A 56,563-nucleotide genomic window follows, 5' to 3' on the forward strand; every position below is an offset into this window, starting at 1 on the left:
AGCGGCCCGGGCACGAACCTCACAGTCGAGCCCCAATACCCGGCGCACCTCGGCGACCAGATCGGGCAGGGAGTATCCGAGGTGGCCGCGTAGCCCGGTCAGCTCGCCGGCGAGGGCGTTGATGCGCTCGTAGCCGGCCGGGGAGTAACCGGTGGCCGGACCCGGATCGCAGATGGCGTCGGCCAGGCAGGGCGAGTCGGCAGCTGAGCCGGCCGTCATCGCGATGGCTTCGGCGCAGGCAGGTTCGGTCGCATTCACCGGTGCGGTGGGCGCGTCGCCCAACTCCTGCGCCCTGCGCCACAGCGCGGCGATATCCCGTCCGCCCAGACGCCAGCGCGGACCGGACAGCACCCGCATGGCGGCCGCGCCGGCGGTCGGGTCGGCGACCAGGCGCAGCATGGCCACCAGGTCGGCGACCTCAGGGACCGACAGCAGACCGGCCAGGCCGACGACCTCGGTCGGGATTCCGCGAACGCGCAGCGCGTCGGCGATCGGGGCGGCGTCGGCGTTGCGGCGGACCAGCACCGCCGCGGTGGGTGGTGCGCTGCCGTCGTCGCGGGCCTGCCGGTACCGCTGCGCTATGTGGTCGGCGATCCAGTCGCGCTCGGTTTGCAGGTCGGCAAGCAGGGCACAGCGGACAGTTCCGGGCGGGGCATCCGGGCGCGGGCGCAGTGGCCGTACCGCGACCGACCGGCGTCTGGCCTCGGCCGATATGGCGTTGGCCAGATGCAGCGTGCTGGGCGGGTTGCGCCAGCTGGTGCGCAGTTCCAGGGTCGGCGCCGGCGACCCGTCGGCGAGCGGGAAGTCGGTGGTGAACCGCGGCAGGTTGGTCGCCGAGGCGCCGCGCCACCCGTAGATCGACTGGATCGGGTCGCCGACCGCCGTGAGCGCCAGTCCGTCATCACAGCCGCCACCGAACAGTGACGACAGCGCGATGCGTTGGGAATGGCCGGTGTCCTGGTACTCGTCCAGCAACACCACCCGGTAGCGGCTGCGCAACTCCTGACCCACCTGCGGGAACTCGGCCGCCAGCTGCGCAGCGGAGGCCATCTGCATGCCGAAGTCCATGACCTTGTCGGCCCGCAGGCGGTCCTGGAGCGCGTCCAGCAGCGGTACCAGCTCGGCGCGGTCGGTCTGCGTGGCCAGCATCCGCAGCAACGACTGGTTGGGGCCGCTGTCCCGCTGGCGCGGACCGGGCGGCAGCGTGTGCACCAGCCGCTCCAGCTCCATGTGGGTATCACGGAGCTGACCGGTGTCGACGAGGTGTTCGGCGAGCTGACCCCACAGCCGCAAGACCAGGGAGGTGACCGCGGCCGGCGTCTTCTCCGTGTGCAGTTCGCCGCGGTATCGGTTGACCACGTCGAACGCCAGCTGCCACATCTCGGTTTCGGTGAGCAACCGGGTGTCGGGTTCGATCGGCAGCAACAGCCCGTATTCGCGCAACAGCGAACCGGCGAACGCGTGGTACGTGCTGACCGTCGGGGTGGCTGCGGGTTGGGGCGTTTGCCCCGAGTCGGCGTTGAGGCTCGACAGGCGGGCCAGCCGGGTCCGGACGCGGCGCAGCAGCTGACCGGCAGCCTTGCGGGTGAACGTCAGGCCGAGCACCTGGCCGGGTTCGGCATACCCGTTGGCGACCAGCCACACCACGCGGGCAGCCATGGTCTCGGTCTTGCCGGCGCCGGCGCCGGCGATCACCACCAGCGGCCCCGGCGGTGCCGCGATCACTGCGGCCTGCTCGTCGGTGGGTGGTAAAACGCCCAGCGCACCAGCTAATTCGGCGGGGCTGTAGCGCGGAGTCACTGCGCCGGCCCGTCGGCGTGTGCGGGGCAGGAGGGTCGGACCGGGCAATGCGAACAGCCGTCGTTGCGCCGGGCGACGAAATGCGGCCCGACCGTCGCTTCGGCGGCGCGGCCGATCAGGTCGCGCCAGTTCTCCCGAGCCTGCGGCGTCAGCGGATCCTGCTCGCGTTGAGTGGCGCCCGAGGCCCCGGTCTTGCCGGGATAGACCAACCGGGCGCCGCCGGGCTCGTCGCCGTCGGACATCATGCCTTCGGCCACGGCCAGCTGATACATCGCCAACTGCGCGTGCTGCTGCGCATCGTCTTTGCTGACCGGCGACTTGCCGGTCTTGACGTCGACGATCACCAGCCGACCGGCGGCGTCACGCTCGAGCCGGTCGATGCGGCCGCGCAGTCGGATCTCGCGGCCCCCACCGTGCTCCTTGTCGAGCATCCCGTCGACACCGACCTCGACACCGACCTCGGTCAGCTCGCCGCGTGTTTGCGCACGCCACTGCACGAACGCCTGGATCATGGCGCGGTGGCGGGCCAGCTCGTTGGCCGAATGCCAGGGCGCCTCGAACGGAAGGTGTTGCCAGACGCGGTCCAGCTCCGCCAGCAGCTGCGACTCGGTGCGGCCGGACTCGGCGACCAGCGCATGCATCACCGAGCCGACAGTGGAGCGCAGCTCCCGCGGGTTGGTCCCGCCGTGCCGCTCAACCAGCCAGCGCAGCGGACAGTCGTTGAGCGTCTGCAGGGTCGACGGCGTCAACGTCACGGTGTCGTCGGGTTTGGACAGCGGCGCGTCGGTGCTGACCGTGGTTAGACCGTGCCAGTCCGCCGGATTCGCGCCCGGCACGCCAGCTTTGGCCAGGCGCGCCAATTGGGTTGCCGCGCAGGCCCGTGCGGTCTCGTCGACCGTGCCGTCGGGTGCACACACCACTGCCCGCAACCGGCCCACCACCGCGGGCGTCGACAGCACGCGCGGCGCCGAAACAGGTTGCGGCTCCTCGACTTCACCGTGCGCCCACTGAGCGGCCTCGAAAAAGAACGGTGACGGCAATGCGGCTTCGTGTCCACCGCCGTCGGCGCTGTCCACGGCGGTCAGCACCAGGCGACGCCGCGCCCGGCCCATCGCGGCCACCAGCAGCCGGCGCTCCTCGGCCAGCAGCGGCGCCCGTACCGACGCATGGTCACCCACCCCGTCGAGTTCATCGAGCAGTCGCTGGGTGGCCAACACGCCACCCCGCGGAATCATGTTGGGCCACAATCCGTCCTGCAGTCCGGCTATCACCACCAGGTCCCATTCGTGACCCAGGGCGGCGTGCGCGCTGAGCACCTTGACCTGTTCGGACGGCGACGTGAGGTCGGCGGTGGATTGCGGCAGCTGCAACGCCGCGACATGCTCGACGAGTCCGCGCAGCGACGCCCCCGACGTGCGGGACACGAAGTCGTCGGTGATGTCGAATAGCGCCGTCACCGCTGCGAGGTCCCGCGCGGCCTGCTCCCCCGCCGGCCCACCGCGCTCGATTGCCGTCAGCCAGCGCCGCTGCAGACCCGACCGGTGCCAGGCCGCCCACAGCGTGTAGCGCGGATCCTGGCCGTTGCGGTGGCAATCGACTGCCGCGTCCAGCACGGCGCGCACTCGCCGCAGCGCAGCGGCTTGCGCTCCGGGAGCGGGTGGTTTGTCCCCGGTGAGCGTCTGCACCAACAGATCGGCGAACGTGCCGTCCTGCCTGCGCTGCAACGTCCTGCGCAACTGGCGAAGCGAGACGGGGTCGACCCGGCCGATCGGTCCGGTGAGCAGTGCCAGCGCGTCGTCGCCGTCGAGTCCGTCGGCGGCGGCGAGAAGGACGGTGAGCAGCGCGCGCACCGCGGGTTTCTCAGCCAGCGGCCCGCCTGTCGCGGGGATCGCGACCGGAACACCGGCGGCGGCCAGCGCTCGAGGCAACCGCCCGCCGGCGCGTGGCACCGACCGGACGATCACCGCCATCTGCGACCACGGCACACCGTCGACGAGGTGCGCACGTCGCAGGGTATCGGCGATCAGCGCGCCTTCGGCGTGCGCCGAAGCGGCCAAGCGGACGCTCACTCCACCGAAGCGCCCATCGTCCCCGGTGCCGTCGATGCGCCGGCCGGGGCAAGCACCGGGCAACCGACTCGCGATGCCGCTCACCGCGCGGGCGACGCCCGGCGCGCACCGATGTGAGGCGCTCAGCGTCACCGCTGGGTGGTCACCGCCCAGCAGCAGCCCCGGATCACCGCCCCGGAACCCGAACACCGCCTGGTTCGGGTCACCCGCGATCAGCGCGACATCGGCACCGACAGCCAACGCGCGCACCAGCTGCGCGGCCTGCGGATCGAGTTGCTGGGCATCGTCGACCAGAAGCACTCGGAGCCGGGCACGTTCAGCGGCCAGCAGCTCAGGATCGACCGCAAACGCCTCCAGTGCCGCCCCGACCAGTTCGGCGGCGGCCAGTGCAGGTGCGGTGGCCTGCGGGGCGGCCGTCCCGACCGCCGCGCGCAACAACATCACCTGCTCGTACTGCCGGGCGAATCGACCGGCCGCGACCCACTCCGGCCGGCCGCAGGAGCGACCCAACCGTTCGAGCTCGAGTGGCTCGACCCCGCGTTCAGCGCAGCGCGCCAGCAGGTTTCGCAGTTCGTTGGCGAATCCCGCGGTGGGCAGCGCGGGCAGCAGATGAGCGGGCCAGGACGCGCCGTCCTGGAGGTCACCGGCCAGCAGTTCGCGGACGATAGCGTCCTGCTCGGCGCCGGTCAGCAACCGCGGCGGTGGCCCGCCGCTACGTTCGGCCGCCCGCCGCAGCACGGAGTAGGCGTAGCTGTGCACGGTGCGTACCAACGGCTCGCCCACGACGGGCCGACCGTGGCTCGAGCGCAGCAAGGCGGTGGTCACCGCGCTGCGTTCCCGCGTGCCGAGCCGGCCCGAACCGGTAAGCAGCAGAACAGCTTCCGGATCTACGCCTGCGGAGATCCGGGTGACGGCCGCCTCAACCAGCAGGCAGCTCTTGCCGGTTCCGGGGCCACCCAGCACGCGCACCAGGCCGCGCCAATCCGGGTGCACCAGTTGCTGCGCCCCGCCCCAGCTGTATGACATACCGGCATGCAACCACGCAGGTCCGACAAGTAGCGCTGACCAGCCCGGATGCCGGGATGAGACCGCCTGGCATCATCGACGCGTGACCACCGTCCTTCATGCGCACCGGTTCGGACCGCCCGGCCCGGTCCGGCTGCTGGCGCTGCACGGGCTGACCGGTCACGGCGAACGCTGGCGACACTTTGCCAACTACGTGCCCGAGATCGCCGTGGCCGCACCCGATCTGATCGGGCACGGCAGGTCGTCGTGGGCCGCGCCGTGGACGATCGAGGCCAACGTCGCGGCGGTGGCCGCATTGCTGGACGCCGAAGCCGACGCGCCGGTGCTGGTGGTGGGCCACTCTTTCGGCGGCGCGGTGGCGATGCATCTGGCTGCGGCGCGACCGGATCTGGTGGGCGCCCTGTTGTTGCTCGACCCGGCGATCGGGTTGGACGGCCAGTGGATGTCGCAGATCGCCGAGGCGATGCTGGCCGCCCCCGATTACCCGGACCGCGATGAGGCCCGCCAGGAGAAGGCCGGCGGTTCCTGGGCCGACGTGGACCCGGCCGTACTCGAAGCCGACCTGGCCGAGCACTTGATCCGACTACCCAACGGACGATACGGCTGGCGGATCAGCCTGCCGGCAATGATGTCCTACTGGAGCGAGTTGGCTCGCGACGTCGTGTTGCCACCCGCCGGGATTCCCACGACTGTGGTGCGGGCCACGTGGACCGCACCGCCCTACGTCAGCGACGGGTTGATCGCCGCATTGCGTGACCGGCTGGGCGGCGAGTTCGAATTGGTGGACTACGAATGCGATCACATGGTGCCGCACGCCAAGCCCGATGCGGTCGCCGTGCTGGTGCGCAGGCTGTTGACAACGCGGTAGCGATGACGCAGATCACCGACGAGCAGATCGAGCGGGTGCGCTCGCTGGTCGCTGCCATCCCCCCGGGCCGGGTCGCCACCTATGGTGATATTGCCGCTGCCGCAAGGCTTTCCAGTCCACGCATTGTCGGTTGGATCATGCGCACCGATTCCGCGGACTTACCCTGGCACCGGGTGATCACCGCGTCCGGGCGACCGGCCCGGCATCTGACGTCTCGGCAGCTGGAACTGCTGCGTGCCGAAGGGGTGTTGTCGGTCGAGGGACGGATCGCGCTGAGCGAGGTCCGCTACGAGTTCGATTCCAGGACTTAGAGATTCATCCGGACCAGTGCCGCAGTGCGGGCCAGCCCGGGAAACGCCTCGGCGGTGGAACGCGGGTGCAGCGCATGAACGGCCAAACGGAATATCAACGCGCGCAACAACATCTGCGACCACTCGGGCAGTGCGTTCCACCGTTCGATGAGACCGTCGTCGGCCTCCCCCCACGACAATGCATCGACGACGACGACCCCGGCCGCCCAGGAGGCGGGACGCCAGTACGGGGTGATGTCGGTGACGCCGGGCGGGGCGGTGCCGGCGAACAGCACTGTGCCGTACAGGTCGCCGTGTACCAGCTGGTTGGGGCTGCGGGTCGGCTTGCGCAACGTCGCGAGTTGGTTGATCAGCTCGACCGATCGTTCGGCGTCCGCCGACGGCGGGGCGGTCCGCGCACCCGGCGGCACCGACTGCAGCGGACGTTCCTCCCAGGCGGCGCGATCGGCGGCGATGAAGACGTCGACGTCAGCCCAGGGGGCGGTGGGACCCTGGGTCAGAAAGCGGGGCCGCTCCAGTTTGCCGGTGGCCTCGTGCAGCCGGACCGCCGCAGAGACGACCTCGTCATGGCGGGCTTCGGGGGTGCCGGCGACGAAGGTGTCCGCCCGCCAGCCAGACACCACGTAGCGCCCGTCGGTGGACCGGACCGGGCGGGCCAGGCGCACCCCGTCGACGAACAAGGTCTCGCGCACCCGGGCCGACCACGCCGCACGGGCGTTGTCGGCAACCATGGATAACACCACCTCGCCGCACCGCCAGCCGCCCTCCCAGGCGGCACCCAGCGCCGCGGGCTCCGTACCGGTCAAGCCGAACGCCGCGAGCACGTGCTCCGGCGGCGGCTCGACACTCACGCCGGTCAGCCTAGTAGAGCCTGGCACAGCTACCACAGCTAACACCCGAATGCACCCGAGCTGATTCTGGCCGCCGGCAAGAAGGACGGATCTTCCGGCGGGTCCGCCGGCAGATCAGTGTGAGAAAACGGTGGCTTCACCGGGTTCGTGGTCGAGAACCCGGCGGTTGAAGATCATCAGGTAACCGAAGTACAACCCGCCCACCCCGAGCAGGCTCGTCACGATAATCAGCGGCACCACCGCGTCGGCGGGCGAGAGCAGTATGACCAGCGCGCATATCGACCAGATCAGCGCGAAGATCGCCACCGGCAGCTCGAACCGGCCGATGTCGAATGCCCCTTCCTGCCGGCCCAATTTGTTGCGCACCACGAGGTAGAGAACAACGATCATGCCGTACGTCAGCGCCGGGAAAACCGTCCCGGAGGTGATCAACTCCAGCAGAGCGTTGCCCGGCAGGACGGCGAGTACCGCAATCCCGATGACGACGGGCACGATGGTGGCTGGTATCGGCGTCTGCGTGCGGGGATTCACCCGTCGCATCAGTCGGTGTGCGGGAAACCGGTCATCGCGCGCCATCGCGAAGATCATGCGCGAGCAACTGGTCAGCGTGACCATCCCCCCGCCGAAGAAGGCAATCGCTATGGCGGACAGAAATATTCGCTCGGTCGCCGCTCCCAGTTGGTCGTGCATGATCATCGCGACGGGCGAGTCTGCGGCCGAGACCCTGGGAATGTTGTCGATGGCAATGGTCAGTGCGATCAGAAACAGCATGCCCAGCACACTGGCCGCCAACACCGATCCCACGATCGCGCGCGGCACGCTTCGGAAGGGGTCCTTGGCCTCCTCGGCCATGTTCGCTGCCGAGTCGAAGCCCACCAACGTTCCCAGTCCCACGATCATGACCGCCATCAACCCTCCTCCGAAGGCGAAGTAGTCCGTCGTGTTCGCGGTGATGCCTCGTGAAGTGAGATTGCCGACCGAGCCGTCTCCGGTTACGGCCACCGCCACCAGGAGCGCGACCACGAGGACCACAACGATCGTCAGCTCGACGGCAACCGCCGCCGAATTGATCAGCGCGACAATCTTTGTCGAGACAATCGCAAGCACGGCCTGGATCACCATCACCACTGCGGCGATCAATCGCGCCGTGTGCTCGTCGGGCGCCATGTTGAACAACGGCATCAGGCAGGTGCTGGACATCGCACTGTCGATCGCCATCAGCCCGGTGATCAGGTAGCAAAAGGTGAGCCAGCCGAAGAACCAGCCGATCTTGGGGTTGGCCAGCCGCGAACCCCATTGGTAGGACGAGCCGCTGAGTGGGATGCGGGCAGCGAACTGCGCGACCACCAGCGCAATGAGCAACTGGCCGACCGCAGCGACGATCCATGTCCAGATTCCCACCGGCCCGGCATTACGCAGCAGGTCGTCGTAGGTACCGAAGATGCCCACCGCCACCGAGATGAACGCGAAAGACACCGCGAACACCTGGAAAGAGCCCAGCGTTCGTTTGAGTTCTGGCTCGTACCCGAATTCTTCGCAGAACTCGTCAGAGGAGCCCGCGTCCGGCGCTGGCGATGTGTCTGTCATTCCTGGCCTCCGTCTCAGTGAGCACGAACTCTGGCCCTAGTACATGACCATGTCCGGCTGCATCTGCTTCGCCCAGGCCATGATTCCGCCCTGCAGATGCACCGCGTCGGAGAAACCGGCCCGCTTCACCGCGGCCAGCGCTTCGGCCGACCGCACGCCGCTCTTGCAGTACAGCACCGCCTTGCGATCCTGCGGCAGCTGCGACAGGCCCTCCCCGGACATGATCAGCGACTTCGGGATCAGCGTGGCGCCGTCGATGTGGTTGATGTCCCACTCGACCTGTTCGCGCACATCGATCAGGGCCAGCGAGGTGCCGGAGTCCAGCATCGTGCGCAGCTCGGCCGGGGTGATGGTCGAGCCCGCGACGGCGGCAGCGCCGTCGTCGGACACCGCGCCGCAGAAGTACTCGTAGTCGATCAGCTCGGTGATCTTCGGCGTCGACGGGTCCTTGCGGATCCTGATCGTGCGATAGCTCATCTCCAGCGCGTCGTAGATCATCAACCGGCCCAGTAGCGTCTCACCGATCCCGGTGATCAGCTTGACCGCTTCGGTCCCCATCACCGATGCGATCGATGCGCAGATGATGCCCAGCACACCGCCTTCGGCGCAGGACGGCACCATCCCCGGTGGTGGCGGCTCCGGATACAGGTCGCGGTAGTTCAGGCCCAGTCCGTTCGGCGCGTCCTCCCAGAACACCGACGCCTGGCCTTCGAACCTGTAGATCGACCCCCAGACGTAGGGTTTGCCCGCCAGCACGGCGGCGTCGTTCACCAGATACCGGGTGGCGAAGTTGTCCGAACCGTCCAGGATGAGGTCGTACTGGGCGAAGAGCTCGAGCGCGTTGTCGGCCTCCAGCCGGAATTCGTGCAGCCGCACGTCGATCAGTGGGTTGATGGTGGCGATCGATTCGCGGGCCGACTGCGCCTTGGGGCGCCCGACATCGGCGGTGCCGTGAATGACCTGGCGTTGCAGATTGGATTCGTCGACCACGTCGAAGTCGACGATGCCGATGGTGCCGACGCCGGCCGCGGCCAGGTAGAGCAGCGTGGGCGACCCGAGCCCGCCGGCGCCGATCACCAGCACCCGGGCGTTCTTGAGCCGCTTCTGTCCGTCCACCCCTAGCTCGGGAATGATGAGGTGGCGGCTGTAGCGGGCCACCTCCTCGCGGGTCAGCTCAGCGGCGGGTTCGACCAATGGCGGCAGCGATGACGACACATGACTCAGATTAGGCGCGTCCCCATGGCCGACGATGGAAAACGACTCAAGCGATGGGGAACGGCCAGGGGTTGAACCGGCAGGTTTTGCCGTCGGCCTTGACCTGATCGGGATCGAACTTGGCCCCGTCGTTATTGGCGGTGGAGAACGTCTGCTGCATCATCACTGGCGCCAGACCGCCCTGTTGGTCGCACGGCTCGTGCCGCACGTATCCGATGGCGTGACCGACTTCGTGGTTGACCACGTACTGCCGGTAGGAACCCACATCACCCTCGAACGGCAGCGCCCCGCGCACCCAGCGGGCTTCGTTGATGAAGACGCGCGATTCGCGGTCTGAACCGAATGACGGGTTGTAACACGACGTTTCCAGCGGAAATTCGTATCCGCAGCCCACCCGCACCGTCATCGGCGAGACCAACGAGATCCGGAAGTCCGGCTTGCCGCTGTCGATTCGGATGAACGCGAACTGCGGGTTGTGTGTCCAGCCTTTGGGGTTGTCCAGCGTCCGGTCGACCATCTGGGCGAACGCGTCGTCCCCGCCGTACATGGTGGGGTCCAGACCGTTCTCCACCTCGACGGTGTAGCGGAAGACTTTGGCGGTGCCTTGCCCGATCTGCGGCGTGGCGCCGGGAATCACCCGCCAGGTCTTGTCGCCGGCCTGGGTGAACGCACCACCCTCGGGCAGCGTGCCGGTCGGCAGGTTCGCGTCGAAAGCGGCCAGGCCCCGCGGCGGCATGTCCAGAATCGAGGTGCCGACCGCGCCGATGGTCGGCGGGTCTTTGTGGATCGAACTGGCCGACGGCCTCGGCGTATTGGTACCCGTCACCGTCTGGTAGGCCACCACCAGGGTGAGCACCGTGAGAAACGGCAGCGCGTAGGCGCGCCAACCGTAGGTCGATACGAACCGCCCCAGCCAGGATTGCTTGCGCCATTGGCGCGGACGGTCGCGGTCGGCGCGGACCCGTCCGGCGCTCTGACCCAGCGGGTCGCGCTGAGCCCGCAGCGGCTCGCGCCAGTCGTCACGCAGCACCGGCACCCGACCGGTATTGCGATCTGGCCGCGGCGACGTCATTTCCCCAGAATGGCACAGCTGCCGGTGGCATCCGGCCCTGGCGCGCCCGAAAACCGCCCTCGGTCAGGTGCTGGGACGCACTGTGACACCGGTTCGGATCGGCCGGACGCCGCAGGTAGTAGTCTTCTTGCGAAACACTGCGCGCCTTCGGGGATGGCAAAATGGGCGCACCACCAATGGATTGAGGGAGTGATGAGCGATCTCGCCAAGGCGGCGCCGCGACGCGCTGTCCGATCGGCCGACGGTGTCCGGCCGGGCGAAGGCGCAGCCCCCTCCAACCGGCGGGGCAGCCGGCTGCCGCGCGACGAACGTCGCGGTCAGCTGCTGATCGTCGCCAGCGACGTGTTTGTCGACCGCGGCTACCACGCCGCCGGGATGGACGAGATCGCCGACCGCGCCGGCGTCAGCAAACCGGTTCTTTACCAGCACTTTTCCAGCAAGCTCGAGTTGTATCTGGCGGTGCTGAACCGGCACGTGGACAATCTGGTGTCCGGCGTGCAGCAGGCGCTGGACCGGACCACCGACAACCGGCAGCGGCTGCATTCCGCGGTGCAGGCGTTCTTCGACTTCATCGAACACGACAGTCAGGGTTATCGACTGATTTTCGAGAACGACTACGTCACCGAGCCCGAGGTGGCCGCGCAGGTGCGGGTGGCGACCGAGTCGTGCATCGACGCGGTATTCGCGCTGATCGCTGAGGACTCGGGACTGGACCCGCACCGCGCCCGGATGATCGCCGTCGGCCTGGTCGGCATGAGCGTGGACAGCGCGCGGTACTGGCTGGACTCCGATCGACCGATTTCGAAGTCAGCTGCCGTGGACGGGACCGTGCAGTTCGCCTGGGGTGGTCTGTCGCACGTGCCGCTCACCCGCTCCTAGGATTTGGCCCCGCTGTCCGCCTTGGCCGCGACCTCCGCGCCGACGCCGAAGCCGACCCGCCGCGCATCGGCGACCCCGATCTCCACGTAGGCAATCTTGGCCGCGGTGACCAGGAACCGGCGTCCGCGCTCGTCGTTGAGGGCCAGTACACCCGCTTCGTCGCGCACCGCCGCGCCGACCAGTTCTTCCACCTCAGCCGGCGTCTGCGCGCTGGAGAACACCAGCTCGCGCGGACTGTCCGTGATTCCGATCTTGACCTCCACGCAGGCCCCTTCCGTTGGCGTATCCGTCGCAGGCGTCTCTCTGCAGCAGGCTAGTGGACGGGTCTGACCTACCCCGCCCCGCGCCCCCCGACTCGCAGTTCGCGGTAAGCGAACGAACCCGTCACGATTCGGTCTAACCGCGCCCGGATCCGGGCCGCACCCGAATCACATCGATACCATCGGCAACATCAGTACCATACGTAACACCCTCCACGATTTCTTCCGGGACCTCGAAGACTTCCCGGACGAGGAAGGCTACCCGGCCGACGACGACGGTTACGTCGAAGACGGCGACGGATACGTCGAAGACGAGGACGCCGACGAGACCTGGGACGACGAGTGGGCCTGGCCGGCCGACAACCGGTGGCGTCCGGCCGCTCTGCTGGTCGGCGCGGTGGCAGCTGTCGGCGCCGTGGCCACCGCGGTCATCATCAACAGCGGCGACAGCGCGACCACCAAGGCCACCGTCGGGGCCCCGACACCGAAGTCGGTGATTTCCACCACATCCCGGCCCTCCCCGCCCACCATGTCCCCGGCACCGACCAACCCGCCGACGACGCGACAACTGCCGCCGGAGACCGTCACCACCTTGGCGCCGCCCAGCATCGGGCCGACCAGGCTGCCCACCGCGGCGCCGCTGCCGACCACCACCCCGCCGGGAGCCGCCCTGAGTCCGCGCACCGTCATCTACAGCGTCACCGGCACCAAGCAGATGTTCGACCTGGTGAACATCGTCTATACCGACGCGCGCGGATTCCCGGTCACCGAGTTCAACGTGGCCCTGCCCTGGTCCAAGATGGTCGTGCTCAACCCGGGCGTGCAGACCGAATCGGTGATCGCGACCAGCATCTACGGCCAGCTGAACTGCTCGATCGTCAACGCCCAGGGTCAGTTGGTGAAAGCTTCGGCCAACAACTCGGCGCTGGCCACCTGCACCCGCTGAACCCGCTCAGCTCAGGCCGAGTTCGTGCATCCGCTGATCGTGCGTCTTCTGCAGCCGATCGAAGAACGCGCCGAGCTGACCCAGCCCGCCTCCGCCGGAAAGTACCAGGTCAACCAGCTCATCGTGGTCGGCCAGCAGGTACTGAGCCTGGGTGATCGCCTCGCCGAGCAACCGGCGGGACCACAGCGCCAGCCGACTGCGTTGTTTGCCGCTGGAGGTCACCGCGGCGCGCACTTCGGCCACCACGAACTGGGAATGCCCGGTCTCGGACAACGTCGCGCGGACCACGTCGGCGATCTCGTCCGGCAGGCCGCCCGCGATCTCCAGATACAGATCGGCGGCCAGCGCATCCCCGACATAGGTTTTCACCAGAGCTTCCAGCCACGTACTCGGAGTGGTCAGCCGGTGGTAGTTCTCCAGCGCGGACACGTACTTCGACATCGCCCGGACGACGTCGACACCACGGCTCTCCAGCGCGTCGCGCAGCAGTTCGTAATGCCCCATTTCGGCGGCAGCCATGCTGGCCATCGAGATGCGGCCCTGCAGATTCGGCGCCATCCGCGCCTCGTCGGTCAACCGGTAGAACGCCGCCACCTCGCCGTATGCGAGCAGCGCGAACAGCTCGTTGACGCCGGGATGATCGGCGGAGAGCTGGGATCCGGGCGAATCCGCCACCTCGTCGGCAGATGAAGGTGGAGGCATGGCAACACTCTAATAGGCCGGCTCCGAAGAGTACGGGTCACGCCGGATGAGCAGGTATCATGGATAACTGGTAGTGGCTGAATCTGTGCTGCCACCGCCGAGGAAATGTGCGTGCACGTAGCCGCCCGCCCAAAGATCGACCAGGAGCGCGGGCCCGGCGAAGTAGTCGGAATCGGATTTCGTGCGCGCGTGAACCGCGACACAGACAGAGCACGAACTAATCCGAACCAGTTCGATTACTTCACCGGAAGGCTTCAACCCGCGTATGACCGCACTCAAAAATGCCCCTGAACTCACCTTTGCCCAGCTCGGAGTGCGCGACGAAATAGTTCGCGCACTCGCCGAGAAAGGCATCGAGACGCCCTTTGCCATCCAGGAACTGACCCTGCCGCTCGCGCTTGACGGCGAAGACGTGATCGGCCAGGCCCGTACCGGCATGGGCAAGACCTTCGGGTTCGGCGTGCCGCTGCTGCAGCGCGTCACCTCCGAAACCGCGACGCGACCGCTTACCGGCGCCCCGCGCGCCCTGGTGGTCGTGCCCACCCGCGAGCTGTGCCTGCAGGTCACCAACGACCTGGCGTCCGCGGCGAAGTATCTGACCGCGCCGAAAGACCCCGAGGTCGCCGACGGGGCGCAGCGCCCGCTGGCGGTGGTCTCAATCTACGGCGGCCGGGCCTACGAGCCGCAGATCGAAGCGCTGCACAAGGGCGCCGACGTCGTGGTGGGCACGCCGGGCCGGCTGCTCGACCTGTGCCAGCAGGGTCACCTGCAGCTGGGCGGACTGTCCGTCCTGGTGCTCGACGAAGCCGACGAGATGCTTGACCTGGGCTTTCTGCCCGACATCGAACGCATTCTGCGGCAGATCCCGGCCGACCGGCAGTCGATGCTGTTCTCGGCGACCATGCCGGATCCGATCATCACGCTGGCCCGCACCTTCATGGTCCAGCCCACCCACATCCGCGCCGAGGCGCCGCACTCGCTGGCCGTGCACGACACCACCGAGCAGTTCGTCTACCGCGCCCACGCGCTGGACAAGATCGAACTCGTCAGCCGCATCCTGCAGGCCGGCGGCCGCGGCGCGACCATGATCTTCACCCGGACCAAGCGCACCGCCCAGAAGGTGTCCGACGAGTTGCAGGAGCGCGGTTTCGCCGTCGGCGCCGTGCACGGTGACCTCGGACAGATCGCGCGCGAGAAGGCCCTCAAGGCATTCCGCTCCGGCGACATCAACGTGCTGGTCGCCACCGACGTCGCGGCCCGCGGTATCGACATCGACGACGTCACGCACGTCATCAACTACCAGTGCCCCGAGGACGAGAAGATGTACGTCCACCGGATCGGACGCACCGGCCGCGCCGGCCGCACCGGCGTGGCGGTCACCCTGGTGGATTGGGACGAGCTCGAACGCTGGTCCGCGATCGACCGGGCACTGGGCCTGGGCTCGCCCGACCCGGCCGAGACCTACTCCAACTCCCCGCACCTGTACACCGAGCTGTCCATCCCGGCCGAGACGGGCGGCGCCGTCGGCGAACCGCGCAAGGCCCCGGTCAAGCGCCGCGAAGCCGGCGACGAGAGTTCCAGCCGTCCCCCCCGTCGCACCACCAAACGCAAGCGCACCCGCGGCGGCAAGCCGGTCACCGGGCATCCCGTCGCGAGCGGTGACGCTGCTGACGACCCGGGCACGCCCGCGGCACCCGGGACGACCTCCGGTGCCACGTCCAGCTCGCCGGCCCGGCGGCGGCGGCGTCGTCGCAAGCCGGCCGATGCCGCCCCTTCGACGATCTAGCCGACCAGCACAGCCATACTCAGCGCATGGTCCGACCTGAGCGCCGAACCAAGGCCGACATCGTGGCTGCCGCGACCATTGCGATCGTCGTCGCGGTCGCGGCGGCGCTGATCTGGTGGACCAGCGACGCGCGGGCCACCGTCAGCCGGCCGGCGGCCACCCCCGCAACCGCGCCCACGCCCGTCCGTGAGGTTCCTACCACGCTGCATGAGCTCTGGAGCGCACCCAGTGCGGCGACCCGGGTTCCGGTGGTGGTGGGTGGAACGGTGACCACCGCCGCTGGACGCCTGGTCGAAGGGCGCGACCTGACCACCGGTCAGCCACTGTGGAGCTACTCGCGCGATACCGACCTGTGCGGGGTGACCTGGATCTATCGCTACGCCGTCGCGGTCTACCGGGACGACCGCGGCTGCGGTCAGGTCAGCACCATCGACGGATCGACCGGCCGCCGCGGACCTGCCCGCAGCAGCTATGCCGATCCGCAGGTGCGGCTGTCCTCCGACGGCACCGCCATCCTGTCGGCGGGCAGCACCCGGCTGGAGATGTGGCGCTCGGACATGGTCCGGATGCTGGCGTACGGCGAGACCGACGCCCGGGTCAAACCGTCGGCGCGGGGTTTGCACTCGGGCTGCACGCTGGAATCCGCCGCGGCGAGTTCATCGGCGGTGTCGGTCCTCGAATCGTGCGCCGACCAGGCCGACCTGCGCCTGCTGCTGCTGCGTCCCGGCAAGGACGACGACGAACCCCAGCAACAGGTGGTGCAGGAAGCCGGCGTGCGGCCGGGCACCGGGGCGCGGGTGCTGGTGGTCTCGCAGAACCGCACCGCGGTGTACCTGCCGACCCCGCAGCCGCACGTCGACGTGGTCGATGAGACGGGCGCCAGGGTGGTAAGCCTGCCGCTGGACGGTCCGCCGTCGGCGTCGTCGGTGGTGTCCACGACCGGCAGCCTGGTCACCTGGTGGACCGGAGATGCGCTGCTGGTGTTCGAAGCCGGCGACCTGACCCTGCGCTACACCATCGCCGCAGGAGATTCGGCGGTTCCGGTGGGGCCCGGGGTGATGATGGCGGGCCGGCTGCTGGTGCCGATCACCGGTGCGATCGGCGTCTACGACCCGGTCAGCGGGCAGCCCAGTCGCTATATCGACGTGCAGCGATCGCCCAGCAGTGCCGCGGTGATCCCGGTGGTGTCCGGTTCGCGGGTGATCGAGCAGCGCGGTGACACCGTGGTCGCGCTGGGCTAATACTCCACGCTGAAGGTGGGCAGCGGCTTACCGGTCTTCCAGTGCTTGAGCAGCGCCTCGGCCAGCTCGCGGTAGGCCATCGCCCCTTTGTTCTTGCGCCCGGCCAGCACCGAGCAGCCCGACGCACTGGCTTCGGCGAAGCGCACCGTGCGCGGGATCGGCGGTGCCAGCACCGGCAACTCGTAGCGGTCGGCCACGTCGAGCAGCACGTCCCGGGTATGGGTGGTCCGCGAGTCGTACAGCGTCGGCAGGGCGCCGACCAGCCGCAGATTCGGGTTGGTGATCTGCTGGACGTCGGCGACGGTGCGCAGGAACTGGCCGACGCCGCGGTGCGCCAGGGTCTCGCACTGCAGCGGCACCATCACCTCGTCGGCGGCGGTGAGCCCGTTGAGGGTGAGCACACCGAGCGACGGCGGGCAGTCGATGATCACCACGTCGAACGCGTCGGCGAGTTTGGTCAGCGCCCGCTTGAGTGCGTATTCGCGGCCGGCCCGCATCAGCAGCATCGCCTCGGCACCCGCCAGGTCGATGTTGGCCGGGAGCAGCGTCATGCCCTCCGAAGTCGCCACCAGCGCCGCGTCGGGCTCCACCTCGCCGAGCAACACCTCGTGCACCGACACGGGCAACTTGTCGGGGTCCTGGCCCAGCGAGAAGGTCAGACACCCCTGAGGGTCGAGGTCGACGAGCAATACCCGCTTTCCTTTGTCCACCATCGCCGCACCGAGCGACGCGACCGTCGTCGTCTTGGCCACCCCGCCCTTTTGATTGGCCACCGCCAGCACGCGCATGTCGCTCATGGTGCCCATACTGGCATGTATCAGATCGTCTGGTTCGGGTGGCGGGCCCGGCGGGGTTCCGGCGTGTCTCGGGCACAATCGCTGGCATGGGCGTGCAGAACCACCGGCTGTTGTTGTTGCGCCACGGCGAGACCGAATGGTCGAAATCCGGCCAGCACACCGGGCGCACGGATATCGAGCTGACCGACGCCGGCCGGGAGCAGGCGGAGTTCGCCGGGGTGGTACTCGGCGACCTCGGCCTGACGGACCCGTTCGTGATCTGCAGCCCGCGGCGCCGCGCGCTGGCCACCGCCGACCTGGCCGGCCTCATCATCGATCAGGTCACCCCGCTGCTCGCCGAATGGGACTACGGCGAGTACGAGGGTCTGACCACCCCGCAGATCCACGAATCGGACCCCGACTGGCTGGTGTGGACGCACGGATGCCCCGGCGGGGAAAGCGTCGCGCAGGTCAGCGAACGCGCCGACCGGGCCGTAGCTCTGGCGCTGGAGAACATGCAGAACCGGGACGTACTGCTGGTCAGCCACGGCCACTTCTCCCGCGCGGTGATCACCCGGTGGGTACAACTGCCGGTGCGCGAAGGCAGCCGCTTCGGCATGCCCACCGCGACGATCGCCGTGTGCGGGTTCAAGCACGGCATCCGGCAGCTCAGTCAGCTCGGGTTGAGCTGTCATCCCCGACCGAATGCGCTGACGTGAACCCGGAACCGCCTTTCGCGCTGATCGGACCGCGGGGGACCCTGGTTGCCGACGGCGTACGGGCACGTTACGACGATCTGCGGGCGGCCCAAGCGGCCCTGCGTTGCGGTGCCGCACCAATAGTGTTGGGCGCGTTGCCATTCGACGTGAGCCGACCGGCCGCGCTGGTGGTCCCGGAACACGTCGGCGCGCTTCCCGACTGGCCGACGGGTCCGCTGCCGACGGTTCGCATCGACTCGGCCGTGCCGCCCCCCGCCGAGCACCGCTCCCGGATCAGCCGCGCCCGCGAGCAGCTGGCCGCCGACGACAACCCGCTGCACAAGGTGGTGCTGGCCCGGGCGCTGCAGTTGTCCGCCGACGCGCCGCTCGACCCCCGCGCGGTGCTGCGCAGGCTGGTCGCCGCCGACGCCGACGCCTACAGTTTTCTGGTCGACCTGAGCGCAGCCGGCGGCGACTACGTCGGGTCCGCGCTGGTGGGCGCCAGCCCGGAACTGCTGGTCGCGCGTTCCGGCGAGCGGGTGGTGTGCCGGCCCTTCGCCGGCTCGGCACCGCGCTCCCCCGACCCGGACACCGATGCCGCCAACGCCGCCGCGCTGGCCGGATCGGCCAAGGACCGACACGAGCACCGGTTGGTCATCGACGTGATGCGGGCGGCGCTGGAGCCGCTGTGCACCGACCTGACCATCGCCGCAGAGCCGCAGCTGAGTCGTACCGCGGCGGTCTGGCACCTGTGCACCCCGGTGACCGGCCGGCTTCGCGATACCTCAACCACTGCAATCGATTTGGCGTTGGCGTTGCATCCCACCCCGGCGGTCGGGGGGGTGCCGGCCGACGCGGCCGCCCAGCTGATCGCCGCGCTGGAAGGCGACCGCGGCTTCTACGCCGGCGCGGTCGGCTGGTGCGATGCCCGCGGGGACGGTGACTGGGTGGTGTCGATTCGGTGCGCACAACTTTCGGCCGACCGGCGTACCGCGCTCGCCCACGCCGGCGGCGGCATCGTGGCCGAGTCCGACCCCGACGACGAAGTCCTGGAAACCACCACGAAATTCGCCACCATCCTCAATGCGTTGGGAGTCGCGCAGTGACCATCCGTCGCGCCGCACCGGGCGATGTCGCCGACATCACCGCCATGATCCACGAACTCGCTGCCTTCGAACATGCCGCCCAGCACTGCACCGTCACCGAAAAGCAAATAACCGCAGCACTTTTCGATGACACGCCGACGGTGCACGCGCACGTCGTCGATGTCGACGGACAACTCGCCGCGATGGCGTTGTGGTTCCTCAACTTCTCCACCTGGGACGGCGCGGCGGGGATCTACCTGGAAGACCTCTACGTGCGGCCGGCGTTCCGGCGCCGCGGTCTGGCCCGCGACCTGCTGAGGACCCTGGCCGCCGAATGCCGCACCCACGGCTACACACGACTGGCGTGGGCGGTGCTCAACTGGAACGCGGACGCGATCGCCCTGTACGACGGGATCGGGGCGGCGCCGCAGCGCGAGTGGACGACCTACCGGTTGTCCGGTCCGGAGTTGGCCGCGCTGGCCGGACCCCGCTGATCGTCGCCGGCGGCCCAGCGCACCGCCGGCGGGCTGAACAGCAATCCCAGGGTGCCCAGTGCCACCAGCCCCAACGGGATGCCGTACACCGGCCGGTGGGATCCCACCGCCAGATACCAGGCCACCGGCAGCAGCAACAGCTGGGTGAACACGGCCAGCCCACGGCCCCACCGCTTGCCGGTCACCAGGGCCCGGCCCCCGGCCAGCACCGCGGCACCCACCACGGCGAACCACGCCGCGGTGCCCAGCCCGTTGACGACGTGCTGATCGGCCCCGGCCAGACCACGGACCACCAGGATCGCGGCCACCACCAGCGCTGCCGCGCCCTGGGCCGCCACGACGAAGCCGGCGCGACGGACGGTGGGCGGGACGGGGATGCGCACAGAGCCAGCGTAGAGCGTGATCCGCACCGCATACCGCTTAAGCTCATGGCTCATGCGTGCCATGTTGATCGCCAACCCGATCGCCACCAGCATCACTCCGGCCGCCCGGGCGCTGGTGACGCACGCACTGGAAAGTCGCGTACAGCTCACCATCGCCAACACCGAACACCCCGGTCACGCGGAGGAACTCGGGCACACCGCAGCGGCGCAGGGGTACGACCTGGTCGTCGTGCACGGCGGTGATGGGACGGTGAGCGCGGTGGTCAACGGCATGCTCGGCCGTCCCGGTTCCACTCCGGCCGGGCCGGTGCCGGCGGTGGCGATCGTGCCCGGCGGCTCAGCCAACGTGCTGGCCCGGGCGCTGGGCATGCACCGCGACCCCACCGAGGCGACCAACCAGCTCATCGACCTGCTCGACGCGTACGAACAGCACCGGCAGTGGCGGCGCATCTCCCTGATCGACTGCGGCGAGATGTGGGCTCTGGTCAACGCCGGGATGGGCGTCGACGCGGAGGTGCTGGAGGCGGTCGAAGCGGCGCGCGAGCGGGGCGTCAAGGTCACGCCGATGAACTACTGGCGGATCGCGGTGCCCGTCTCGGTGCGGTTCAGCCGGCGTGACCCCAACCTGATCCTGGAATTGCCCGACAAGGAGCCCGTCTCCGGCGTGCACTTCGTCTGGGTGTGCAACACCAACGTATGGACCTACAGCGACGACCGGCCGATGGTGACCAACCCGGGTTGCAGCTTCGACTCCGGCCTGGGCATCTTCGCGCTCACCAGCATGAAGCTGATTCCGACCATCAAGGTGTTGCGCCAACTGCTCGCTAAGCGTCCCGATCCGCGGGGCAAGCAACTCATCCGCGACGACGATGTGAGTTACGTGACCGTCACCAAGATGGCCACGCCCGCCGCCTTCCAGTGCGACGGTGAGTACCTCGGTCTACGCGATTCCATCACGTGCCGGGTCGTTCCGAGCGCCTTGGCGGTGGTTGCTCCGCCACCGAATTCAGGTCCGTGACCTGCGCAGATCAAGCTGTGACGAGCTCGCGACGAAAATGTGGGGCGAAATTCGCCGAGTAGTGTAGTACAACTGGTTAAGGGTATGGGTAAGAGATCGGTGAAGTGAGATAGCCCACGAGCCCGCGTAACACTATTGACATCTGTTGAGCCTGTGAAACGATCAAAAGGTTGCATGCACAGAGATATGCAGAGGTACGGAAAATCCCTTTCTTGCGCACGCTTTAACAGCCAAGAAGAAAATGCCCGTGTGCAGTGCTGCGCACATAGTGAGGAGTAGAGACTAATGGATTGGCGCCATAGGGCGGTGTGTCGCGACGAAGATCCGGAACTGTTCTTCCCGGTTGGGAACAGCGGCCCGGCACTCGCGCAGATCGCTGACGCGAAACTGGTCTGTAATCGGTGTCCGGTGACCACGGAATGTCTCGGATGGGCTCTGAACACCGGTCAGGACTCGGGCGTGTGGGGCGGAATGAGCGAAGACGAGCGGCGCGCACTCAAGCGCCGCAACGCCCGGACGAAAGCCCGAAGCGGAGTCTGAACCCAGACTTCACAGCTAATGCGGCCCCGGAGATTTCCGGGGCCGCATTGCTGCGTGCGACCACAGTCACAGCAGCAACCGGCCCCGTCGACCGATCGGCACCCGCAGCACCACGTCGGTGCCGCGATCGGCGCTCTCCCGCATGTCCAGGGAACCGTCCAACTCCGCGGAGACCAGCGTCCGGACGATCTGCAGCCCCAGGCTGTCGGACTTCTCCAGACTGAACCCGTCGGGCAGGCCGCGCCCGTCGTCGTGGACCACGACGTCCAGCCAGCGGGCCGAGCGTTCGGCCCGGATCGTCACCGACCCGACCGCAGCCGTCGGATCGAACGCGTGCTCGATCGCGTTCTGCACCAGTTCGGTGATCACCATGATCAGCGCTGTCGCCCGGTCGGAGTCCAGGACTCCCAGGTCGCCGACCCGGTTGATCCGGATCGGGCGGTCCACCGAGGCCACGTCGTTCATGATCGGCAGGATCCGGTCGATCACCTCGTCGAGGTTGACCTGCTCGTCCACCGACATCGACAGCGCGTCGTGCACCAGCGCGATCGACGACACCCGGCGCACCGATTCGATCAGGGCCTCGCGCCCCTCGGCGTTGACGGTGCGGCGGGCCTGTAGCCGCAGCAGCGCCGCCACCGTCTGCAGGTTGTTCTTCACCCGGTGGTGAATCTCACGGATGGTGGCGTCCTTGGAGATCAGCGCGCGGTCCCGGCGCTTGACCTCGGTGACGTCGCGGATGAGGATCGCCGCCCCGGCGTTCTCCCCGTGCACTACCAGCGGCAGCGTGCGCAGCAGGACGGTGGCGCCGCCCGCGTCGACCTCCATGCGCATGCTGGATCCGCCGGCCAGCAGGTTGAGGATGTGCTCGGCCACCTCCTGCGCCTCGAACGGATCCGAAATCAGCGGCCGGGTGATCTTGATCAGGTTGTGGCCCTCCAACTCGCTGGTCAGGCCCATCCGGTGGTAGGCCGACAGCGCGTTGGGACTGGCGTACGCCACGATGCCGTCGACGTCGAGGCGGATGAAGCCGTCCCCGGCGCGGGGCGTGGACCGCGACATGGCGACGTCGCCGACGTCGGGGAAGGCGCCGTCGGCGATCATGTGCAGCAGATCGTCGGCGCAGGCCCGGTAGGCCGTTTCCAAGTGGCCGGACATCCGCTCGGCTGCGGTGTCGGTTTGGTGCTGAGTCAGCACGGCCACCACGTTGTCGCGAAACCGCACCGGCGACGCGACGACGTGCGGCCCCGGCAGCGGCCACGAGTGTGGTTCACCCACGTCGCTCTCCTGCACGCCGACGCCGGCCGCGAAGGTCTGGGAGACCAGCGGCAACTGGTCGGCGGGCACGACGCTGCCCACCGCGTCGGTCTGCAGGACCGTCGGCGCGGTATTGGGCCGGCACTGCGCGACGCAGACCAGCACCTCGTCGTCGCGACGCACCCACATCAGGTAGTCGGCGAACGACAGGTCGGCCAGTAGCTGCCACTCCCCTACGACCGCGTGCAGGTGATCGACGGCGTTGCCGGGCAGCACCGTGTGTTCGGCGAGCAGATCACCGAGAGTGGACATGGGCTTCGGTCAGCTGATGACAGCGATCAGGTCGCCGGCCTGGATCACGTCACCGACCGACACGCTCACCTGACTGACGGTTCCACCGACTTCGGCCAGGACCGGGATCTCCATCTTCATGGACTCCAGCAGCACCACGATGTCGCCCTGGCCGATTTGGTCGCCTTCGTTGACCACGACTTCGAGCACGCTGGCCACGATCTCGGCGCGAACCTCCTCGGACATCATCACCCCACTCGTCTCGGCCAACTGCGCATGCTGCTCTCGGCTTTGTATATCGAACCATAAGGCCGTTGGCGACCGCGGCGCGCGGGCGGTGGACAGCGCATCGGTGTCCGCATGAGACACTGGACGGTAATCGAGCGGCCGCTGGCCGCCCAGCAGCTGCCCAGAAGCTTCACGAAACGAGGTTCAGACATGGCCAAGCGAGGCCGGAAGAAGCGCGACCGCAAGTACAGCAAGGCCAACCACGGCAAGCGGCCCAACGCCTGAGGATCAGAACTCGCCCTGGACGATCGTGGTCCGGCTGATCTGGATCCGCAGCCGCTCCCGTAGGCCGTCCGGAGCCTTCTCACCGCTGCATTTCATCGCGATCAGTTCTTTGATCCGCTCTTCGATGCCGTAGTGCTGCAGGCAGCCGGGGCAAGCATCGAGGTGCCGTTGCAGAATCGCCTTCTCGTCCGGCTGGCATTCGCCGTCGAGCAGGGTCCAGATCTGGGCGATGACCTGCGCGCAGCCCAGATGACGGTCGGAGTCGTGGCTACTCGAGCACGAACCGGCGGCGCCGGGTTGTTCACTCATGACGACACCTCCTCGTGCGCCTGCCCACGGACGAAGCCGCGGTCCTTGGCGACGTCGGCCAGCAGTTCGCGGAGCTGACGTCGGCCGCGGTGCAGCCGAGACATCACGGTACCGATCGGGGTGCCCATGATCTCGGCGATCTCTTTATAAGGGAAACCTTCGACGTCGGCGTAGTAGACGGCCATCCGGAACTCTTCCGGCAAGGCCTGCAGGGCCGCCTTGATCTCGGTGTCCGGTAGTGCTTCGAGTGCCTCGACCTCGGCAGAGCGCAGCCCGGTGGAGGAATGCTCGGCGTTGGCGGCCAGCTGCCAGTCGGTGATCTCGTCGGTCGGGTACTCCGCCGGCTGCCGCTGCTTCTTGCGGTAGCTGTTGATGTAGGTGTTGGTCAGAATGCGGTACAGCCACGCCTTGAGGTTGGTGCCCTCCCGGAACGAGCGGAACCCGGCGTAGGCCTTGACCATCGTCTCCTGCAGCAGGTCTTCGGCGTCGGCGGGGTTGCGGGTCATCCGCAGCGCACCGCCGTAGAGCTGGTCGAGCAGCGGAATCGCGTCACGCTCGAAGCGTGCCGTCAGTTCGGCGTCGGTCTCCTGGCGCGCGGGCGGCCCGTTTTCGGCGACCGAGGGTCCGGTCTCGCCATCGGTGTCGGCCATGTTGATTACCACGGTCCCTTCGGTTGCGGTGTGACCGGGCAACGCGGCCAGCGCCGCCGGACTCGCAAGGAAGCGATCCAACCGCGCGTCGCACAACAGGCTCGTCGCAGTTGACACCAGGTTCCTTTCTCCCAATCTAAAGGCCGCCACCGACAGTGTCTGCCTCGGACCGCTCGGCACGGATTTCACCGACGCCGATGTGAACGTCGCTTCAGTCAACGGCATTATCGGTCGAGGTATTTCCGGTCGGCAGTTGTCCGGCCATCCTGCAAGACTCGAGTGGTGCCAGTTGGCACGCACACCGTCTCCCGGCAGGTCCGCGGGCCATGGGCGCTCAGCGTCAGCAGCGAGTTCTGGGATGGCTTCACTCCGGCCGCCCTGCGCCCGCAAGGTGCTCCCGGCACGTTGAGCACCACTTTTCTCGTCGAAGCGGATGGTCAAGGGCCGAGGCGGCCGAACAAACGGCCCGCTTCCTGGCGCTGGAGGTGGATGCACGGGGGTGGGTCGACGTTGCGCAGCGGAATCCGGTGATCGCCGATGTCCAGCAGGAGCTGCCGGATGCTGCGATCGATGCAGGCCGAAGCAGCGGTGCTCGCGGTGCGGGAAATCAACGAACTGGGCCCGTTCGCCGCGGAACTCGTCGTCCTGCGCGGCGCCAACGTGCCCGACGGGTTGCCGACGCACGAACGCCGCCTGGACGCGGAGATCAGCGAACGGTACGGACCGCGGTGACGCTGCGCGCATCACGGGAGCGACGCACCGGAGAAATGGCCGGTCGAAGCGGAGGTTAGTGTGACGCCATGTCGCTGAATGGGAAGACCATGTTCATTTCCGGCGCCAGCCGCGGTATCGGCCTGGCGATCGCCAAGCGCGCCGCGCAGGACGGCGCCAATATCGCGCTGATCGCCAAGACCGCCGACCCGCACCCGAAACTGCCGGGCACCGTCTACACCGCCGCCAAGGAACTCGAGGAGGCCGGCGGCCAGGCGCTGCCGATCGTCGGCGACGTGCGCGACCCGGAGTCCGTCGAGTCCGCGGTGGCCAAGGCGGTCGAGCAGTTCGGCGGCATCGACATCTGCGTCAACAACGCCTCGGCCATCAACCTCGGATCCATCACCGAGGTGCCGATGAAGCGCTTCGACCTGATGAACGGCATCCAGGTGCGCGGCACCTACGCGGTCTCGCAGGCGTGTCTGGCGCACATGAAGGGCCGCGAGAATCCGCATGTGCTGACGTTGTCGCCGCCGGTGCTGCTGGGCAAGGAATGGCTGAAGCCGACCGCATACATGATGGCCAAGTTCGGTATGACGTTGTGCGCGTTGGGCATTGCCGAGGAGATGCGGGAGGAGGGCATCGCGTCGAACACGCTGTGGCCCCGCACGATGGTGGCCACCGCCGCGGTGCAGAACCTGCTCGGCGGCGACGAGGCGATGGCCCGGTCCCGCAAGCCCGAGGTGTACTCCGATGCCGCATACGTGATCCTGAACAAGCCGTCGCGGGAGTACACCGGCAACATGCTGCTGTGTGAGGACGTGCTGGTCGAGTCCGGCGTCAGCGACCTGTCGGTCTACGACTGCGTACCGGGTTCGCAGTTGGGTGTGGACTTCTGGGTGGACGGGGTCAACCCGCCGGGGTACTCAGGCTCCTGAGCGCCGCCACGCCTGCGATTGCGGCGTTGGTCAAAGCCGGTGTGCGGCATGAGGTTCGGCAGTTCGAGATGGTTGCCGACCTGTCGCGGGGCACCGGGATCGCGCCGGCGCAGGTGTTCAAGACGCTGATCATCGCGCTGCCCGCTGAGCTGGCGGTCGCGGTGGTGCCGGTGCCGGCGAAGTTGTCTTTGAAGGCTGCCGCGGCCGCTTTCGGGGTGGCCAAGGCCAAGATGGCCGAACCCGCTGCGGCCGAGCGCTCGAGTGGCTATGTCGTCGGCGGGATTTCGCCGTTCGGTCAGCGTAGGCGGCTGCGGACCGCAGTGGACAGTTCAGTTGTGGAGTGGGACCGGGTGTTGTGCAGCGCGGGCCGACGGGGCTGGGATCTGGTGGTCGCGCCGGCAGATCTGCTCCGATTGACCGACGCGATCACCTGGGATCTGGCGATCTGAGCAAATGATGCCGTTCACACTGTCAGGTATCCGCCGTCGACGGCGATGGTGCTGCCGGTGATGTACGAAGCGGCATCGGTGCACAGGAACAGCGCTGCACCTGCGCAGTCCCGGGGGGTCCCCGGCCGGCCGAGCGGGGTGTGAAAGCCGATCTCGACGTCCCGGATTTGCGGGATCTGTATCGCCGGCTGCGTGATCCGGGTATCGATCAGCCCGGGCGCGACCGCGTTGACGCGAATGCCGTCGTCGGCCCAGCGGCGGGACAGATTCATCGTCAAAGCAAGCAGGCCCATCTTCGCTGAGGCGTAACCGGGAACGAACACCGCTGAACGGAAGGCGGACATCGATACGATGTTCACCACACTGGCACCGCCGGACATGTTGCTGGACTTGAGCTTTTCGTGACAACCCATGGTGAGCCGCATGGGACCGAACATGTTCTGCGCCACCGATGCGATGTAGCCGTCGGGATCGTATTCGTCACCCGCCGGGTAGGGGCCGCCAGCGTTGTTGACCAGGATGTCCAATTCGTTCAGTGAGTTCACCAGTGCGTCGACGGAGTCGGCCTCCTGAATGCGGCACTGCCGGTAGGCGAAGGAGCTGAGGTCGGCGTCGTATTCGGTTGGTGCAGTGCGTGTTCCGGTGACTGTGACGGAGGCGCCGGCCTGGGCAAAGGCCGCGGCGATACCGTTGCCGATCCCGCTGGTGCCGCCGGTGACCAGGACGTGGGCCCCGGTGAAGTCGAACTTGACTGAATTCACTCGGTCGTCCTCCAGTCGCCGAACCCGGGCCGCGCTCGATCGATCTCAGCCATGAGGTGCGATCCTTTACAGTCCTGAAGGTGAAAGTCAAGACCCGAGAGGGGTAACCATGGGACTGCGCGGCCTGGCCGACCGGGTCGCTGTCGTGGTGGGCGGCGCCACGGGCATCGGGGCGGTGACGGCGGCACGGCTGGGCGACGAAGGATGCCCGGTGGTGGTGGGTGACGTCGCCGCCGGTGCCGCCCGGCAGACCGCCGAGCGCATCGTCGCGGCAGGCGGTACGGCGTCGCATGTTGTCTTCGACTTGTCCGACACGGACTCCGTGGCCGCGCTGATGGACTGCGCAACAACGACTTTCGGTGGTGTCGACCTGTTGTTCAACGTGGGCGCGGACATGTCGACCTTGCGCGCCGACACCGACGTCGTCGACATCGAGTTCGACGTGTGGGATCGCGTCATGGCGGTCAACCTGCGTGGGTACGTCGCTGCCATGAAGTACGCCATCCCGCACATGCTGGACCGGGGCGGCGGGGCGATCGTGAACATGTCGTCGGCGGCGGCCTTCCAGGGCGAGCCCGCGCGTCCGGCCTATGCCACCGCCAATGCCGGCATCGGCGCACTGACCAGACACGTCGCTGCCCGGTGGGGCAAGGAGGGGATCCGCTGCAACGCCGTCGCACCGGGCTTCACCGCCACCGACGCGATCCGTGCCGCCCCGCAGTGGTCACAACTGCAAGCCGGTGCACTCAAACGGATTCGAGGACACCGCGTCGGCGCTCCCGATGACATCGCGGCCTTGGTCGCCTTTCTGTTATCCGCGGAAGGCGAGTGGATCAATGGGCAGGTGATCAACATCGACGGTGGCACGGTGCTGCGTTGATCGGCAATCCTGAGCCCGCCAGGAGGCGCCGCATGGTCTCGAGGACGCGCCTACAGCAAAGTCATCTGCCCAGGCTGCGACTCGGCCGGCTGCAACAGCTCCGACCCGTTGTTGCGGACGCTGTTGACCAGCGTCGACACCTGGCGCACCGCAATGCCGCCGATGTCCGGCGGACGGGCCAGCAGGTCGGGGTCCAGCGGTGCGTCCGGATCCAGCCAGGCATCCCACTCGTCCTCGGCCAGGATCAGCGGCATCCGGTCGTGGATTTCAGCCAGTTCACCGACCGCGTCGGTGGTGATGATCGTGCAACTCAGCAGCGGATCCGCCTGCTTGTCTGGCTTCCACACCGACCACAGCCCAGCCATGAACAACGGCTCACCGTCGTTGCGGTGCATGAAAAACGGTGTCTTGGGCGACTTGCCGGTCTCCGGATTGGGCTGCCATTCATACCAACCGTCCATCGGGACCAGGCAGCGTTTGCTCTTTGCCGAGCCGCGGAAGGCCGGCGACGTGGCGACCTTATCGGCGCGGGCATTGATCAGCAGGGGGCCTTTGGTGTCCGGCGCACCGTCCGGGCCGGCTTTCACCCAGGGCGGCAGCAGGCCCCAGCGCATCAACCGCACCCGGCGGGTGGCCTCGTCGTCCGGCTCGTCGTGCCGGGTCACCACGGTCGCGATGGCAGTGGTGGGTGCCACGTTGTAATTGGGCTCCGAACTGCGCTCGGAGGTACCGGTCGCTTCGTCGATCGCCTTGATTTTCTCGGCCAGCAGTGCCGGATCGGTGGTGACTGCAAAACGTCCACACATATCTCCATGTTGGCAGAAGCCACCGACACGAGATGATGGAGCGGTGAGCGCATGGCAGGCCCCGTCCGCACCGGCCCCGGTGCACGCGACCGTGACCGTCCCGGGCTCGAAGTCGCAAACGAATCGCACCTTGATTCTGGCGGCGCTCGGCGCCGGCACGTCGACCATTGCCGGAGCCTTGCGCAGCCGTGACACAGACCTGATGATCGGGGCGCTGCGAGCCCTGGGCCTGCGCGTCGACGGCACCAGCACCGACCTGACGGTGGACGGCCGCATCGAACCCGGCCCCGATACCCGCATCGACTGCGGACTGGCCGGCACCGTGCTGCGCTTCGTCCCCCCGCTGGCCGCACTCAGCGCCACCCCGGTCACGTTCGACGGCGACGAGCAGGCTCGTTCCCGACCCATCGCGCCCCTGCTGGATGCGCTGCGGGGTCTGGGCGTGCCGGTCGACGGGACCGGGTTGCCGTTCCGCGTGCAGGGCAGTGGTTCGGTGGCCGGCGGGACGGTGGCCATTGACGCCTCGGCGTCCTCGCAGTTCGTCTCGGGCCTGTTGCTGTCCGGGGCGTCGTTCACCGACGGCCTGACCGTGCAGCACACGGGTGAGTCGCTGCCCTCGGCGCCGCACATCGCGATGACGGTGGCGATGCTGCGCCAGGCCGGCGTCGACGTCGACGACTCGGTGGGCAATCGTTGGCACGTGCATCCGGGCACGGTGCAGGCCCGGCACTGGCAGGTCGAGCCGGACCTGACCAACGCGGTCGCGTTCCTGGCCGCCGCCGTGGTCACCGGAGGTTCCGTGCGCATCACCGGCTGGCCGGCAACCAGCGTGCAACCCGCCGAGCACATCCTGGACGTGTTGGCCAAGCTGAATGCGGTTGTCGAGCAGGGTGATTCGGCTCTGGAGGTGCAGGGTTCCCCCGGATACGACGGGTTCGACATCGACCTGCGCGACGTCGGCGAACTGGCGCCTTCGGTGGCGGCGCTGGCGGCGCTGGCGGCGCCGGGATCGGTGTCGCACCTGAGCGGGATCGCGCATCTGCGCGGGCACGAGACCGACCGGCTGGCCGCCCTGAGCACTGAGATCAACCGCCTGGGTGGTGATTGCCGGGAGACCGACGACGGCCTGGTGATCACCGCCGGTCCGTTGCAACCCGGGCTCTGGCGCGCCTACGCCGATCACCGGATGGCAATGGCTGGCGCGATCGTCGGGTTGCGGGTCCCCGGCGTGACGGTCGACGACATCGGCGCCACCACCAAGACGCTGCCGGAGTTTCCCCAACTGTGGACCGAAATGGTAAGCAGCGCTTGAGAACTGGCGACTACGACGAGTCCGACGTCAAGGTCCGGTCCGGCAAGGGATCGCGGCCCCGGACCAAGACCCGTCCGCAGCACGCCGACGCCGAGGCCGCCATGGTGGTCAGCGTCGACCGCGGCCGCTGGGGGTGCGTGCTGGGCGGGCAACCCGATCGCAGGGTCACGGCGATGCGGGCGCGCGAACTGGGCCGCACCCCGATCGTGGTCGGTGACGACGTCGACATCGTCGGCGACCTGTCCGGGCGCACCGACACCCTGGCCCGCATCGTGCGGCGGGGTCCGCGGCGAACGGTGTTGCGGCGCACCGCCGATGATGATGACCCCACCGAACGCGTGATCGTGGCCAACGCCGACCAACTGCTCATGGTGGTGGCACTCGCCGACCCGCCACCCCGCACCGGCCTGGTCGATCGCGCACTGATCGCCGCCTACACCGGCGGGCTGACGCCGATCCTGTGCCTGACCAAGACCGACCTCGCCCCACCCGAACCGTTCGCCGAACAATACGTCGACCTGGACCTCACCGTGGTCGTCGCCGGCGTCGACGACCCTCTGCTCGCGGTGGCAGACCTGCTCGACGACACGATCACAGTGCTGCTCGGGCACTCCGGAGTCGGCAAGTCGACACTGGTGAATCGCCTTGTGCCCGAGGCGGATCGGGCGGTGGGCAACGTCACCGACATTGGGCGGGGCCGGCACACCTCGACCCAGTCGGTCGCACTGCCGCTGCAAAACGGGGGGTGGGTGATCGACACCCCCGGCATTCGATCGTTCGGCCTGGCCCACATCAAACCCGACGACGTGCTGAAGTCGTTCAACGATCTCGCTGAGGCCATCGAGGACTGCCCGCGCGGCTGCGGACACATGGGTCCGCCGGCCGATCCGGAATGCGCGCTGGACCTGCTCACCGGCACCGCGGTGCGCCGTGTCGGTGCGGCCCGGCGGTTGCTGGCCACCCTGAGGGAGGGGTGAGACGTCGCGCGGTGAGTTTCCCTTGCCGAGCGGCCCCACAAGTACGGTAAAACGCCGCGAAAACCGTGCATGTGGGGTCGCTCGCGCGAACGAATGGAACCCCGCAATCAGCGCACCACTCGGACGGATCCGACGCGTCTGATCAGGCGAGCAGGAAGTCCGCGCAGCGTTCGCCGATCATGATGGCGGCAGCATTGGTATTCGCGCGCGGAATCCGGGGTAGCGCCGATGCATCGGCGACCCGCAGATTGTCGACGCCGCGCACCCGCAGATGCTCGTCGAGGGGACTCTCGGGGTGCGTGCCCATCGCAACAGTGCAGGCCGGATGGTAGGTGGTGATCGCGGTCTGCCTGATGCACGACTCGAGGTCCGTACCGGGACCCGGCAGCAGCTCCGGTCCGAGGGCGGACGCGATCGGTTCGGTGGCCATGATTTCGCGCGTGCGCCGCACAGCGCGGATCAGCGCTTCGACATCCTCGCGCTCGGAGAGCAGATTCATCCGGATCACCGGTGGCGTCGCGGGATCCGATGAGCGTGTCAACACCTCGCCACGACTCTTCGGCGTCCAGTACGAATGTCCAATCGACAGAGCGGGTTTCAGCGTGTCCGCTGCTGGATCGGCCGTGGTGTCGGCGAGGATGGTCATCAACTGAAAGTCGCAGGCCGGCAGCTCTGGTGTCGACCGGATGTGGGCGACCGCCTCGACGCCGCTGTTCGCGAGCTTGCCGCTGCGGCCGAATACCCACTGCAGCAACCATTTCGGGTGCGACGCGTCCGATAGGCCGACGTAGCCCGGCGCGAGGGACCAGATCGCCCAGGCGTGCGGGTGGTCGGTGAGGCCCTGACCGACCAGGGGATTGTCGATGACCGGATTGATTCCAACGCTTCGCAAATGGTCGGCGGGACCGATACCGGACAGCTGCAGCAAGTGTGGCGTGCGGTAGGCGCCCGCGCTCACGACGACGTGGCCGGCGAAGGCCTGCTGGACCCGACTCCCCCGTCCCTGACGGCGGTATTCGATGCCGACGGCGCGGCCCTTACGGATGATCACCCTGCCGACTTCGGCCCGGGTCAGGACGGTCAAATTGGGCCGCCGGCGCAGATAGCCGCGCGGCGTGCTCCAGCGCCGGCCTCGGTGGATGTTGACCGGGGCGATCGCCGCTCCGTCGAGTTCGGGTCCGCTGACGTCGTCGTCTGCGCAGACGCCCGCCGCCCGTGCCGCAGCGACGAACCGCCCCGACAGTTCGTCGGGGCAGGGGTTTCGCCCAATCCGCATCGGGCCCTGCTCAATTCGGGCGAACACCGGCGCCACGTCCGTCCACGACCAGCCGGGCAGTTGCCAGTCGTCGTAGTCGAGATGGCTGCCCTTGACCCACACCATCATGTTCATCGCGCTGGTTCCGCCGAGCACCCGACCGGCGTGCAACGGCATCCGGCGATCGCCGCAGGCGGCCTCCGGCTCGGATTCGTAGCACCAGTCCAGCGCGGTGCCGAATAGCCGGACGTTCGCCAGCGGCGCGCGCACCTCCAGTCGCCGGTCCGAACCGCCGGCCTCGACCAGCAGCACCCGGGACGTCGACTCCGCAGCAAGCCTTCCGGCCACCGCACATCCGGCTGATCCCGCTCCCACGACGATGTAGTCATATACAGCCACGGAACACCTACCTTAGCGCCAGAATTCGTGCCGCTTGCGCTGGCGTTGCGACCGAGCGGCCCGAACGTTCGCACAGGCGAACGGCTTCCGCCACCAATTCGACATTGGACGGCGACCGGTCGCCGCGGTAGAACTCCAGTCCCAGGTGCAGGTGGCCGCCGCGTGCGAGCGCAAGCTCAGCGATCGGACAAGCGCACAAGTCCCCGCCGACCACCGAAACAGCCCACGGAATGTCGCACCCGTCGAGCAGTTCCAGGTAGGCGTCGAGTGCGCGCTCGGTGGGCGGCAACCCGAAAGGGGCGCCCAGGTAACCGGATTCGGTGGCGAAGTAGAGCTTGATCATCGTCCCCTGCGGCAGCCGGCCCGCCCGCCACCACGCGAGCGCGGCCCGCAGGAACCCGGGTTCGTAGATGGCCAGACTGGGCCCGAGCCGGGCCTCGCGGCAGATCTGGAAAGCACGCTCGATCGTCTCAAATGAGTTGCGGTAGACGAAATCTCCGGCCGGCACCCCGTCAGCGTCGGTGCCGCCGAGATTGACCGATCCGGGGTCGGTGAGCCCCACGCGCAGCCCGGCCGCGGCCAGCGGCACCAGGTGTTCGTAGGAGATCGAGAGCTCCGCACCGAAATGCACCGTCGGGTACAGCAACGCGTCGGGTCGGGCGGCCAGGACCGGCCGCCATCCCTCGAGGTAGCGTTCGGCCGCTTCTGCCACGCCGACCCCATGCAGGTCGATGTGGTTGTGAATGATCGCCGCGCCCGCCTCGATGCACGCCAGCGCGTCCGCGGCGATCTCCGAAGGCGTCACCGGCACCTGGGGATTGACCGACTTGGGGGTGACGCCGTTGATGGCGCATTCGATGATGACCGGAGTCATTTCGAGGCAGTCAGAGCCAGCCGGTGCGGGCGGCGGGTACCGGCTCGGGGGGCGACGGCGCCAAATGCCCGTCGCGCACCCCGTCGAGCATCCGTTGCACCGCGGCCACGATTTCCGGTGCCGCCGAGGCGATTCCGGCCACGTCGGCCCCGCTGACCTGGTCCGCACCGATGCCGGCCCGGGCCAGCACGGCGGGCGGGTCGGCCAGTTCCTCGGCCAGCCAGGCGACGGGGTCGGCGGACAGCTCCGGGACGAAGTGCCGGCCGCCGGGTTCCCAGCCGTCGAACCGGGGGTGGTGATGGGCCCGGTCCAGCGTGCCGGGCGGGCTTTCGGTGGAGCCGAACAGGTCCACCCGCCACACCGGGCGGTTGAAGGCGATCGGGATGCCGGCGTAGATCGATCCGTGCGGGTCGGCCCGGTCGACGATGCGCAGCTCCAGCCTGACTCCCCGTTCCGGGGTCTCCTGGCCGGTGCGCGGGTTCGGGTCGACGAAGTACATGTCCCCGACGACCACACCCAGGTTCTCGAATCCGAACGCGGCAAGCATGTCAGCGAGCGTAGTCCCGCTCGGAGCGCAGCGCGCCGGGCGCGGTCACCGGGACGGCCGGCCGGACCGGCGCCACCGGGGCGATGCGTTCGTAAGGTGACCCCAGCGGCGGCCGCGGGTCCGACTCGCCCTTGTTCGGCCACAGCGAGGTGGCCCGCTCGGCCAGCGCGGTGATGGTCAGGGACGGGTTGACGCCCAGGTTGGCGGTGATCGTGGACCCGTCGATGACGTGCAACCCGGGGTGGCCGTGCATGCGGTGGTAGGGGTCCACCACGCCGGAGTCCGCCGATTCGGCGATCACGCAGCCGCCGATGAAGTGCCCCGTCATCGGGATGTCCGCCAGGTCCGCCCAAGCGCCGCCGGCGATGCCGTCGAGGTGCTCGGCCGCGCGCCGGGCGACTTCGTGACCGACCGGGATCCAGGTCGGGTTCGGCTCGCCCACGCCTTGCCGGGATTTCATCCGGCGCCCGAACAGCCAGGGGCGGGTGTAGGTGGTCAGCGAATTGTCGTGGGTTTGCATGACCAGCAGCGGAATGGTCTGCTCCGACCAGCGCTTCGGGTTGAGCAGCCGGCGCAGGTCCCGACGTTGGCGGACAAGCTCTTTCATCCCGGTCCGCCATCGCCTCCCCCCGTCCAATCCGTCGACCAGGACGGTGCCCATCAGCCCCATCAGGTTCGAGTCGTGGCCGTAACGGCAGGGCTCGACGTGGGTGTGGTCGTCCGGGTGGATGGAGGACGTGATCGCGACACCCTCGGAATAGTCCACGTCGTCGCGACGGGCCCGCACGGCCAGGATCGCCTCGGAATTGGTCCGGGACAGCTCGCCGAGCTTGGGCGAGATGTGCGGCAGGCTGCCGCGGTCGCGCAGCTTGTGTAGCAGCCGCTGGGTGCCCAGGGCAGCTGCGGAGAACACCACCTGCTCGGCGGTGAAAACACGCCGTCGGCGCCGCAGTTTGCCGCCGGTGCGGCGGGTCACCACGTCGTACCCGCCGCCGGCGCGGGGCCGCACGTCGACGACGGTGGTCAGCGGGTGGACCGTCGCGCCGAGGTTCTCGGCCAGGTAGAGATAGTTCTTGACCAGCGTGTTCTTAGCGTTGTGCCGACACCCGGTCATGCATTCGCCGCAGTGCCGGCAGGCGTTGCGGTCCGGGCCGGCCCCGCCGAAGTACGGGTCGCCCACCGGGGCGCCCGGCTCGGCCAGCTTGCCGTCGGACCCGGTGAAACACACCCCGACCGGGGTGGCGTGGAACGTGTCGGCGACGCCGAGATCGGTGGCGATCTTCAGCATCACCTTGTCCGACGGCGTGGTCCGCGGGTAGGTCTCGACGCCCAGCATCCGCTTGGCCTGGTCGTACCAGGGCAGCAGTTCGTCCTTCCAGTCGGTGATGCCGCTCCAGCGCGGGTCGGCGAAGAACCCGTCGCCGGGCTGGTAGAGCGTGTTCGCGTATACCAGCGAGCCGCCGCCGACCCCGGCGCCGCTGAGCACCACCGCGTCGGTGAGCACGTCGATGCGCTGGATGCCGTAACACCCGATCGAGGGCTTGAACAGGTAATCGCGGACGTGCCAGCTGTTCACCGCGTAGTCCTCGTCCCGGAACCGGCGTCCGGCCTCGAGAACGCCTACCCGGTAACCCTTTTCGCTGAGCCGCAGCGCGGTGACGCTGCCCCCGAAACCGGATCCGATGACCAGCACGTCATAGTCAAACGAGGCTTGACTCACGCGACAACACCTCCTGGAAATCGCCGAGGGCTGCGGTCCGGGTGCGACGCTGATATTCGTGCACCAGCCCGGGCCAGTTGGTGGTTACCCGGCCGGACGCGGTGCGATACCACGAGTCGCAACCGGTCCACACACCCTTGTCGAGGCGGGCCTGGACTTCGGCGTCGTAGGCCCGCTCGACGGAGGGCCGGACTTCGAAGGCGCGCCCGGGTCCGCGGCGGGCGAGCTCGGTCACGATCTGACGGATGTAGCCGGCCTGCTGCTCCATCATCAGGATGACCGAGCTGCTGCCGAGATTGGTGTTGGGGCCGTAGATCAGGAACATGTTCGGGAAGCCGGTGACCGCGATGCCGAGGTGTGCGCGGGCACCGTCGGCCCACTCGGCGTTCAGGTCCCGTCCGCCGCGGCCGGTGATCGTCATCGGCGCGAGAAACTCGGTGGCCTTGAAGCCGGTGCCGTAGATGATCACGTCCACCTCGTGCAGCCGGCCGTCGGCGGTACGCACCCCCGTCGGCGTCACCTCGGTGATCTCTTCGGTCTGCACGTCGACGTTGTCGCTGGCCAGCGCCGGATACCAGTCGCTGCTGAACAGCACCCGCTTGCACCCGATCGGGTAGTCGGGGGTGAGCTTGGCCCGCAGCTCCGGATCTTTGATGTGCCGCTTCAGGTTCGACGACGCCAGCGCCTGCAGCATCCGGGCCAGGGGTTTGGCCCTGGTCAGGGCCAGGCCCAGCAGTTCGGTGGTCTCCCAGATCACGCCACGCATGGCGGCAGCCCAGCCGGGCACCTTCTCGAACGCGGCGTGGTGCCGGTCGGTGTAGGCCCGGTCCACCTTCGGCACCACGTAGGGCGCGGAGCGTTGGAAGATGGTGACCTGTCCGGCAGTTTGGCGGATGCGCGGAACGAACTGGATGGCCGACGCCCCGGTGCCGAGCACCGCGACCCGCCGGCCGGTCAGGTCGACGTCGTGGCGCCACTGCGCGGAGTGGAAGGACGGCCCGGTGAACGAGTCCAGTCCCGGGATGTTCGGCAGCGAGGGACGCGACAGCTGGCCCACTGCCGGTACCAGCACCTCGGCTTCCAGGACTTCGCCGGATGCGGTGGTCACCCGCCAAGTGGCGGTGCCGTCGTCGTATTCGGCGGAGGTGACCTCGACCCCGGTCCGGACCAGCTCGCGCAGGCCGAACTGCTCGGCGGTGTCGTGGATGTAGCCCAGGATGTCGGGTTGCTCGGCGTAGCGGCGCCCCCAGTCGTTCTTGCGGGCGAAGGAATAGGAGTACAGATTCGACGGGACGTCGCAGGCGGCGCCGGGATAGGTGTTCTCCCGCCACACACCGCCGATGTCGTCGGCCTTCTCCAGCACGGTGACGTCGGCGAGACCGTCGTGGGAGAGTTCGTATGCGGCGGCCAGGCCTCCGAAGCCGGCGCCGATTACCAGGACACGGGGACGAAATCGCATGCTTTGAAATTACGAGCTATGGCACGTCACCGGAAGGCGATCGCGGACGCTGAATCCATAATTCCGGCCACGAACCGTTCCCGGGGCGCCACCGAACGCTGGTAGCGCGCAGGTGTGGTGCCGGTCCAGCGTTTGAACGCAGCGATGAAACTCGTCGCCTCCGCGTAGCCCAGCCGCAGCGCGACATCGTCCACCGACAGCGCACCGGTGGCCAGCAGCTCTTCGGCCAGCACCCGGTGCACTTCCTCAACCAGGTCCCGGAAGGTGGTGTTTTCCTCGGCCAGCCGGCGGCGCAGGGTGCGCTCGCTCATGGCGAGCTGCCGGGCGACGCTGGCGATGGTGTGGGTTTTACCGTCGATCTTGTCGTCCAGAGATGCCAACCGGTCCCGGACCTGCCGGGCCACCCCGGTGCGCTGCCGTCGGCGTTCCAGCAGAGCGGTGCACTGCTGCTCGCAGATGGTCACGCTCATCTCGCTGGCCTGGGGCAACCGGTTTTCCAGTAGCGCGGCCGGCCAGCGCGCCACATTGGCGGGCGCCTGGTATCGCGGGACCACCCCGAATACCTCCCGCACCGCGGTGTCCCCGGACGGCGGGGCCGCACCGGCGAACTCGATCGACATCAGCGGCAGCGGACCGCCCAGCAGCTCGGCCATCACCCGGCCGATCGCCGCGAGGTCGCGGCGCACCAGGAACTCGGCGACGGGACCGGTCAGATCGGGCAGGTCGAGCCGCAGCGCCGCAACCGGTCCCTCCACCGTCACGCTGGGCAGGCCGAAGCCGTAGCTGAGCTCGTAGAACCGGGCGGCGAACCGGACCGCGTCGCCCAGCGTCGAGCTGGTCAGGCAGGCGAACCCGAAGATCCCGAACGAGCCGACGTGGTAACTTCCGCCCACCCGCACCCCGAGGCCGGCCGGGTTGCCCAGCAGGCTCACCAGATTGGTCACCACCGCCAGCTCCTGGCGGCCGACGATCATCCGGCCCGGGTCGTGCAGGTCGGCCTCGGTCAGCCCGGACCCGCGCAGGACATCCTCGACGACGAGCCCGTTCGCGCAACCGAACTCGGTCATCAACGCGACGCTGCCGGTGTTGCGCGGGAAGTCCCAGTGCGACACCTGCTGTCCGGCGAAGACCTGCACGGTCTCCAGTATGGCGGCGCCTACCGGTTATGCGGCCAACTCACCGTTGACCGCCGCTGCGGCGGCACGCTTGGATTGCCGCCACCCGCGCACGGCCGCGATGGCGGATTTCAGCCCGCGGCGGCGGCCGGTCGTCGGGTCGGTCCCGGTGAACTCCGGTTCCAGGCCGACGAACATCCGCTCGCTGCGGGTCTCCGGCGCGTTGTCGGCGTCGTCGCGCAGGTACTTGTCCGGCAACGACAGCTTGGCGATGGTGCGCCACGTCTTGCCGTACTGCACCAGGAACGACCCGGTGGTGTAGGGCAGGTCGTACTTGTCGCAGATCTCGCTGACGCGCAGCGAGATCTCGTGCAGCCGGTTGCTGGGCAGGTCGGGATACAGGTGGTGCTCGATCTGGTGGCACAGGTTGCCGCTCATGAAGCGCAGCAACCAGCCACCCTCGAAGTTGGCGCTACCCAGCATCTGCCGCAGGTACCACTGGCCCTTGGTCTCGCCGACCATGTCCGTCTTGGTGAACTTCTCGGCGCCGTCGGGGAAGTGCCCGCAGAAGATGACGGCGTTGGCCCACACGTTGCGAATCACGTTCGCCGTCGCGTTCGCCTTCAGCGTCGAGGTGTAGGTCGCGCCGGGCGACAGCGAGGTGAGCGCTGGGAACGCGAGGTAGTCCTTGAGCACCTGGCGACCTGCCTTGGCCAGGAATTCGTCGATGCGCTGGCGGGCCTCGCCGTGCTCCATTCGCTTCTTGACGATTTTGCCGATTTCCACGTGCTGCAGGCCGACACCCCATTCGAACAGCAGCGCGAGCAAGGTGTTGTAGACGAGATTCATCAGGTTGAAGCGCTTCCAGCGCTGGTCACGGGTGACCCGCAGCAGGCCGTAGCCGACGTCGTCGTCCATACCCAGGATGTTGGTGTACTTGTGGTGCACGAAATTGTGCGTGTAGCGCCAGTGCTTGGACGACCCGCTCATGTCCCACTCCCAGGTCGAGGAGTGGATCTCCGGGTCGTTCATCCAGTCCCACTGGCCGTGCATGACGTTGTGGCCGATCTCCATGTTCTCGATGATCTTGGCCACACCGAGCGTGGCGGTGCCCGCCCACCATGCCGACCGCCGTTTGCTGGCGGCCAGCATCACCCGCCCGGCCACTTCGAGCGCGCGTTGCGCGGCGATGGTGCGACGGATATAGCGGGCGTCGCGCTGCCCGCGCGAGTCTTCGATGTCCTGGCGGATGGCATCGAGTTCGAAAGCCAGGTTTTCGATGTCGGCGTCGGTCAGATGTGCGAATTCTTCGACGTCGGTGATCGCCATAAGTTCTCCCTGCGTCTGTTGTGCTTAGGGCGTACCCGGGCCTACGCAATAGTAACCTACGACTCCGTAGGTTACCTGTCGGTAACTCTAGATATCGACCACGCAGTCGCCGGATGCGGCCGACACGCAGGTCTGGACGCGATGGCCCGGATCGTGCTCGACGCCGGTGCGCAGGTCACGGACGTGCCCGTCCAGCAACTCCACCACGCACGACTGACAGATGCCCATGCGGCAGCCGAACGGCATCTGCACGCCGGCACCTTCCCCGGCATCCATCACCGACGTCGCCGCATCGGCGGCGACACTCTTGCCGCTGCGGGCGAAGGTCACGGTCCCACCCGCTCCCGCCGGCGCGGCCCTGGACACCGCGAACCGCTCCAGGTGCAGCCGATCACCGACGCCGGCCGCCGACCACGCCTTCTCGGCCTGGCTGAGCATGCCCTCGGGGCCGCAGGCCCAGGTGTGCCGGTCGCGCCAGTCCGGTACCTCGTCGTCGAGCCGGGACAGGTCGAGCCGGCCCCGCGAGCGGGTCTCGCGCACGGACAGGCGATAGCCGGGATGATCGTCGGCCAACCCGGCCAACTCGTCGGCGAACATCACGTCGGAGCCGGTGGGCGCCGAATGCAGGTGTGCGACATCGGTGATCTGGTCGCGGCGCACCAACGTGCGCAGCATCGACATCACCGGCGTGATCCCGGACCCGGCGGTGAGGAAGAGGATGGACGACGGCGCCGGATCCGGCAGCACGAAGTTGCCCTGCGGTGCGGCCAGTCGCACGATGGTTCCCGGTTCGACACCGGCCACCAGGTGGGTGGACAGGAAGCCTTCCGGCATGGCCTTGACGGTGATCGTGATCGTCCGGGCCGAATCGGAACCCGCGGCCGGACTCGAGGTGAGCGAATACGACCGCCAGCGCCAACGCCCGTCGACCAGCAGCCCGATGCCGATGTACTGGCCCGGCTGGTAGTCGAAACTGAAGCCCCACCCCGGCTTGATGACCAGGGTGGCCGAATCCTCGGTCTCGCGGCGGACTTCCAGGATGCGGCCGCGGAGCTCGCGAGCCGACCACAGCGGGTTGGCCAGGTGCAGGTAGTCGTCGGGCAGCAGCGGGGTGGTGATGCGCGCGGCCAGTTGGCGCAGCGCGTGCCAGCCGGGATGCTGCTCGGCCCCGGCAACGCTCGCCCGGGTGGTGTTGACGACCCTGGCGGTGAGCGCCGCGTGCTTTGTGCTCATGAAAAGAAGCTCCTGCTCGTGCTCCGGCCGCGTCTGACCCAACCTACGGTACCGTAAGTTACGGTACCGTAGCCAGAGCGGCGTCACAGTAGCTCGAGCAGGAACGGGAGCTCCTGGTTGGCGTACCAGGCCAGATCATGATCCTGGGCGTCGCCGACGGTCAGCTCGGCATCCTCGTCCCCGAGATCGGCGGCATCGATCACGGCCATCGCCGCCCTGACGGCCGGCTCCGCGTCCGCATTGTCCACATATGCCGCGATTACCCGTTCCAGCCGAATCGACCCGTCGATCCTGACGACCGCGTCGTCCAGATCGGGACGGAAGGCCACCTCATCCACGTCGGCCTCCAGCACCACCCGGCGCAGCGGCAGCGCGCCGTCCTCCGCAGCGGCCAACAGCCGCAGCGAGGCCAGCGCCGCTTCGCGCAGCGCCACCTCGGCAAGCTCGTCGTCGTCGCCCTCGGCATAGGACTCGCGCAACGCCGGGGTGACCGCAAAGGCGGTGCCGTTGACCGGACGCAACGACCCGCCGGCGACGAGCTGCTGCAGCATGCCCAGGGTCGCCGGGATGTGGACCCGTGTCATGACATCAGAGTCGCCACGTGGTCGGTGACGAACTTCTGCAGCTCACGCGCCGGCCGCTGGTAGTTGCCGGTCACCACGGGACGGTCCGGCAGGGTGACCTTCGGGATTTCCACCTCCGAGTAGTTCACGGTCGAGAGCAGGTGGGCCATCATGTTCAGCCGTGCATGCTTCTTGATGTCGGATTCCACCACGTACCAGGGACTGACCGGGGTATCGGTATGCACCATCATCTCGTCCTTGGCGCGCGAGTAGTCCTCCCACCGGTACACCGATTCCAGATCCATCGGGGACAGCTTCCATTGCCGCACAGGGTCATTGAGCCTGGCCTTGAACCGGCGCAACTGTTCGGTATCCGACACCGAGAACCAGTACTTGCGCAACAGGATCCCGTCGTCGATCAGCATCTGCTCGAAGATCGGGGTCTGCCGCAGGAACAGCGCATGCTCGTGCGGTGTGCAGAATCCCATCACCTTTTCGATGCCGGCGCGGTTGTACCACGAGCGGTCGAACAGCACGATTTCGCCTTTGGTGGGCAGATGGGCGATGTAGCGCTGGTAATACCACTGTCCGCGTTCCCGGCCGGTCGGCACCGGCAGCGCGGCGACGTGGGCGATGCGGGGGCTGAGGTATTCGGTGATCCGCTTGATCGCACCGCCTTTGCCCGCGGCGTCGCGGCCTTCGAAGATCACCACCAGCCGGGCACCGGTGTGCCGCACCCATTCCTGCAATTTCACGAATTCGGTTTGCAGCCTGAACAATTCGGCTTCGTAGATGTCGTTGGGGATCTTCTGCACGGTGGGTGCGGCCGACTTCTTCTTCTTCGTCTTCGGCGACGCGCCGGCCTTGTTCGGGGTGCTCACATCAACGGATGTTATCGGTACCCGCCGATTCCGGCCGAAACTAGCGGGAAGCGCCCAGCAGCTCGTCCAGCGACTGCTGCAACAACCCCGGCAGCAGGTCCACGTCGCTCATCGCGTCGCGGTCGGCGTTGATGCCGAAGTAGAGCATGCCGTTGTAGGACGTGACGCTGATGGCCAGCGCCTGGTTGTGCAACAGCGGCGGCACCGCATAGGTCTCCAGCAGCTTCGTGCCGGCGATGTACATCTGCGACTGGGCGCCGGGGGCGTTGGTGATCAGCAGGTTGAACGGTTGGCGCGACAGCGTCGGGAAACTGGTCGCCACCCGGATGCCCATTGCGTGCAGCGTCGGCGGCGCGAAACCGGACAGCGTGACGATGGTGCGGGCGTCCACCAGGCTGGCGGCCGTCGGGTTCGATTCGGTGGCGTGCGCGATCTGGGAGAGCCGGACCACCGCGTTGCCCTCCCCCACCGGCAGATCCACCAGGAACGGGGTCACTTCGCTCATCGCCTGGCCCGGTCCGGACGGGTCGAGCTGGTCGTCGGGATACACCGACAGCGGCGCCATCGCCCGCACCACCGCGGTCTGCGTCACGGCTTCACCGCGCGACATCAACCAGTTGCTCAGGGCACCGGCTATCACCGCCAGCACCACATCGTTGATGTCGCATTCGTAGCGGGCCCGCACCGTCCGGTAGTCGTCGAGCTTGCCCCGGGCGACGGTGAAGCGGCGATTGCGGGACACGGTGGCGTTGAGCGGGCTGCTGGGCGCGGTGCCACGTGCCACGGTGCGCGCGACGTCGAAAACCCGGCGGGCAGAGTCGACGAGCTGACCGGAATTGGTCACCAGCCCCGCGACCGCGGAGCCGACGGCCTGCAATTGGGTACCGGGACCCACCAGCCACTCCCCGATGGCACCCAGCACCAACCGGCTGTGCCCCGGGTCGCGTTCCGGCACCCAGATGTCTTCGGGGAACGGCGGTGCCCGACGCGTCCGGTCGGCGATCACGTGGTTGATCTCCAGGGCGCCCATGCCGTTGATCAACGCCTGGTGCGACTTGGTGTAGAGCGCGAGGCGGTTCTTGGCCAGGCCCTCGACCAGGTACATCTCCCACAGCGGCCGCGACTTGTCCAGCGGCCGGGCAGCCAGGCGGGCGATGAGTTCATGCAGTTGTTCGTCGCTGCCCGGCGACGGCAGGGCCGAGCGCCGAATGTGATACGTGATGTCGAAATCGGCGTCGTCGATCCAGACCGGCCGGGCCATGCCGACCTTGACCTCGCGCACCTTCTGCCGGTAGCGCGGTATCTGCGGCAAGCGCTTCTCGACGGTGGCCAGCAATGTCTCGTAGCTCAGACCCGATCGCGGCCGGCGCAGGATCGACAGCGACCCGACATACATCGGGGTCGCGGTGTTCTCCAGTCGATAGAACGACGCGTCCGCGGTGGACAACCGGGTCACCATTGCCGCAACGCCCTCCTGTTTCGCATTCTGGATATCAGGTCACGCTATCGGCTGGCGGGCGTCTGCGCCGAGCGGGCCTGTGGATGAGGACCGACGAGTGAATACCCAACGGCCCGACCGTCTGACACTCTTCAGGCGCTGCTCGGTCACAAGCGTCTGGAGATGCCCCATTGCCCACTGTCGCCGTCACACCGGTGATCGACTACGAACCCCCGACCCGCGGCCTCCCGCGGTGTGGACCATCATCGCACGCGCCGCCGCGGCCGGCCCGTCCGCGCCCGCAGCGCCAGCCGGACGGCGTGCCGCTGGACGCGCAGATGCGTCAGGCCGCGGTGTTCGCCGACGCCGCGCTGCGTCGGGTGCTCGAAGTCATCGACCGGCGCCGCCCGGCTGGGCAGCTGCGTGCGGTGCTGACACCGGATCTGGTCGACGCCGTACAGGCGGTGAGCCGCACGGTTACCGGACAGGCCGGCGCCGCGGTGCTGCGCAAGATGCGGCTACAGCCCACCGGGGGCTCCGCGGCCGAGGTGTTCGGCTGCTACAGCCGTGGGGAACGGCTGCACGCGATCGCCGGTCGGGTGGAACGGGTGTCCGCGCCGGGACAGTGGCTGGTGGTCGCCCTGCAGATCGGCTGACCGGGCCACCCGTGAGAGTCAGTGCCGGGCAACAACTTTTCCGGATGCTCAGCGCTTCTTCACCGACTTGGGCGGCTTGGCACCGCGTCCCTGCTGGCGCGCAGCAGCCCGCCGTTCCCGACGGCTGCCGCCACTCGCGGCGCCGGCGGTCGTCTTGGCCGCCGCACCACCGTTGCGCTGCACCTGCGCCGACCCGTCCTCCGACGGACCTGAATAGGTCAGCGCGGGTCGGTCGTCGTCGTTGTCGATTCCCTTGGCCCGCAACGTGCTCACCGGTTCCTTGACGGCCGGCGCCGGTTGGCCCGCAGCTTCGTCCGCGGCCTCCGGGCTGCCCAGAGTCGCCAAGCCCTCCGGCGCGTCGACCGGGGTCAGTTCGACCTGCGGGGCGGGCACCGCCTCCACGCTGACGTTGAACAGGAAACCGACCGACTCCTCTTTCATGCCGTCGAGCATGGCCATGAACATGTCGTAACCCTCGCGCTGGTATTCCACCAGCGGGTCGCGTTGAGCCATCGCGCGCAGGCCGATGCCCTCCTTGAGGTAGTCCATCTCGTAGAGGTGCTCGCGCCACTTGCGGTCGATGACGTTGAGCAGCACGTTGCGCTCCAGCTGGCGCATAGCGCCCTCGCCGGCTAGCTGTTCCAGCTCGGCTTCCCTTGCCGCATAACACTTTTCCGCATCGGCGAGCAGCGCCTCGAGCAGTTCTTCGCGGGTCAGGTCGTCGCGGTCGGAGTCGTCGTCGGGGTGCATCAGCGACTCATGGTCGATGCCCACCGGGTAGAGCGTCTTGAGCGCGGTCCACAACGCGTCGAGGTCCCAGTCCTCGGCGTAGCCCTCGCTGGTGGCACCGTCCACGTACGCGGTGATGACGTCGGTCAGCATCTCCTTCGCCTGCTCCTGCAGGTTCTCGCCCTCCAGAATCCGCTTTCGTTCGGCGTAGATGACCTTGCGCTGCTGGTTCATCACCTCGTCGTACTTCAGCACGTTCTTGCGCATCTCGAAGTTCTGCTGCTCAACCTGGGTCTGGGCGCTCTTGATCGCCCGGGTGACCATCTTGGCTTCGATCGGCACGTCGTCGGGCAGGTTCAACCGGGTCAGCAGGCTCTCCAGCGCCGCGCCGTTGAACCGGCGCATCAACTCGTCGCCCAACGACAGGTAGAAGCGCGACTCCCCGGGGTCACCCTGCCGACCGGACCGACCACGCAGCTGGTTGTCGATGCGCCGCGACTCGTGGCGTTCGGTGCCCAGCACGTAGAGACCACCGGCCTCGATGACTTCCTTGGCCTCTGTGGAGGCTTCCTCCTTGACCTTCGGCAGCTCCTGGTGCCAGGCCTCTTCGTACTCCTCAGGCGTCTCGATGGGGTCCAGGCCGCGCTCGCGCAGCCGCTTGTCGGTGAGGAAGTCGACGTTGCCGCCCAGCACGATGTCGGTACCGCGGCCGGCCATGTTGGTGGCCACGGTGATGCCGCCGCGCCGGCCCGCCTCGGCGATGATGCCCGCTTCCTGCTCGTGGTACTTGGCGTTGAGCACGTTGTGCGGGATGCGCCGCTTGGTGAACTGGCGAGACAGGTATTCCGAGCGTTCCACGCTGGTGGTGCCGATCAGCACCGGCTGACCCTTCTCGTAGCGTTCGGAGACGTCGTCGACCACCGCGATGTACTTGGCCTCTTCGGTCTTGTAGATCAGGTCGCCCTGGTCCTCGCGGATCATCGGCTTGTTCGTCGGGATCGGGACCACGCCCAACTTGTAGATCTCGTGCAGCTCGGCCGCCTCGGTCTGGGCGGTACCGGTCATGCCGGCGAGCTTGTCGTACAGCCGGAAGTAGTTCTGCAGCGTGATGGTGGCCAGCGTCTGGTTCTCGGCCTTGATCTCGACATGCTCCTTGGCCTCGATGGCCTGGTGCATGCCCTCGTTGTAGCGCCGGCCGACCAGCACCCGGCCGGTGAACTCGTCGACGATCAGCACCTCGCCGTTGCGGACGATGTAGTCCTTGTCGCGGTTGAACAGCTCCTTGGCCTTCAACGCGTTGTTGAGGTAGCTGACCAGCGGCGAGTTGGCCGCCTCGTACAAGTTGTCGATGCCGAGCTGGTCCTCGACGAACTCCACGCCCTTCTCGTGCACACCGATGGTGCGCTTGCGCAGGTCCACCTCGTAGTGGGTGTCCTTCTGCATCAACGGCGCCAGCCGCGCGAACTCGGTGTACCAGTTGGAGGCGCCGTCGGCCGGACCGGAAATGATCAGCGGGGTCCGGGCCTCGTCGATCAGGATGGAGTCGACCTCGTCGACGATGGCGAAATTGTGCCCGCGCTGCACCAGGTCGTCGAGCGAGTGGGCCATGTTGTCACGCAGGTAGTCGAAGCCGAACTCGTTGTTGGTGCCGTAGGTGATGTCGGCGTTGTAGGCGACGCGGCGCTCCTCGGGCGTCATCTGCGCCAGGATCACCCCGACCTCCAGGCCCAGGAAACGGTGCACCCGGCCCATCCACTCGCTGTCGCGTTTGGCCAGGTAGTCGTTGACGGTGACGACGTGCACACCCTTGCCCGCCAGCGCGTTCAGGTACGCCGGCAACACGCAGGTCAGCGTCTTGCCTTCCCCGGTCTTCATCTCCGCGACGTTGCCCAGGTGCAGCGCGGCCGCGCCCATCACCTGCACGTCGAACGGCCGCTGGTCGAGCACCCGCCACGCGGCTTCGCGGGCCACCGCGAACGCTTCGGGCAGCAGATCCTCGAGGGTCTCGTCTTTGTCCAGACGCTTCCTGAACTCGTCGGTCTTGGCCTTCAATTCGGCGTCGGTGAGTTTCTCCACGTCGTCGGACAACGTGTTGACATAGTCGGCGACCTTCTTGAGGCGCTTGACCATGCGGCCTTCACCGAGGCGCAGCAATCGCGACAGCACAGCTTGTTCCCCTATTGGGTGGGAGTCGTTCGTCTTGAGCGACCCCCATCCTAGGTGACGGGGTGATCAGGCCAATCTGATCAGGCCGTAGTCGTAGGCGTGCCGTCGGTACACCACGGAGGGTCGCTCGGTCTCCTTGTCGAAGAACAAGAAGAAGTCGTGCCCGACGAGCTCCATCTCGTACAACGCGTCGTCGACCGTCATCGGCGTGGCCGGGTGCTCCTTGGTGCGCACCACCCGACCCGGCAGGTGCTCGATGGGTTCGGGATCGACGCCGTCGTGGTCGTGCGGCTCGGCCGGAGCCGAGTTGAAGGCGTTTTCCGGCGGCACTACCGCGGTGGCCTCGGCCAGCGACACCGGGGTCTTGTCGCCGTAGTGCACCTTGCGGCGGTCCTTGCCGCGCCGCAGCCGGCTCTCCAGTTTGACGACCGCGGATTCCAGTGCGGCGTAGAAGCTGTCGGCACAGGCCTCACCGCGCACCGCCGGGCCGCGGCCGCGGGCGGTGATCTCCACGCGCTGACATGCCTTGCGCTGGCGGCGGTTGCGTTCGTGGTCGAGTTCAACATCGAACAGGTAGATGGACTTGTCGAACCGCTCGCAGCGGGCGAGTTTCTGTGACACGTAAAGGCGGAAATGGTCGGGGATCTCAACGTTGCGGCCCTCGAACACGATCTCGGCAGTGGCGGTCGGTTCGGCCTGGTCTTCAGTTCCTGCAGAATCAGCCTTGTCCAGAACCTGCTGGGAATCCACGGAAAGCCTTGACATTCTTGACAACTCGTTTCTCTTTTCACGTCACACGCACTCTGCGTGCCCGGCACTCAGCTACGCGCCGACGGGGTTAGAACGGTTCTGGAGAAGCCACCGTCGCAGGCTGCCCGCCGGAGCTAGAAGTCGAATACTCACCTCCTCCCGCGGGTGTTGCTCAACCTGGCAATACAGCGACTGTGAGTCGGGAATCTGCTTTCGACGTTAGCCCGTGTTCGCCTTACCGTGCCACCCAATTCGCAGACCTGTTGCGAGTTCTTCACGTTCGCCCTGCGGTGACGCCCGGCGCAGCGGTCAGGCCGCCGCGACAGCCAGCACCGCCACCACCGCAACCCCGGCCGCCTGCAGCACCCGAACGGACTCGGCCGCGGTGGCCCCGGTGGTGACGACATCGTCGATGAGCAACACCTCACCGCGCGGTGGCGGCACACGCAACACCACGCGGCCGGCGATGTTGTGTTCCCGCGCCGAGGTGCCCAGGCCCACCGAGTCGCGCACCAGCGCCCGCAGCCGCAACACCTCGGCGACGCGGATGCCGGGATGACCGGCCACCGCCACCCTGGCCAGCCGGGCGACCGGGTCGCCGCCGCGCCGGCGGGCCGCCGACCGCCGCGTCGGCGCGGGGACCACCGTCACCGGGATGTCCACCATCCCCCAGCTCAGCAGCCGGTGCACCGCGACGGCCAGCGCGTACGCCAACGGTGCCACCAGATCGCGGCGGCCGCGCTCCTTGAGCGCCAGGATGGCCTGCCGCCGGGCACCGCGGTACCGGCCCAGCGCGAACACCGGCACCCCGGGGTCCACGCGGGGGCTCACCACCACGGGCTCCCCCGCCGACACCGCCAGCTCGCGGGCACACCCGTCGCACCAGCGCACCGCGGGGGCCCCGCACCCGCCGCACTGCAGCGGCAGCATCAGATCAAGCATGGTCCCAGTGTGGCGCCGAAGACTGACATGTTCGGACGGAGACCGAGCTGTAACCAAACCCTGACCGACTTACCAACGCGCGCTTACCCGTTCGCCGGTGTCGCGCATCCTACGATCCGACCGACAACACAGCAGCAACCAATCGGGAGTGCGCGATGCGGGCGGCAATTCGGTCTCTGTTCGTGGCGATCGGGATTTCCGCGACGGTGTTCACCAGTCCGGCCGGCGTCACGCTGACGGCGGTCAGCACACCGCACAGCGTGTTCGACATCGCCTCGGTGCTACCGGCACGCGGGGCGGTGGTGGGTGTCGCACACCCGGTGGTGGTCACCTTCGGGCATCCCGTCACCGATCGCCAGGCCGCGCAGCGCGCGTTGGACGTGACGGCGACCCCGGCGATGACGGGACGGTTCGAATGGGTCGACAGCCGGGTCGTGCAGTGGGTTCCGGACCGATACTGGCCGGCGCACAGCACCATCGCGCTGTCGGTGGGCGGGCTGCGCACCGAGTTCGCCACCGGACCGAAGGTGGTCGGTGTTGCCGACATCGCGAATCACACCTTCACCGTGCGCATCGACGGCGTCGAGACGGGACCCCCGCCACCGCGGCCGGCACCGCACCACCGGCCGCATTTCGGTGAGGACGGGGTGCTGCCGGCTTCGATGGGCAGACCCGAGTTCGCGACCCCGGTCGGCAACTACACCGTGCTCGCCAAAGACCGCTCGGTGCTGATGGATTCGAGTTCGGTGGGCATCCCGGTCGACGACCCCGACGGCTACCAACTCAAAGTCGACTACGCGGTGCGCATCACCAGCCGCGGTCTGTTCGTGCACTCGGCTCCGTGGGCGGTCCAGTCGATGGGATTGGACAATGTCAGTCACGGCTGCATCAGCCTGAGCCCGGCCGACGCCGAGTGGTACTACGACACCGTCAACGTCGGCGACCCGGTGATCGTGCAGGCGGGCGAGGTCAGGGAAGAAAAGGTCGCCGACACCGTGCGCCAGCTCAAACCGTCGTAACCGTCACCGGGTCGGACCGGCGATGGCAGCGCACCCGGTCGCCGTCAGGGTCGACCCGGTCAGCACAGCGGAGATCGGCTGTTCCTGGGCGAGGGCCACCGGCACCGGCGGGCCCGGCAACACCACCGGATCGGCGGCCAGCGCCGGCGGTGCACTCGTGGGCACCCCCTTGCCCGCACCCGCGGCCTTGCTCAGCGGTGCGGCCGCCAGACCGTCGGCGGGCAGCGCGCCCGCCCCGGCGATCGGCACGATCGGCGCGACCGGCAGCGGCGGCGCGACAGGCGCGAGCGGCACCGCGGGTACGACCGGCGCCAGCGGCACCGGTGCTGCGACGGGGCCCGGCAACGCCATCGGCGCTACCGGCGCGGCCGCCGCGAGCTGGTCGACGCAGCCCGCGCCGCCCGTTCGCAGCGGGGTGGCGGCACCGTCGGGACTCAACGCCAGCGCAGCCCCGCACAGGCCCGCGCTGACCGCAACCGCAACGCTGAAACGCTCCAAGTGCCGCAACGCCGTATCCCCTCATCAATGCCCGCTTCTGCGTGACGATTTCGAACGGTATCGGCGCATACGATCCGGGCAAACACGCGTTGCCGAACCGATACGGAGCTCGTGCCGTGCCGTGATCCGGCCGTTCCCGGCCGGAGATCCGTCCGCTAGTCGGAGCCCCACCACAGCGAGGGCCAGCTGAAGCTGAACGCGCCCTGGCTGAGCCGGGTGAGCAGTTCCTCGAGCGCGCGCAGCGGCAACTGCATCCGCCATTCCGGCAGCAACCCGGACACCTGCAGGGTGTCCGAGGAGAGCTCGACGCCGGTGATCATCAGACCGAGCGGCAGCTCGGGCAACGGCACCTGGTAGGCGGGCGTTCGCACCGGCAGCTTCCACCGGTGCCGGCCGGTCACCACCGCACGCGGCCGCAGCCACAGCGTGCGGCCCGTGACGTCGGCGTCGACCTCCAGCCCGCCCCAGGCCGGCTGCCGGGCCCACCGCAGGCGGGCCGTGCCGTCCTTGCCCAACTCGCTGCGCAGCTGTGGAGCCACCTGCCGCAGCACTCCGTCCAAAACCTCCTCGGAAAGCGCCGTCGACAGGTTTGCCGGAGCCGCCACCACCAGCGGCGGGACACCCGGGCGGATGTGCACGTTGCGCAGCACGGCGACGGCGCTCTGCAGCCGGTTCTCGTCCCATCTGATGTCGCGTGCGGCCACCCGGACCTCGCCCAATTGGCCGACCGGCAGGCCCTGCGGGTCCAGCTCCGACTCCAGTTCGGTCACCGTCAGCACCACGTCGTGATCACCGATGCGAACGGTCACCTCGTTGCCGACGAGCAGTTGCTGCAACGTCGCCAACAGCGTCCGGTAGGGCACCGCGGCCGCCTGCGCGGCACCGGCGCCCACCGACGGCAGGCCCGTCGACGACCACAACGAAGTCAGCGCCTCCAACGCGCGGAACGCTTCATCCCAACGCAGGAACGGAACCTTCGGCATCGCCTCAAAAGCTATGGCAGGGCGCTCAACCCGGCAATACCGGGGCGGCTCCGCCGACCATCAGACCGGCCACCTCCGTCCAACCCTGCTGGTTCTCGGCGGCCGAAGCCGAGTACATCAGCACCCCCTGCGGCCCGGCGACGTACACCGCGGAAGGGTTGGCGGCGATCGCGAACAGCGGGATCTGCAGGCCGCGCGACGGCGCGTCGGAGTTCACCCCGTCGAGGTTGACGTAGGACACCGGGTGCGTGGCGTCGTTGCGGGTCACCACGACGTCGTCGCTCGTTCGCCAGTACAGCGACACCACCGAGGTGCCCAGACCGAAGCCGAGCCGGCGCGGATAGGTCAGCGCGAACTGGCCGGCCTGGGTCTGCTCGACACCGGCCAGGATCACCTGTCCGTCGATCACCATCGCCGCACGGGTGCCGTCGCGGGACAGCTGCAGGTCGGTGATCGGTCCCGGGAAGCGGGCCGAGACCGCGGTGGAATCCACCGGGATGCGGGCCGGCTGACCGGACGCCGGCTCCTGAATGGCGCGCAGCACGATGTTGGCGTCGACCACCACCCACACCGCGTCGTCCAGCGACCAGCTCGGGCGGGTCAGGTTGTGCCCGTCGGCGGACTGCACCGCCTCACCGCCGAGGTCACCGATCCACAGCGACGCGGCCATGTCCGGTGCGCCGCGACGCAGCGTCACCACCGAGGCGACCTGGTGACCGTTGCGCGACAGCGCAGCACCGGTCTGATCGCCCATCCGGCCGAACGCGCCGGCCAGTGGGGCGATGTGCTGCCCGTCCAGGGCCACCATCGAGCCGTTGATCAGGGCATGCAGCCCCGCGCCGGCGCCGTCGGCGACCCCGGGATCGGTGGCCGCGACGTCGGAGGTGGTCCAACCCTGGGCGAACCTGTCCTCGAGCGGGGCGCCGTCGGCGTTGATCACATACGGACCGCGGATGTCGGCCCGGGCCAGCGTCCAGATGATCTGCGCGGCAAGCAATTGCCTGCTGTGCGGATCGGTGGTGGCCAGCTTCTCCAGATCGACCCGGGCGCCGCCGTAACCTTTGCCGATGCCGCTCTTGCCGCCGTCGGCGCGGGTCACCGGTCCGCGCAACCGCAACGGCGGGGCCAACAGGTTGCGCACCGTGTGCGCCATCTCCGGGCGCGGTCCGGCCAGCAGCTTGGAGACCAGTTCGGTGGCCAGCTGGTCGTGGTCGGACACCGCGACGTAGCGCGGGTCGGGCACCACGGTCTTGCCGGTGGGGTCGGCGAAGTACAGGGTGTTGCGCTTGTAGGTGGCCTGGAACTGCTGCCAGTCCAGGAAAACGCCGTTGGGCAGCTTGTCGATGCGCCAGCCGCCCGAGGTCTTGACCAACTCGATCGGACCCGGGTCCGGCAGCTTGCCCTCCGCGGTCTCGAACACCCCGATGTCGGACAGCGAGCCCAGGATGTCGGCCCGCATATTAGCCGAAACCCGTTCGGCGCCGCGGGTTTCGACGAAAACCACATGGTCGATCAGCAGGGCGCTGCCGGCGTCGTCCCAGCCGTTGGACGCCGACTGGGTGAGGAACTGCCGCGCCGCCAGGTGCCGGTTGGACGGGTCGGCGGTGGCCTTGAGGAATTCGCGCAACAGCACGTCGGGATCCATGCCCGGGGTGGGTTTGGGCAGGTTCGACGGCGCCGGACGGTCCACCGTGCCGATGGCCTGCGGCGCCGACGAGCTGGGCACACTTGCGCAACCGGCGAGTAGCAGAGCCGCCAAGACGAGCATCAGCAGTCCCCGCATCAACCGCTCCACTCCGCGTGCTCACGGTGCCGGGTGATCGGTTGCGGGCCGGTCGGGGTGAGCGGCTGCGCCGTCGGCTGCCCGCTGGTCTGCGGGATCGGTTTCATCGGCAACGGGCTGGTGGTCACTTTGTGCCCCCGCACCAGGGGCAGGGTCAGCCGGAAACACGCGCCCTCGCCGGGCTCCCCCCAGGCCTCCAGCCGGCCCTGGTGCAGGCGCGCATCCTCGATGCTGATCGCCAGGCCGAGCCCGGTGCCGCCGGAACGGCGCACCCGCGACGGGTCGGAGCGCCAGAACCGGCTGAACACCAGCTTCTCCTCGCCGGGCCGCAACCCGACGCCGTAGTCGCGCACGGTGACGGCGACGGTGTCCTCGTCAGCCGCCATCCGGATGCGCACCGGCTTGCGCTCGGCGTGGTCGATCGCATTCGCGATCAGGTTGCGCAGGATCCGTTCCACCCGGCGGGCGTCGACCTCGGCGATCACGCCTTCGGTGGGCATGTCCACCAGCAGCTCGATGCCGGCTTCCTCGGCCAGGTGGCCGACGTTGCCCAGGGCGCTGTTGACGGTGGTGCGCAGATCGACGGCCTCGACGGACAACTCGGCGACACCGGCGTCGTGCCGGGAGATTTCCAGCAGGTCGTTGAGCAGGCTCTCGAACCGGTCCAGCTCGTTGACCATCAACTCGGTGGATCGTCGCAACGCCGGATCGAGGTCGTCGGCGTGGTCGTAGATCAGGTCCGCAGCCATGCGCACCGTGGTCAGCGGGGTGCGCAGTTCGTGGCTGACATCGGAGGTGAAGCGGCGTTGCAGGTTGCCGAACTCCTCGAGCTGGGTGATCTGGCGGGACAGGCTCTCGGCCATGTCGTTGAAGGACAGCGCCAGCCGGGCCATGTCGTCTTCGCCGCGCACCGGCATCCGTTCGGACAGGTGCCCCTCGGCGAAGCGCTCGGCGATCCGCGATGCCGAGCGCACCGGATTGACCACCTGCCGGGAAACCAGCAGCGCGATGCCGGCCAGCAGGACCAGCAGCACCACACCGCCGGTCGCCATCGTGCTGCGCACCAGCGAGATGGTGGCCTGCTCGGAGGCCAGCGGGAAGATCAGGTACAACTCCAGGTTGGCCACCCGCGACGACGTCGGACTGCCGACGATCAGCGCCGGCCCGGAGAAGCCCTCGGTGTGCACGGTCGCGTACTGGTATGCGGCCTGGCCCGCCTTGACGAAGCCGCGCAACGCGCTGGGCACCTGATCGACCGGCCCGGCGGTGGACGCCGCGCGCGGCCCGTCGCCGGGCACCATCAGCGCCGCGTCGAAGGCACCGGCCAGCCCCGCGCCGGAGGCGGGGTCGGTCTTCGATGTCAGCGTGTTGCGCGCGAGCTGCAGGCTGCTGTCCAGCGAGCGGGTCTCCTCACCGTTGACGATGCCGGTGACGGTGTTGCGGGCGCGCTCGATCTGATCGATCGCGGCTTTGACCTTGATGTCGAGGACCCGGTTGGTGACCTGGCTGGTCAACACGAAACCCAGCGCCAGGATGACCGCCAGCGACAGGCCGATGGTCAGCGCCACCACGCGCAGCTGCAGCGACCGGCGCCAGACGACGGCAACGGCGCGACTGACGGCGCTCATGCCCCGCGGCAGGGGACCCGAACGCCCCCAACGACCTCGACTACGTCGCGGTGAGCGCCAGATCACGCGTAACGCTCACTCATCGCGCGGGATCACGGAGGTCCGGCCTTGTATCCCACTCCTCGAACGGTCAAAACCACTGTCGGGTTTTCGGGGTCTTTCTCGACCTTGGCGCGCAGGCGCTGGACGTGCACGTTCACCAGGCGGGTGTCCGCCGGGTGCCGGTATCCCCACACCTGTTCGAGCAGCACATCACGAGTAAACACCTGGCGCGGTTTGCGCGCCAACGCGACCAGCAGGTCGAACTCCAGCGGCGTCAGCGAGATCTGCTCGCCGTTGCGGGTGACCTTGTGCGCCGGCACGTCGATGTCGACGTCGGCGATGGACAGCATCTCGGCGGGCTCGTCGTCGTTGCGGCGCAGCCGCGCCCGCACCCGCGCGACCAGTTCCTTGGGCTTGAACGGCTTCATGATGTAGTCGTCGGCGCCGGATTCCAGGCCGAGCACCACGTCGACGGTGTCGGTCTTGGCGGTCAGCATGACGATCGGCACACCGGAGTCGGCCCGCAGCACCCGACACACGTCGATGCCGTTCATGCCCGGCAGCATCAAGTCCAACAGCACCAGATCGGGGCGCAACTCGCGCACCGCGGTCAGGGCCTGAGTACCGTCGCCGATGACCGCGGTGTCGAAACCCTCCCCACGCAACACGATGGTGAGCATCTCGGCCAGCGAAGCGTCGTCGTCGACGACGAGAATCCTTTGCCTCATGGTGTCCATGGTGTCACCAGATCAGGACAAAACCGTCGCACCACACGGGCGTTTCGTGATTGATAAGCGCAAATGGCGCCCAAAATGCACTATTCGGCCACCACAGTGGCGGCCAGACCGTCCGGATCGACGTCCGCGTCCACGACCCGCCACCGCCCGCACCAGTGCGCGGCCGCCAGTTCGGCGTAGACCGCACCGGTGCGTCGCTGCAGTCCGTCGTCGCGTTCGTAGCTGTCGCGGGCCCGGCCCGGGTCGCTCGCGGCGCGGCTGCGCGCCCGCTGGTCGGCGAGTTCGGCCGGCACCGCGAGCAGGATCTGCCAGTCCGGCGCGGGCAGCGCCAGCCGGCGGTATTCGAGCTGTTGCAC

At 68.3% G+C, this 56,563-nt stretch carries 56 protein-coding genes (2 of these 56 only partly in view); 20 read left to right on the forward strand and 36 right to left on the reverse strand.

Going from position 1 to position 56,563, the window contains the following annotated elements:
* Positions 1-1,830: the 5' portion of an ATP-dependent helicase gene (locus tag AC5Y6Y_RS19715; RefSeq protein WP_473139286.1), read on the reverse strand. It extends 1,479 nt beyond the left edge of the window; 1,830 of the gene's 3,309 nt are visible here — the first part of the coding sequence; the start codon lies at positions 1,828-1,830; the stop codon falls past the left edge of the window.
* A complete protein-coding gene (locus AC5Y6Y_RS19720) occupies positions 1,797-4,895 on the reverse strand; it encodes an ATP-dependent helicase (RefSeq protein WP_473139220.1) in 3,099 nt (1,032 codons plus the stop codon). Before AC5Y6Y_RS19720 ends, AC5Y6Y_RS19715 begins: the two co-directional genes overlap by 34 nt.
* Before the next feature lie 82 nt (positions 4,896-4,977).
* On the opposite strand from AC5Y6Y_RS19720, the gene AC5Y6Y_RS19725 reads away from it, so the two are divergent.
* Entirely contained in the window at positions 4,978-5,763 is a 786-nt protein-coding gene (locus AC5Y6Y_RS19725) for an alpha/beta fold hydrolase (RefSeq protein WP_473139221.1), read from the forward strand.
* 2 nt (positions 5,764-5,765) lie between these two features.
* Positions 5,766-6,074 (forward strand): MGMT family protein, encoded by a 309-nt coding sequence (locus AC5Y6Y_RS19730; protein ID WP_473139222.1) that lies wholly within the window; start codon positions 5,766-5,768, stop codon positions 6,072-6,074.
* Here AC5Y6Y_RS19730 and AC5Y6Y_RS19735 read toward each other — a convergent pair.
* From AC5Y6Y_RS19735 to AC5Y6Y_RS19750, 4 genes are all read right to left on the reverse strand, one after another.
* Positions 6,071-6,925: a TIGR02569 family protein gene (locus tag AC5Y6Y_RS19735; RefSeq protein WP_463828229.1), complete on the reverse strand. Its 855-nt coding sequence runs from the start codon at positions 6,923-6,925 to the stop codon at positions 6,071-6,073. The genes AC5Y6Y_RS19730 and AC5Y6Y_RS19735 overlap by 4 nt on opposite strands.
* A 114-nt stretch (positions 6,926-7,039) precedes the next feature.
* Complete coding sequence (locus AC5Y6Y_RS19740) at positions 7,040-8,512, reverse strand: APC family permease (protein ID WP_463828230.1); 1,473 nt, start codon at positions 8,510-8,512, stop codon at positions 7,040-7,042.
* A gap of 36 nt (positions 8,513-8,548) precedes the next feature.
* Entirely contained in the window at positions 8,549-9,727 is a 1,179-nt protein-coding gene (moeZ, locus tag AC5Y6Y_RS19745) for an adenylyltransferase/sulfurtransferase MoeZ (RefSeq protein ID WP_473139223.1), read from the reverse strand.
* Between the two features lie 46 nt (positions 9,728-9,773).
* Positions 9,774-10,799, reverse strand: a complete 1,026-nt coding sequence (locus AC5Y6Y_RS19750) for a DUF3152 domain-containing protein (protein ID WP_463828232.1) — start codon at positions 10,797-10,799, stop codon at positions 9,774-9,776.
* Between the two features lie 192 nt (positions 10,800-10,991).
* Between AC5Y6Y_RS19750 and fasR the strand changes: the two genes are divergently transcribed.
* A complete protein-coding gene (gene fasR, locus AC5Y6Y_RS19755) occupies positions 10,992-11,678 on the forward strand; it encodes an HTH-type transcriptional activator FasR (RefSeq protein WP_463828233.1) in 687 nt (228 codons plus the stop codon).
* Here the strand turns inward: fasR and AC5Y6Y_RS19760 are convergent.
* Positions 11,675-11,941 (reverse strand): DUF3107 domain-containing protein, encoded by a 267-nt coding sequence (locus AC5Y6Y_RS19760; RefSeq protein WP_463828234.1) that lies wholly within the window; start codon positions 11,939-11,941, stop codon positions 11,675-11,677. The genes fasR and AC5Y6Y_RS19760 overlap by 4 nt on opposite strands.
* A gap of 196 nt (positions 11,942-12,137) precedes the next feature.
* Here AC5Y6Y_RS19760 and AC5Y6Y_RS19765 point away from each other — a divergent pair, with 196 nt between their 5' ends.
* Entirely contained in the window at positions 12,138-12,884 is a 747-nt protein-coding gene (locus AC5Y6Y_RS19765; protein WP_473139287.1) for an MmpS family transport accessory protein, read from the forward strand.
* Between the two features lie 6 nt (positions 12,885-12,890).
* Here the strand turns inward: AC5Y6Y_RS19765 and AC5Y6Y_RS19770 are convergent, their stop codons facing one another.
* A complete protein-coding gene (locus AC5Y6Y_RS19770; protein WP_463828235.1) occupies positions 12,891-13,586 on the reverse strand; it encodes a ferritin-like fold-containing protein in 696 nt (231 codons plus the stop codon).
* A 265-nt stretch (positions 13,587-13,851) separates the two neighbouring features.
* On the opposite strand from AC5Y6Y_RS19770, the gene AC5Y6Y_RS19775 reads away from it, so the two are divergent.
* Complete coding sequence (locus AC5Y6Y_RS19775; RefSeq protein ID WP_473139224.1) at positions 13,852-15,372, forward strand: DEAD/DEAH box helicase; 1,521 nt, start codon at positions 13,852-13,854, stop codon at positions 15,370-15,372.
* 26 nt (positions 15,373-15,398) lie between these two features.
* On the forward strand, positions 15,399-16,613 hold the full coding sequence (locus tag AC5Y6Y_RS19780; RefSeq protein ID WP_473139225.1) for an Rv3212 family protein: 1,215 nt from the start codon (positions 15,399-15,401) through the stop codon (positions 16,611-16,613).
* Here AC5Y6Y_RS19780 and AC5Y6Y_RS19785 read toward each other — a convergent pair.
* The gene (locus AC5Y6Y_RS19785) at positions 16,610-17,410 is read right to left on the reverse strand and encodes a ParA family protein (RefSeq protein ID WP_463828238.1); all 801 of its coding nucleotides are present in this window, start codon (positions 17,408-17,410) and stop codon (positions 16,610-16,612) included. The genes AC5Y6Y_RS19780 and AC5Y6Y_RS19785 overlap by 4 nt on opposite strands.
* Before the next feature lie 86 nt (positions 17,411-17,496).
* Here AC5Y6Y_RS19785 and AC5Y6Y_RS19790 point away from each other — a divergent pair, with 86 nt between their 5' ends.
* Genes AC5Y6Y_RS19790 through AC5Y6Y_RS19800 form a run of 3 tightly spaced genes read left to right on the forward strand, consistent with a single transcriptional unit; the run spans position 17,497 to position 19,666 of the window.
* Positions 17,497-18,108, forward strand: a complete 612-nt coding sequence (locus AC5Y6Y_RS19790) for an acid phosphatase (protein WP_473139226.1) — start codon at positions 17,497-17,499, stop codon at positions 18,106-18,108.
* A complete protein-coding gene (locus AC5Y6Y_RS19795) occupies positions 18,078-19,193 on the forward strand; it encodes an isochorismate synthase (protein ID WP_473139288.1) in 1,116 nt (371 codons plus the stop codon). The genes AC5Y6Y_RS19790 and AC5Y6Y_RS19795 overlap by 31 nt, the downstream gene beginning before the upstream one ends.
* A 44-nt stretch (positions 19,194-19,237) precedes the next feature.
* On the forward strand, positions 19,238-19,666 hold the full coding sequence (locus AC5Y6Y_RS19800) for a GNAT family N-acetyltransferase (RefSeq protein ID WP_463828349.1): 429 nt from the start codon (positions 19,238-19,240) through the stop codon (positions 19,664-19,666).
* Here the strand turns inward: AC5Y6Y_RS19800 and AC5Y6Y_RS19805 are convergent.
* Positions 19,618-20,103 (reverse strand): hypothetical protein, encoded by a 486-nt coding sequence (locus AC5Y6Y_RS19805; protein WP_473139227.1) that lies wholly within the window; start codon positions 20,101-20,103, stop codon positions 19,618-19,620. The two genes, AC5Y6Y_RS19800 and AC5Y6Y_RS19805, sit on opposite strands and share 49 nt — an antisense overlap.
* On the opposite strand from AC5Y6Y_RS19805, the gene AC5Y6Y_RS19810 reads away from it, so the two are divergent.
* Positions 20,102-21,067, forward strand: a complete 966-nt coding sequence (locus AC5Y6Y_RS19810; RefSeq protein ID WP_463828241.1) for a diacylglycerol/lipid kinase family protein — start codon at positions 20,102-20,104, stop codon at positions 21,065-21,067. The two genes, AC5Y6Y_RS19805 and AC5Y6Y_RS19810, sit on opposite strands and share 2 nt — an antisense overlap.
* Before the next feature lie 285 nt (positions 21,068-21,352).
* Positions 21,353-21,607: a transcriptional regulator WhiB1 gene (gene whiB1, locus AC5Y6Y_RS19815; protein ID WP_036353357.1), complete on the forward strand. Its 255-nt coding sequence runs from the start codon at positions 21,353-21,355 to the stop codon at positions 21,605-21,607.
* A 66-nt stretch (positions 21,608-21,673) separates the two neighbouring features.
* Here whiB1 and AC5Y6Y_RS19820 read toward each other — a convergent pair whose 3' ends face one another.
* Complete coding sequence (locus AC5Y6Y_RS19820; protein ID WP_473139228.1) at positions 21,674-23,176, reverse strand: sensor histidine kinase; 1,503 nt, start codon at positions 23,174-23,176, stop codon at positions 21,674-21,676.
* Between the two features lie 9 nt (positions 23,177-23,185).
* Entirely contained in the window at positions 23,186-23,401 is a 216-nt protein-coding gene (locus AC5Y6Y_RS19825) for a biotin/lipoyl-binding carrier protein (RefSeq protein WP_463828350.1), read from the reverse strand.
* Between the two features lie 192 nt (positions 23,402-23,593).
* Here AC5Y6Y_RS19825 and AC5Y6Y_RS19830 point away from each other — a divergent pair, with 192 nt between their 5' ends.
* The gene (locus AC5Y6Y_RS19830; protein ID WP_089025046.1) at positions 23,594-23,668 is read left to right on the forward strand and encodes a 50S ribosomal protein bL37; all 75 of its coding nucleotides are present in this window, start codon (positions 23,594-23,596) and stop codon (positions 23,666-23,668) included.
* A gap of 3 nt (positions 23,669-23,671) precedes the next feature.
* Here AC5Y6Y_RS19830 and rsrA read toward each other — a convergent pair whose 3' ends face one another.
* Together rsrA and AC5Y6Y_RS19840 are read right to left on the reverse strand one after the other, a co-directional pair.
* Positions 23,672-23,977 carry a mycothiol system anti-sigma-R factor gene (gene rsrA / locus AC5Y6Y_RS19835; protein ID WP_473139229.1) on the reverse strand — a complete coding sequence of 102 codons (306 nt, stop codon included), beginning with the start codon at positions 23,975-23,977 and terminating at the stop codon, positions 23,672-23,674.
* Entirely contained in the window at positions 23,974-24,627 is a 654-nt protein-coding gene (locus AC5Y6Y_RS19840; RefSeq protein WP_463828351.1) for a sigma-70 family RNA polymerase sigma factor, read from the reverse strand. Before AC5Y6Y_RS19840 ends, rsrA begins: the two co-directional genes overlap by 4 nt.
* A gap of 558 nt (positions 24,628-25,185) precedes the next feature.
* Here AC5Y6Y_RS19840 and AC5Y6Y_RS19845 point away from each other — a divergent pair.
* The 3 genes from AC5Y6Y_RS19845 to AC5Y6Y_RS19855 all read left to right on the forward strand — a co-directional run bounded on the left by AC5Y6Y_RS19845 (position 25,186) and on the right by AC5Y6Y_RS19855 (position 26,725).
* Positions 25,186-25,359: a hypothetical protein gene (locus AC5Y6Y_RS19845; RefSeq protein WP_473139230.1), complete on the forward strand. Its 174-nt coding sequence runs from the start codon at positions 25,186-25,188 to the stop codon at positions 25,357-25,359.
* A 68-nt stretch (positions 25,360-25,427) separates the two neighbouring features.
* Positions 25,428-26,276, forward strand: a complete 849-nt coding sequence (locus tag AC5Y6Y_RS19850; RefSeq protein WP_463828245.1) for an SDR family oxidoreductase — start codon at positions 25,428-25,430, stop codon at positions 26,274-26,276.
* Between the two features lie 26 nt (positions 26,277-26,302).
* On the forward strand, positions 26,303-26,725 hold the full coding sequence (locus AC5Y6Y_RS19855; RefSeq protein ID WP_473139231.1) for a YbaK/EbsC family protein: 423 nt from the start codon (positions 26,303-26,305) through the stop codon (positions 26,723-26,725).
* 14 nt (positions 26,726-26,739) lie between these two features.
* Here AC5Y6Y_RS19855 and AC5Y6Y_RS19860 read toward each other — a convergent pair whose 3' ends face one another.
* The gene (locus tag AC5Y6Y_RS19860; RefSeq protein ID WP_473139232.1) at positions 26,740-27,486 is read right to left on the reverse strand and encodes an SDR family NAD(P)-dependent oxidoreductase; all 747 of its coding nucleotides are present in this window, start codon (positions 27,484-27,486) and stop codon (positions 26,740-26,742) included.
* A gap of 109 nt (positions 27,487-27,595) precedes the next feature.
* On the opposite strand from AC5Y6Y_RS19860, the gene AC5Y6Y_RS19865 reads away from it, so the two are divergent.
* Positions 27,596-28,366, forward strand: coding sequence for an SDR family NAD(P)-dependent oxidoreductase (locus AC5Y6Y_RS19865; RefSeq protein ID WP_473139233.1), 771 nt, complete (start codon positions 27,596-27,598; stop codon positions 28,364-28,366).
* A 50-nt stretch (positions 28,367-28,416) separates the two neighbouring features.
* Here AC5Y6Y_RS19865 and AC5Y6Y_RS19870 read toward each other — a convergent pair whose 3' ends face one another.
* Positions 28,417-29,172, reverse strand: a complete 756-nt coding sequence (locus tag AC5Y6Y_RS19870; RefSeq protein ID WP_473139234.1) for an SOS response-associated peptidase — start codon at positions 29,170-29,172, stop codon at positions 28,417-28,419.
* A gap of 43 nt (positions 29,173-29,215) precedes the next feature.
* On the opposite strand from AC5Y6Y_RS19870, the gene aroA reads away from it, so the two are divergent.
* Positions 29,216-30,484, forward strand: coding sequence for a 3-phosphoshikimate 1-carboxyvinyltransferase (gene aroA, locus AC5Y6Y_RS19875; protein WP_473139235.1), 1,269 nt, complete (start codon positions 29,216-29,218; stop codon positions 30,482-30,484).
* Positions 30,481-31,461 (forward strand): ribosome small subunit-dependent GTPase A, encoded by a 981-nt coding sequence (gene rsgA / locus AC5Y6Y_RS19880; protein ID WP_473139236.1) that lies wholly within the window; start codon positions 30,481-30,483, stop codon positions 31,459-31,461. The genes aroA and rsgA overlap by 4 nt, the downstream gene beginning before the upstream one ends.
* Before the next feature lie 142 nt (positions 31,462-31,603).
* On the opposite strand, the gene AC5Y6Y_RS19885 is transcribed toward rsgA, so the two are convergent.
* From AC5Y6Y_RS19885 to AC5Y6Y_RS19935, 11 genes are all read right to left on the reverse strand, one after another.
* Positions 31,604-33,115 (reverse strand): GMC family oxidoreductase, encoded by a 1,512-nt coding sequence (locus AC5Y6Y_RS19885; RefSeq protein WP_473139237.1) that lies wholly within the window; start codon positions 33,113-33,115, stop codon positions 31,604-31,606.
* Between the two features lie 7 nt (positions 33,116-33,122).
* Entirely contained in the window at positions 33,123-33,989 is an 867-nt protein-coding gene (locus AC5Y6Y_RS19890) for a beta-keto acid cleavage family enzyme (protein WP_473139238.1), read from the reverse strand.
* Between the two features lie 10 nt (positions 33,990-33,999).
* Positions 34,000-34,536 (reverse strand): hypothetical protein, encoded by a 537-nt coding sequence (locus AC5Y6Y_RS19895; RefSeq protein ID WP_473139239.1) that lies wholly within the window; start codon positions 34,534-34,536, stop codon positions 34,000-34,002.
* A gap of 1 nt (position 34,537) precedes the next feature.
* Positions 34,538-36,256 carry a GMC oxidoreductase gene (locus AC5Y6Y_RS19900; RefSeq protein ID WP_473139240.1) on the reverse strand — a complete coding sequence of 573 codons (1,719 nt, stop codon included), beginning with the start codon at positions 36,254-36,256 and terminating at the stop codon, positions 34,538-34,540.
* Positions 36,237-37,715 carry a flavin-containing monooxygenase gene (locus AC5Y6Y_RS19905; RefSeq protein ID WP_473139241.1) on the reverse strand — a complete coding sequence of 493 codons (1,479 nt, stop codon included), beginning with the start codon at positions 37,713-37,715 and terminating at the stop codon, positions 36,237-36,239. The genes AC5Y6Y_RS19900 and AC5Y6Y_RS19905 overlap by 20 nt, the downstream gene beginning before the upstream one ends.
* Positions 37,716-37,741: 26 nt before the next feature.
* A complete protein-coding gene (locus AC5Y6Y_RS19910; protein WP_473139242.1) occupies positions 37,742-38,851 on the reverse strand; it encodes an AraC family transcriptional regulator in 1,110 nt (369 codons plus the stop codon).
* 27 nt (positions 38,852-38,878) lie between these two features.
* On the reverse strand, positions 38,879-40,159 hold the full coding sequence (locus AC5Y6Y_RS19915) for a fatty acid desaturase family protein (protein WP_473139243.1): 1,281 nt from the start codon (positions 40,157-40,159) through the stop codon (positions 38,879-38,881).
* 87 nt (positions 40,160-40,246) lie between these two features.
* The gene (locus AC5Y6Y_RS19920; RefSeq protein ID WP_463828259.1) at positions 40,247-41,392 is read right to left on the reverse strand and encodes a ferredoxin reductase; all 1,146 of its coding nucleotides are present in this window, start codon (positions 41,390-41,392) and stop codon (positions 40,247-40,249) included.
* 83 nt (positions 41,393-41,475) lie between these two features.
* A complete protein-coding gene (locus AC5Y6Y_RS19925) occupies positions 41,476-41,976 on the reverse strand; it encodes a DUF6912 family protein (protein ID WP_473139244.1) in 501 nt (166 codons plus the stop codon).
* On the reverse strand, positions 41,973-42,836 hold the full coding sequence (gene ppk2, locus AC5Y6Y_RS19930) for a polyphosphate kinase 2 (RefSeq protein WP_463828261.1): 864 nt from the start codon (positions 42,834-42,836) through the stop codon (positions 41,973-41,975). Before ppk2 ends, AC5Y6Y_RS19925 begins: the two co-directional genes overlap by 4 nt.
* A 40-nt stretch (positions 42,837-42,876) precedes the next feature.
* The gene (locus AC5Y6Y_RS19935; protein WP_473139245.1) at positions 42,877-44,295 is read right to left on the reverse strand and encodes a WS/DGAT/MGAT family O-acyltransferase; all 1,419 of its coding nucleotides are present in this window, start codon (positions 44,293-44,295) and stop codon (positions 42,877-42,879) included.
* 170 nt (positions 44,296-44,465) lie between these two features.
* Here AC5Y6Y_RS19935 and AC5Y6Y_RS19940 point away from each other — a divergent pair, with 170 nt between their 5' ends.
* Positions 44,466-44,930, forward strand: a complete 465-nt coding sequence (locus tag AC5Y6Y_RS19940) for an Rv3235 family protein (protein ID WP_463828263.1) — start codon at positions 44,466-44,468, stop codon at positions 44,928-44,930.
* A 48-nt stretch (positions 44,931-44,978) separates the two neighbouring features.
* Here AC5Y6Y_RS19940 and secA read toward each other — a convergent pair whose 3' ends face one another.
* From secA to AC5Y6Y_RS19955, 3 genes are all read right to left on the reverse strand, one after another.
* On the reverse strand, positions 44,979-47,825 hold the full coding sequence (secA, locus tag AC5Y6Y_RS19945) for a preprotein translocase subunit SecA (protein WP_463828264.1): 2,847 nt from the start codon (positions 47,823-47,825) through the stop codon (positions 44,979-44,981).
* 66 nt (positions 47,826-47,891) lie between these two features.
* Positions 47,892-48,575, reverse strand: a complete 684-nt coding sequence (gene hpf / locus AC5Y6Y_RS19950) for a ribosome hibernation-promoting factor, HPF/YfiA family (RefSeq protein WP_463828352.1) — start codon at positions 48,573-48,575, stop codon at positions 47,892-47,894.
* Between the two features lie 309 nt (positions 48,576-48,884).
* Positions 48,885-49,517 (reverse strand): ComF family protein, encoded by a 633-nt coding sequence (locus AC5Y6Y_RS19955; protein ID WP_473139246.1) that lies wholly within the window; start codon positions 49,515-49,517, stop codon positions 48,885-48,887.
* A 155-nt stretch (positions 49,518-49,672) separates the two neighbouring features.
* Here AC5Y6Y_RS19955 and AC5Y6Y_RS19960 point away from each other — a divergent pair, with 155 nt between their 5' ends.
* A complete protein-coding gene (locus AC5Y6Y_RS19960; RefSeq protein WP_463828266.1) occupies positions 49,673-50,536 on the forward strand; it encodes a L,D-transpeptidase in 864 nt (287 codons plus the stop codon).
* Positions 50,537-50,539: 3 nt separating this feature from the next.
* Here AC5Y6Y_RS19960 and AC5Y6Y_RS19965 read toward each other — a convergent pair whose 3' ends face one another.
* The 6 genes from AC5Y6Y_RS19965 to AC5Y6Y_RS19990 all read right to left on the reverse strand — a co-directional run.
* Complete coding sequence (locus tag AC5Y6Y_RS19965) at positions 50,540-51,043, reverse strand: hypothetical protein (RefSeq protein WP_463828267.1); 504 nt, start codon at positions 51,041-51,043, stop codon at positions 50,540-50,542.
* 146 nt (positions 51,044-51,189) lie between these two features.
* Positions 51,190-52,017, reverse strand: coding sequence for an LmeA family phospholipid-binding protein (locus AC5Y6Y_RS19970; protein WP_463828268.1), 828 nt, complete (start codon positions 52,015-52,017; stop codon positions 51,190-51,192).
* 25 nt (positions 52,018-52,042) lie between these two features.
* Positions 52,043-53,785, reverse strand: coding sequence for an MtrAB system accessory lipoprotein LpqB (gene lpqB / locus AC5Y6Y_RS19975; RefSeq protein ID WP_473139289.1), 1,743 nt, complete (start codon positions 53,783-53,785; stop codon positions 52,043-52,045).
* Positions 53,786-53,799: 14 nt separating this feature from the next.
* A complete protein-coding gene (gene mtrB / locus AC5Y6Y_RS19980) occupies positions 53,800-55,494 on the reverse strand; it encodes an MtrAB system histidine kinase MtrB (protein ID WP_473139247.1) in 1,695 nt (564 codons plus the stop codon).
* 26 nt (positions 55,495-55,520) lie between these two features.
* Entirely contained in the window at positions 55,521-56,207 is a 687-nt protein-coding gene (gene mtrA, locus AC5Y6Y_RS19985) for a two-component system response regulator MtrA (protein WP_015354856.1), read from the reverse strand.
* 80 nt (positions 56,208-56,287) lie between these two features.
* A protein-coding gene (locus AC5Y6Y_RS19990; protein WP_473139248.1) for a dTMP kinase crosses the window boundary here: on the reverse strand, positions 56,288-56,563 show its final stretch. 357 nt of this gene lie beyond the right edge of the window; 276 of the gene's 633 nt are visible here — the last part of the coding sequence; the start codon falls outside the window, past its right edge — the gene reads right to left on this strand; it ends in the stop codon at positions 56,288-56,290.

This window comes from Mycobacterium sp. NGS24 (assembly GCF_059813065.1).

Excerpts from the sequence above, each read along its gene's own strand:
- mtrA (WP_015354856.1), bottom strand. The coding sequence starts at position 56,207 with ATGGACACCATGAGGCAAAGGATTCTCGTCGTCGACGACGACGCTTCG.
- AC5Y6Y_RS19775 (WP_473139224.1), top strand. The coding sequence starts at position 13,852 with ATGACCGCACTCAAAAATGCCCCTGAACTCACCTTTGCCCAGCTCGGA.
- lpqB (WP_473139289.1), bottom strand. The coding sequence starts at position 53,785 with ATGCTCGTCTTGGCGGCTCTGCTACTCGCCGGTTGCGCAAGTGTGCCC.
- AC5Y6Y_RS19810 (WP_463828241.1), top strand. The coding sequence starts at position 20,102 with ATGCGTGCCATGTTGATCGCCAACCCGATCGCCACCAGCATCACTCCG.
- AC5Y6Y_RS19955 (WP_473139246.1), bottom strand. The coding sequence starts at position 49,517 with ATGCTTGATCTGATGCTGCCGCTGCAGTGCGGCGGGTGCGGGGCCCCC.
- AC5Y6Y_RS19780 (WP_473139225.1), top strand. The coding sequence starts at position 15,399 with ATGGTCCGACCTGAGCGCCGAACCAAGGCCGACATCGTGGCTGCCGCG.
- AC5Y6Y_RS19720 (WP_473139220.1), bottom strand. The coding sequence starts at position 4,895 with ATGTCATACAGCTGGGGCGGGGCGCAGCAACTGGTGCACCCGGATTGG.
- AC5Y6Y_RS19740 (WP_463828230.1), bottom strand. The coding sequence starts at position 8,512 with ATGACAGACACATCGCCAGCGCCGGACGCGGGCTCCTCTGACGAGTTC.
- rsrA (WP_473139229.1), bottom strand. The coding sequence starts at position 23,977 with ATGAGTGAACAACCCGGCGCCGCCGGTTCGTGCTCGAGTAGCCACGAC.
- AC5Y6Y_RS19870 (WP_473139234.1), bottom strand. The coding sequence starts at position 29,172 with ATGTGTGGACGTTTTGCAGTCACCACCGATCCGGCACTGCTGGCCGAG.
- AC5Y6Y_RS19785 (WP_463828238.1), bottom strand. The coding sequence starts at position 17,410 with ATGAGCGACATGCGCGTGCTGGCGGTGGCCAATCAAAAGGGCGGGGTG.
- AC5Y6Y_RS19730 (WP_473139222.1), top strand. The coding sequence starts at position 5,766 with ATGACGCAGATCACCGACGAGCAGATCGAGCGGGTGCGCTCGCTGGTC.
- AC5Y6Y_RS19825 (WP_463828350.1), bottom strand. The coding sequence starts at position 23,401 with ATGTCCGAGGAGGTTCGCGCCGAGATCGTGGCCAGCGTGCTCGAAGTC.
- AC5Y6Y_RS19820 (WP_473139228.1), bottom strand. The coding sequence starts at position 23,176 with ATGTCCACTCTCGGTGATCTGCTCGCCGAACACACGGTGCTGCCCGGC.
- fasR (WP_463828233.1), top strand. The coding sequence starts at position 10,992 with ATGAGCGATCTCGCCAAGGCGGCGCCGCGACGCGCTGTCCGATCGGCC.
- AC5Y6Y_RS19895 (WP_473139239.1), bottom strand. The coding sequence starts at position 34,536 with ATGCTTGCCGCGTTCGGATTCGAGAACCTGGGTGTGGTCGTCGGGGAC.
- AC5Y6Y_RS19800 (WP_463828349.1), top strand. The coding sequence starts at position 19,238 with ATGATCCACGAACTCGCTGCCTTCGAACATGCCGCCCAGCACTGCACC.
- AC5Y6Y_RS19750 (WP_463828232.1), bottom strand. The coding sequence starts at position 10,799 with ATGACGTCGCCGCGGCCAGATCGCAATACCGGTCGGGTGCCGGTGCTG.
- AC5Y6Y_RS19905 (WP_473139241.1), bottom strand. The coding sequence starts at position 37,715 with ATGCGATTTCGTCCCCGTGTCCTGGTAATCGGCGCCGGCTTCGGAGGC.
- AC5Y6Y_RS19865 (WP_473139233.1), top strand. The coding sequence starts at position 27,596 with ATGGGACTGCGCGGCCTGGCCGACCGGGTCGCTGTCGTGGTGGGCGGC.
- AC5Y6Y_RS19935 (WP_473139245.1), bottom strand. The coding sequence starts at position 44,295 with ATGGTGACCCGGTTGTCCACCGCGGACGCGTCGTTCTATCGACTGGAG.
- AC5Y6Y_RS19970 (WP_463828268.1), bottom strand. The coding sequence starts at position 52,017 with ATGCCGAAGGTTCCGTTCCTGCGTTGGGATGAAGCGTTCCGCGCGTTG.
- AC5Y6Y_RS19850 (WP_463828245.1), top strand. The coding sequence starts at position 25,428 with ATGTCGCTGAATGGGAAGACCATGTTCATTTCCGGCGCCAGCCGCGGT.
- AC5Y6Y_RS19770 (WP_463828235.1), bottom strand. The coding sequence starts at position 13,586 with ATGCCTCCACCTTCATCTGCCGACGAGGTGGCGGATTCGCCCGGATCC.
- whiB1 (WP_036353357.1), top strand. The coding sequence starts at position 21,353 with ATGGATTGGCGCCATAGGGCGGTGTGTCGCGACGAAGATCCGGAACTG.
- AC5Y6Y_RS19925 (WP_473139244.1), bottom strand. The coding sequence starts at position 41,976 with ATGACACGGGTCCACATCCCGGCGACCCTGGGCATGCTGCAGCAGCTC.
- AC5Y6Y_RS19920 (WP_463828259.1), bottom strand. The coding sequence starts at position 41,392 with ATGAGCACAAAGCACGCGGCGCTCACCGCCAGGGTCGTCAACACCACC.
- AC5Y6Y_RS19960 (WP_463828266.1), top strand. The coding sequence starts at position 49,673 with ATGCGGGCGGCAATTCGGTCTCTGTTCGTGGCGATCGGGATTTCCGCG.
- AC5Y6Y_RS19890 (WP_473139238.1), bottom strand. The coding sequence starts at position 33,989 with ATGACTCCGGTCATCATCGAATGCGCCATCAACGGCGTCACCCCCAAG.
- AC5Y6Y_RS19805 (WP_473139227.1), bottom strand. The coding sequence starts at position 20,103 with ATGAGCCATGAGCTTAAGCGGTATGCGGTGCGGATCACGCTCTACGCT.
- AC5Y6Y_RS19790 (WP_473139226.1), top strand. The coding sequence starts at position 17,497 with ATGGGCGTGCAGAACCACCGGCTGTTGTTGTTGCGCCACGGCGAGACC.
- AC5Y6Y_RS19845 (WP_473139230.1), top strand. The coding sequence starts at position 25,186 with ATGCTGCGATCGATGCAGGCCGAAGCAGCGGTGCTCGCGGTGCGGGAA.
- AC5Y6Y_RS19840 (WP_463828351.1), bottom strand. The coding sequence starts at position 24,627 with ATGGCCGACACCGATGGCGAGACCGGACCCTCGGTCGCCGAAAACGGG.
- AC5Y6Y_RS19915 (WP_473139243.1), bottom strand. The coding sequence starts at position 40,159 with ATGGCGATCACCGACGTCGAAGAATTCGCACATCTGACCGACGCCGAC.